Source organism: Janthinobacterium sp. SUN137 (assembly GCF_030587265.1).
In the GTDB taxonomy this organism is placed as follows: domain Bacteria; phylum Pseudomonadota; class Gammaproteobacteria; order Burkholderiales; family Burkholderiaceae_D; genus Janthinobacterium; species Janthinobacterium kumbetense.
The window spans coordinates 686,811-743,916 of the sequence record NZ_JAPWHZ010000002.1 but is presented as its reverse complement, the minus strand read 5'-3'; the positions used below and the strand labels follow the sequence as shown (position 1 = coordinate 743,916).

54 protein-coding genes (2 of these 54 only partly in view) are annotated in these 57,106 nt (G+C 64.7%); 17 read left to right on the top strand and 37 right to left on the bottom strand.

Translation table 11 applies throughout. The features are described from left to right. The 10 genes from O3298_RS11440 to ppc all read right to left on the bottom strand — a co-directional run. Positions 1-2,482, bottom strand: partial view of a PAS domain S-box protein gene (locus O3298_RS11440; protein ID WP_305059400.1) — the 5' portion only. The gene continues 1,226 nt to the left of window position 1, outside the view; only the first 2,482 of its 3,708 coding nucleotides appear in the window; it begins with the start codon at positions 2,480-2,482; its stop codon lies off the left edge, out of view. A 359-nt stretch (positions 2,483-2,841) separates the two neighbouring features. Beyond that, a complete protein-coding gene (locus tag O3298_RS11435) occupies positions 2,842-3,498 on the bottom strand; it encodes a hypothetical protein (RefSeq protein ID WP_305059399.1) in 657 nt (218 codons plus the stop codon). Continuing rightward, positions 3,495-3,863: a hypothetical protein gene (locus O3298_RS11430; RefSeq protein WP_099667770.1), complete on the bottom strand. Its 369-nt coding sequence runs from the start codon at positions 3,861-3,863 to the stop codon at positions 3,495-3,497. Before O3298_RS11430 ends, O3298_RS11435 begins: the two co-directional genes overlap by 4 nt. Positions 3,864-3,937: 74 nt before the next feature. After that, entirely contained in the window at positions 3,938-6,436 is a 2,499-nt protein-coding gene (locus O3298_RS11425; RefSeq protein WP_305059398.1) for a TonB-dependent siderophore receptor, read from the bottom strand. Between the two features lie 93 nt (positions 6,437-6,529). Then, a complete protein-coding gene (locus O3298_RS11420; RefSeq protein WP_305059397.1) occupies positions 6,530-7,510 on the bottom strand; it encodes a FecR domain-containing protein in 981 nt (326 codons plus the stop codon). Next, the gene (locus O3298_RS11415; protein ID WP_305052159.1) at positions 7,507-8,013 is read right to left on the bottom strand and encodes a sigma-70 family RNA polymerase sigma factor; all 507 of its coding nucleotides are present in this window, start codon (positions 8,011-8,013) and stop codon (positions 7,507-7,509) included. Before O3298_RS11415 ends, O3298_RS11420 begins: the two co-directional genes overlap by 4 nt. Positions 8,014-8,211: 198 nt before the next feature. After that, positions 8,212-8,391, bottom strand: a complete 180-nt coding sequence (locus tag O3298_RS11410; protein WP_305059396.1) for a hypothetical protein — start codon at positions 8,389-8,391, stop codon at positions 8,212-8,214. A gap of 156 nt (positions 8,392-8,547) precedes the next feature. Beyond that, positions 8,548-10,008, bottom strand: coding sequence for a pyruvate kinase (gene pyk / locus O3298_RS11405; RefSeq protein ID WP_083292642.1), 1,461 nt, complete (start codon positions 10,006-10,008; stop codon positions 8,548-8,550). A gap of 91 nt (positions 10,009-10,099) precedes the next feature. Beyond that, positions 10,100-11,110 (bottom strand): type I glyceraldehyde-3-phosphate dehydrogenase, encoded by a 1,011-nt coding sequence (gene gap / locus O3298_RS11400; RefSeq protein WP_289897698.1) that lies wholly within the window; start codon positions 11,108-11,110, stop codon positions 10,100-10,102. A gap of 32 nt (positions 11,111-11,142) precedes the next feature. Beyond that, complete coding sequence (gene ppc, locus O3298_RS11395) at positions 11,143-13,896, bottom strand: phosphoenolpyruvate carboxylase (RefSeq protein ID WP_305059395.1); 2,754 nt, start codon at positions 13,894-13,896, stop codon at positions 11,143-11,145. Positions 13,897-14,361: 465 nt separating this feature from the next. Between ppc and O3298_RS11390 the strand changes: the two genes are divergently transcribed. Continuing rightward, complete coding sequence (locus tag O3298_RS11390) at positions 14,362-14,817, top strand: Rrf2 family transcriptional regulator (protein ID WP_251348507.1); 456 nt, start codon at positions 14,362-14,364, stop codon at positions 14,815-14,817. Between the two features lie 64 nt (positions 14,818-14,881). Here O3298_RS11390 and O3298_RS11385 read toward each other — a convergent pair whose 3' ends face one another. The 4 genes from O3298_RS11385 to O3298_RS11370 form a co-directional block, all read right to left on the bottom strand. Continuing rightward, entirely contained in the window at positions 14,882-16,567 is a 1,686-nt protein-coding gene (locus tag O3298_RS11385; RefSeq protein WP_305059394.1) for a cation acetate symporter, read from the bottom strand. After that, positions 16,564-16,872 (bottom strand): DUF485 domain-containing protein, encoded by a 309-nt coding sequence (locus O3298_RS11380; protein WP_152281460.1) that lies wholly within the window; start codon positions 16,870-16,872, stop codon positions 16,564-16,566. The genes O3298_RS11385 and O3298_RS11380 overlap by 4 nt, the downstream gene beginning before the upstream one ends. 129 nt (positions 16,873-17,001) lie before the next feature. Then, a complete protein-coding gene (gene hmpA, locus O3298_RS11375; RefSeq protein ID WP_305059393.1) occupies positions 17,002-18,198 on the bottom strand; it encodes an NO-inducible flavohemoprotein in 1,197 nt (398 codons plus the stop codon). Positions 18,199-18,243: 45 nt separating this feature from the next. Next, positions 18,244-18,657 carry a hemerythrin domain-containing protein gene (locus O3298_RS11370; protein ID WP_305059392.1) on the bottom strand — a complete coding sequence of 138 codons (414 nt, stop codon included), beginning with the start codon at positions 18,655-18,657 and terminating at the stop codon, positions 18,244-18,246. Positions 18,658-18,884: 227 nt separating this feature from the next. On the opposite strand from O3298_RS11370, the gene O3298_RS11365 reads away from it, so the two are divergent. The 7 genes from O3298_RS11365 (at position 18,885) to O3298_RS11335 (ending at position 26,192) form a co-directional block, all read left to right on the top strand. Further along, a complete protein-coding gene (locus tag O3298_RS11365; RefSeq protein ID WP_305059391.1) occupies positions 18,885-19,778 on the top strand; it encodes an STAS domain-containing protein in 894 nt (297 codons plus the stop codon). Between the two features lie 7 nt (positions 19,779-19,785). Then, positions 19,786-20,148 (top strand): STAS domain-containing protein, encoded by a 363-nt coding sequence (locus O3298_RS11360; RefSeq protein WP_099667758.1) that lies wholly within the window; start codon positions 19,786-19,788, stop codon positions 20,146-20,148. A gap of 10 nt (positions 20,149-20,158) precedes the next feature. After that, entirely contained in the window at positions 20,159-20,596 is a 438-nt protein-coding gene (locus tag O3298_RS11355; protein WP_305059390.1) for an ATP-binding protein, read from the top strand. Next, positions 20,593-21,678 carry an ATP-binding SpoIIE family protein phosphatase gene (locus O3298_RS11350; RefSeq protein WP_305059389.1) on the top strand — a complete coding sequence of 362 codons (1,086 nt, stop codon included), beginning with the start codon at positions 20,593-20,595 and terminating at the stop codon, positions 21,676-21,678. The genes O3298_RS11355 and O3298_RS11350 overlap by 4 nt, the downstream gene beginning before the upstream one ends. Further along, positions 21,675-23,498 carry an ATP-binding protein gene (locus O3298_RS11345; protein ID WP_305059388.1) on the top strand — a complete coding sequence of 608 codons (1,824 nt, stop codon included), beginning with the start codon at positions 21,675-21,677 and terminating at the stop codon, positions 23,496-23,498. The genes O3298_RS11350 and O3298_RS11345 overlap by 4 nt, the downstream gene beginning before the upstream one ends. Continuing rightward, entirely contained in the window at positions 23,485-24,999 is a 1,515-nt protein-coding gene (locus O3298_RS11340; protein ID WP_305059387.1) for a response regulator, read from the top strand. Before O3298_RS11345 ends, O3298_RS11340 begins: the two co-directional genes overlap by 14 nt. 71 nt (positions 25,000-25,070) lie before the next feature. Next, positions 25,071-26,192: a metallophosphoesterase gene (locus O3298_RS11335; protein ID WP_305059386.1), complete on the top strand. Its 1,122-nt coding sequence runs from the start codon at positions 25,071-25,073 to the stop codon at positions 26,190-26,192. A gap of 3 nt (positions 26,193-26,195) precedes the next feature. Here O3298_RS11335 and O3298_RS11330 read toward each other — a convergent pair whose 3' ends face one another. After that, entirely contained in the window at positions 26,196-26,948 is a 753-nt protein-coding gene (locus O3298_RS11330) for a DUF4303 domain-containing protein (RefSeq protein WP_289914538.1), read from the bottom strand. A gap of 16 nt (positions 26,949-26,964) precedes the next feature. Then, complete coding sequence (locus O3298_RS11325; RefSeq protein ID WP_289914537.1) at positions 26,965-27,888, bottom strand: LysR family transcriptional regulator; 924 nt, start codon at positions 27,886-27,888, stop codon at positions 26,965-26,967. A 123-nt stretch (positions 27,889-28,011) separates the two neighbouring features. Here O3298_RS11325 and O3298_RS11320 point away from each other — a divergent pair, with 123 nt between their 5' ends. Next, positions 28,012-28,779 carry an SDR family oxidoreductase gene (locus tag O3298_RS11320; RefSeq protein WP_289914536.1) on the top strand — a complete coding sequence of 256 codons (768 nt, stop codon included), beginning with the start codon at positions 28,012-28,014 and terminating at the stop codon, positions 28,777-28,779. A gap of 27 nt (positions 28,780-28,806) precedes the next feature. Here O3298_RS11320 and O3298_RS11315 read toward each other — a convergent pair whose 3' ends face one another. From O3298_RS11315 to O3298_RS11270, 10 genes are all read right to left on the bottom strand, one after another. Further along, on the bottom strand, positions 28,807-29,763 hold the full coding sequence (locus tag O3298_RS11315; RefSeq protein ID WP_289914535.1) for an NAD(P)/FAD-dependent oxidoreductase: 957 nt from the start codon (positions 29,761-29,763) through the stop codon (positions 28,807-28,809). After that, the gene (locus O3298_RS11310; protein ID WP_289914534.1) at positions 29,750-30,202 is read right to left on the bottom strand and encodes an Rrf2 family transcriptional regulator; all 453 of its coding nucleotides are present in this window, start codon (positions 30,200-30,202) and stop codon (positions 29,750-29,752) included. Before O3298_RS11310 ends, O3298_RS11315 begins: the two co-directional genes overlap by 14 nt. A gap of 140 nt (positions 30,203-30,342) precedes the next feature. Beyond that, positions 30,343-31,746: a cytochrome c gene (locus O3298_RS11305; RefSeq protein WP_305059385.1), complete on the bottom strand. Its 1,404-nt coding sequence runs from the start codon at positions 31,744-31,746 to the stop codon at positions 30,343-30,345. Continuing rightward, positions 31,743-33,353, bottom strand: a complete 1,611-nt coding sequence (locus O3298_RS11300; RefSeq protein WP_305059384.1) for a GMC family oxidoreductase — start codon at positions 33,351-33,353, stop codon at positions 31,743-31,745. Before O3298_RS11300 ends, O3298_RS11305 begins: the two co-directional genes overlap by 4 nt. Positions 33,354-33,362: 9 nt before the next feature. Then, entirely contained in the window at positions 33,363-33,887 is a 525-nt protein-coding gene (locus tag O3298_RS11295) for a sorbitol dehydrogenase family protein (RefSeq protein ID WP_251348491.1), read from the bottom strand. Positions 33,888-33,915: 28 nt separating this feature from the next. After that, positions 33,916-35,109 carry a porin gene (locus O3298_RS11290; RefSeq protein ID WP_354669682.1) on the bottom strand — a complete coding sequence of 398 codons (1,194 nt, stop codon included), beginning with the start codon at positions 35,107-35,109 and terminating at the stop codon, positions 33,916-33,918. 368 nt (positions 35,110-35,477) lie between these two features. Continuing rightward, positions 35,478-35,933, bottom strand: coding sequence for a homoprotocatechuate degradation operon regulator HpaR (gene hpaR, locus O3298_RS11285; protein WP_251348489.1), 456 nt, complete (start codon positions 35,931-35,933; stop codon positions 35,478-35,480). A gap of 86 nt (positions 35,934-36,019) precedes the next feature. Then, positions 36,020-36,979 carry a DMT family transporter gene (locus tag O3298_RS11280; RefSeq protein WP_305059383.1) on the bottom strand — a complete coding sequence of 320 codons (960 nt, stop codon included), beginning with the start codon at positions 36,977-36,979 and terminating at the stop codon, positions 36,020-36,022. A gap of 60 nt (positions 36,980-37,039) precedes the next feature. Beyond that, on the bottom strand, positions 37,040-38,848 hold the full coding sequence (locus tag O3298_RS11275) for a DUF885 domain-containing protein (RefSeq protein ID WP_305059382.1): 1,809 nt from the start codon (positions 38,846-38,848) through the stop codon (positions 37,040-37,042). A gap of 66 nt (positions 38,849-38,914) precedes the next feature. Then, positions 38,915-39,958, bottom strand: coding sequence for a LacI family DNA-binding transcriptional regulator (locus tag O3298_RS11270; RefSeq protein ID WP_305059381.1), 1,044 nt, complete (start codon positions 39,956-39,958; stop codon positions 38,915-38,917). A gap of 106 nt (positions 39,959-40,064) precedes the next feature. On the opposite strand from O3298_RS11270, the gene O3298_RS11265 reads away from it, so the two are divergent. Further along, complete coding sequence (locus tag O3298_RS11265) at positions 40,065-41,258, top strand: phytanoyl-CoA dioxygenase family protein (protein ID WP_305059380.1); 1,194 nt, start codon at positions 40,065-40,067, stop codon at positions 41,256-41,258. A gap of 27 nt (positions 41,259-41,285) precedes the next feature. Then, positions 41,286-42,404, top strand: coding sequence for a Gfo/Idh/MocA family protein (locus O3298_RS11260; RefSeq protein ID WP_305059379.1), 1,119 nt, complete (start codon positions 41,286-41,288; stop codon positions 42,402-42,404). 130 nt (positions 42,405-42,534) lie between these two features. Here O3298_RS11260 and O3298_RS11255 read toward each other — a convergent pair whose 3' ends face one another. Both O3298_RS11255 and O3298_RS11250 read right to left on the bottom strand, forming a co-directional pair. Then, positions 42,535-43,287 carry an EcsC family protein gene (locus O3298_RS11255; protein WP_289916135.1) on the bottom strand — a complete coding sequence of 251 codons (753 nt, stop codon included), beginning with the start codon at positions 43,285-43,287 and terminating at the stop codon, positions 42,535-42,537. Positions 43,288-43,656: 369 nt separating this feature from the next. Then, positions 43,657-45,651, bottom strand: a complete 1,995-nt coding sequence (locus tag O3298_RS11250) for a glycoside hydrolase family 3 N-terminal domain-containing protein (RefSeq protein WP_305059378.1) — start codon at positions 45,649-45,651, stop codon at positions 43,657-43,659. 222 nt (positions 45,652-45,873) lie between these two features. Between O3298_RS11250 and O3298_RS11245 the strand changes: the two genes are divergently transcribed. Then, positions 45,874-46,917 carry an AraC family transcriptional regulator gene (locus O3298_RS11245; protein ID WP_305059377.1) on the top strand — a complete coding sequence of 348 codons (1,044 nt, stop codon included), beginning with the start codon at positions 45,874-45,876 and terminating at the stop codon, positions 46,915-46,917. A gap of 6 nt (positions 46,918-46,923) precedes the next feature. Here the strand turns inward: O3298_RS11245 and O3298_RS11240 are convergent, their stop codons facing one another. Continuing rightward, positions 46,924-47,319 (bottom strand): helix-turn-helix domain-containing protein, encoded by a 396-nt coding sequence (locus tag O3298_RS11240; protein WP_289911450.1) that lies wholly within the window; start codon positions 47,317-47,319, stop codon positions 46,924-46,926. A gap of 162 nt (positions 47,320-47,481) precedes the next feature. On the opposite strand from O3298_RS11240, the gene O3298_RS11235 reads away from it, so the two are divergent. From O3298_RS11235 to O3298_RS11220, 4 genes are all read left to right on the top strand, one after another. Next, positions 47,482-48,054, top strand: a complete 573-nt coding sequence (locus O3298_RS11235; protein WP_305055663.1) for an FMN-dependent NADH-azoreductase — start codon at positions 47,482-47,484, stop codon at positions 48,052-48,054. A 121-nt stretch (positions 48,055-48,175) separates the two neighbouring features. Then, on the top strand, positions 48,176-48,463 hold the full coding sequence (locus O3298_RS11230; RefSeq protein ID WP_305059376.1) for a putative quinol monooxygenase: 288 nt from the start codon (positions 48,176-48,178) through the stop codon (positions 48,461-48,463). Positions 48,464-48,542: 79 nt separating this feature from the next. Next, positions 48,543-49,109, top strand: a complete 567-nt coding sequence (locus O3298_RS11225; RefSeq protein ID WP_289897672.1) for a hypothetical protein — start codon at positions 48,543-48,545, stop codon at positions 49,107-49,109. Then, the gene (locus tag O3298_RS11220) at positions 49,109-49,840 is read left to right on the top strand and encodes a hypothetical protein (protein ID WP_305059375.1); all 732 of its coding nucleotides are present in this window, start codon (positions 49,109-49,111) and stop codon (positions 49,838-49,840) included. Before O3298_RS11225 ends, O3298_RS11220 begins: the two co-directional genes overlap by 1 nt. Positions 49,841-49,870: 30 nt before the next feature. Here O3298_RS11220 and O3298_RS11215 read toward each other — a convergent pair whose 3' ends face one another. From O3298_RS11215 to alkB, 7 genes are all read right to left on the bottom strand, one after another. Further along, a complete protein-coding gene (locus tag O3298_RS11215; protein ID WP_305059374.1) occupies positions 49,871-50,569 on the bottom strand; it encodes a hypothetical protein in 699 nt (232 codons plus the stop codon). Between the two features lie 21 nt (positions 50,570-50,590). Further along, a complete protein-coding gene (locus tag O3298_RS11210) occupies positions 50,591-53,044 on the bottom strand; it encodes a penicillin-binding protein 1A (protein WP_305059373.1) in 2,454 nt (817 codons plus the stop codon). An 86-nt stretch (positions 53,045-53,130) separates the two neighbouring features. After that, positions 53,131-53,526: a hypothetical protein gene (locus O3298_RS11205; protein ID WP_305059372.1), complete on the bottom strand. Its 396-nt coding sequence runs from the start codon at positions 53,524-53,526 to the stop codon at positions 53,131-53,133. Further along, positions 53,523-54,341, bottom strand: a complete 819-nt coding sequence (gene blaOXA / locus O3298_RS11200; protein WP_305059371.1) for a class D beta-lactamase — start codon at positions 54,339-54,341, stop codon at positions 53,523-53,525. Before blaOXA ends, O3298_RS11205 begins: the two co-directional genes overlap by 4 nt. Positions 54,342-54,428: 87 nt before the next feature. Then, entirely contained in the window at positions 54,429-54,596 is a 168-nt protein-coding gene (locus tag O3298_RS11195; protein WP_289897666.1) for a hypothetical protein, read from the bottom strand. A 24-nt stretch (positions 54,597-54,620) separates the two neighbouring features. Continuing rightward, the gene (folE2, locus tag O3298_RS11190) at positions 54,621-55,550 is read right to left on the bottom strand and encodes a GTP cyclohydrolase FolE2 (RefSeq protein ID WP_305059370.1); all 930 of its coding nucleotides are present in this window, start codon (positions 55,548-55,550) and stop codon (positions 54,621-54,623) included. A 91-nt stretch (positions 55,551-55,641) separates the two neighbouring features. Further along, positions 55,642-56,304, bottom strand: a complete 663-nt coding sequence (gene alkB / locus O3298_RS11185) for a DNA oxidative demethylase AlkB (RefSeq protein WP_305059369.1) — start codon at positions 56,302-56,304, stop codon at positions 55,642-55,644. A gap of 94 nt (positions 56,305-56,398) precedes the next feature. On the opposite strand from alkB, the gene O3298_RS11180 reads away from it, so the two are divergent. Then, complete coding sequence (locus O3298_RS11180) at positions 56,399-56,869, top strand: heme-degrading domain-containing protein (RefSeq protein ID WP_034786432.1); 471 nt, start codon at positions 56,399-56,401, stop codon at positions 56,867-56,869. Here the strand turns inward: O3298_RS11180 and O3298_RS11175 are convergent. After that, positions 56,866-57,106, bottom strand: partial view of an aspartate/glutamate racemase family protein gene (locus O3298_RS11175; RefSeq protein WP_305059368.1) — the final stretch only. 452 nt of this gene lie beyond the right edge of the window; only the last 241 of its 693 coding nucleotides appear in the window; the start codon falls outside the window, past its right edge — the gene reads right to left on this strand; the stop codon is at positions 56,866-56,868. The genes O3298_RS11180 and O3298_RS11175 overlap by 4 nt on opposite strands.

Here is a 57,106-nt window from a genome sequence, read left to right as displayed (position 1 = left end):
ACGGCGCGAAGATCTTGTCCAGGCGGTCGGCGGGGATGCCGATGCCCGTGTCGTGCACGGCGATATGCACCTGCTCGCCCTGCATGCCGACGGCCACGCGCACATGGCCCACTTCCGTGAACTTGACGGCGTTGCCGATCAAATTCGTCAGCACCTGCTGCACCCGGCGCGCGTCGCCCAGGAAGAACTGGCCCATGCCCGGGTCGATGTCGACATGCAGCACCAGGTCGCGCGCATGGGCCGTGATGCGCAGCGACGCGGCCACGTGGTCGACCAGGTCCGGCAGCGAAAAGTCCACCAGTTCCAGCTCGGTGGCGCCTTTTTCCAGCTTGGCCGTGTCGAGGATGTCGTTGAGCAGTTCGAGCAGGGAACGGGCCGACTGGCGCACCGTGCCCAGGTGGCGGCGCTGCAGGCTGTCCAGGGCGGTCCCCAGCAGCACTTCCGTAAAGCCGATGATGGCGTTCATCGGCGTGCGGATTTCATGGCTCATGTTGGCCAGGAAGCTGGTCTTCGATTCGGCGGCCAGCTCGGCGCGGTCTTTGGCCGCGCGCAGGTTTTCCTGCATGGCGCGCCGTTCGCTCACGTCGGTGGCCAGCTTGACCACCTTGAACGGCTTGCCGTCCGTATTGAAGATCGGGTTGTACGAAGCCTGTATCCACACTTCCCGGCCATCCTTGCCGATGCGCTTGTACTCGCCCGTATTGAATTCACCCTGCGCCAGGTGCTGCCAGAAGGCGATGTAATCGGGCGAGGTCACATAGCCCGGCTCGCAGAAGATGCTGTGGTGCAAGCCCAGCACGTCGTCGGACCGGTAGCCGACCAGGTCGAGGAAGTTCTCGTTGGCCGCCAGGATGCGCCCCTGCAGGTCGAATTCCGCGACGGCCGTCGCGCGCGAGATGGCCGTCACCTTGCCTTCGTATTCCGCGTTGCGCAATTCGCTTTCCGTGATGTCGAGGATGACGCCGTCGATCCAGCGCACCACGCCGTCGTTGTCGAGCACGGGGCCGCTGCTTTCGCGCACCCAGCGCTCGCGCCCGTCGCGGTGGATCAGGCGGTAGACGTTCTCGAAGTCGCGCTTTTCGCCGGCCGCCTGCACGCAGGTGTCGTTGACGCGCTGGCGGTCGTCCGGGTGCACGAGGTCGAACAGCCTGACGCGGCCCTCGACGAAGTCCTGCGGCATCCAGCCCGTCAGGTTGAAGACGGCGTCGCTGATGAAGATCATCTTCCATTCGGGCGCGAAGCTGCAGTGGAAGGACACGCCGGGGATATTGCGGATCAGGGTGCGGTACTGGCGCTCGCTGTCCTTGAGCGCCTGCTCCATGCTGCGCGACGAGCGCATGTCCGTGACAAAGGCCACGAACAGGGGCTGGCCTGGCGTGTCGATCTTGCCGATCGCCACGCGCATGGGCAGCACGGCGCCATCCTTGTGGCAGCCATCGAGTTCGCGTCCGCTGTCGAGGATGCGCGAGGCGCCCGTTTGCAGGTAGTCGCGCAGATAGCCCTCGTATTCGGCCGCGTCGGACGGCTGCAGCAGCACGCTGGCGTCGCGCCCCACGATCTCCGCTTCGCGCCAGCCGAACAGGCTTTCCGCGGCGGGATTGAAGGAGCGCACCTTGCCCTGGCCATCGATGGTGATCAAGCCGTCGGCCGCCGTATCGACGATGGCGCGCAGGCGCGATTCGCTGGCGCTCGCATGGCGCAGCAGCTGGCGGTAGCGCAGCAAGCCGTTCGCGGCGGCGACAAACACCGTCAGGGTGACGGTGATCAGCGCCACGGCCAGGGCCACGAATGACGCTTGCACCGTGATCGTGTTGTCGCCTGCCGTGGGGGTGCCGGAAAAGCGCGCCGCCAGCATGCCTGTGTAATGCATGCCGGAAATGGCCAAGCCCATCACGGCACTGCTGACCAGCAAGGACGCCAGGGGACTCATGCGCAAACGCATGGCGCTCAGGCCGAAGCGTATCCACAGCGCCAGCATGGCCATGACGACGGCCACCACCAGCGACAAGGCAAACAGCCAGGGCTGGTAATGCAGGGTCAGCGACGTCTGCATGGCGGCCATGCCGCTGTAATGCATGGAACCGATGCCCACGCCGACGAGCACGCCGCCCACCACCAGCTGGCGCCAGTTGATGCTCGGGCGCGCCAGCATGTGCAGCGCCACCCACGATGCCGCCACGCCGGGCAGCATGGAGAGCAGGGTCAGGCTGGGGTCGAAGGAGACACGCGTGCAGATGTCGAAAGCCAGCATGCCGATGAAGTGCATCGACCAGATGCCGCCGTCGAGCGCGATGGCGCCCGTGATGATGGCCGTCTGGCGCTGGAAGCCGCGCTCGCTGCTGCGCGCCATGCCGGCGATCTGCAAGGCCATGAACGAGGCAAAGATGGCGATCCCGATGGAAAACAGCACCAGCCAGGCGTTGTGCGTGCCGTAGATGTACTGCATGGTATCGGTCGATACGGCAAAGATGGAACTAAACATACTGTCGTGGCATAAGGTGAGTGAAACGTGACGTCGCAAAACATGACGGCGCACCGCGCGCGCCGGCGCCACGCCTTTTGCTAAAGCGGCAACACAGCGGAAATGACAACGGTAGCAGTCGACCAGGGCAAGGCTCGGTCATCACGCCCGCGCCTGCCGCGCGGGGGAAAGGTGCTTTTTACAGAGTGAAAAAGCGGAATGCGTACGAACTCTGGCGCGGATGGCTGGCCGCCAGCGTGACGATGATTTTTTAAAGAGCCATGAGTATAGTTGCTTTGCGAACATATTCATAGGACTTCAGCAATACTATAGCAAGAAACACAATATTCTGAGGTCGCGATGCGACAGCACTCGTCCGTTCAGGTTGGCGGCCACAGCGCGCGTATGGCGGAAGAGGCCTGATAGGTCGCACCGGCGCACTCGGCCACAGGGATACCGGCCAGTGTACAGCGGCGGCCAAGCTCGTCCTTGATCTGCCGCAACGACCAGCGCTGCGGCACGGGCAGATCCATGCCCACCACGCGGATCAGCGGGCAATCGTCGAGGGTCGTGTGCAGCAGCAGCTCCACGCGCGCCATCGGCGGTCCGCCGCGGTAGACATCCACCGCACCCGCGTAGGTGACCACCTCCAGCGCGCGTATCTGCTGCGGCGTCAGTTGCAGCACCTTGTCATGGCCGGGCAAGCCCCGCGCCAGCCGGCGCAGCAACACGCCCGCATCATTGATCTCGACATGAAAAGACAGATCGGGGCCCGGCAGAAAAAGCACGCCGACGATCCAGGCGGTCAGCGCCGGCAGGCCCAGCAGCACCGCCTCGCCCGCATACGGCACGTCGCGCCAGACGGCTTGCACGATGAAGGCAAGGATCAGGACGCAGCCCCCCAGCAGCACGCTGCGCCACAGCACGGGGCGCATATTGGCCATCATCGCCGCATGGCAGCTGACATCGTCGGCCGGCGCAAAGCGTACCCATTCGGCGCGCGCCGGCTTGCAAGACCTGGCGGGACTGCCGCTCAAGCGTTCTGCGCCAGCATGCCGCGGAACCACGCCAGTTGCTCGCGCGTCAGGTAATTGGCGCCATCACCATGCAGCAGGACGATTTCGATCTCGGGGGGAATCGAGGCGAGCAGCTGCGCGCCTGTGACGGGAATCTTGGGAAAATTGATGCCGGCCAGGAAGGCGGGATCTTCCGCCACCGTCACGCAGCGGCGCTCGGGATTCGGCGACGGCACGAGGAACAGGTCGATCTGCTCGCTTTGCCCGCCGATGACGACGTGCAATTGCGCGGCCAGCAGCTCGGGCAGGATCAGCTCGATGTTATTCTCGGCGCGCGATTGCTGGAAAGCGCTTTTCAGGGGCGTGAGGAGAGGAATGGCGGTCATGGCAAAGTGGAAAGATAAAGACGGCGGCAGTGTAGCAGAGGCGCCCGGACGGGCGCGCTCCGCTGGAACAGCCGCTACATCTTGTAGTTCAGCGAGACAAGTACGCTGCGCGGCGCGCCGTAGCGCGCCAGCCCGCCGGACCAGGAATAGCCGAGCGCCTGGTAGTAGCGGCGGTCGAGCACGTTGTCGATGTTCGCGCGCAGCTGCAGTTGCTCGCTGATGCGATAGCCGGCCGTCAGCCCGACGATGGCGTAACCGCCCTGCTGCGTCAGGTAAGCCTTGTCGCGGCGGTCGATCTTGTCCTGCGCATACACGGAGGCGCCCAGGTTCCAGCGCGCCAGGCTGCCGCTCAGCTGCACGTTTGTGTACAGCTTGAACAATTGCTTCGGCTCGTCCGTGGCAATGCGCTGGCCGATATTCGCGGCCACGCTGTCCTTCGTGTACTTGGCCAGCACATGGGTATAGCCACCCGAAATCTGCCAGCCCGGCAATGGCGAGCCCGACAATTGCAAGTCGACGCCTTCGCTCTGCACCTGCCCGGCCGCGCGGGCGCAATAGATGGGGCCGCCCGTGGGGCAATTGACTTCATCGGTCATGGCGCGGTTGTTTTGCTTGATGCGGAACAAGGCGCCGCTGGCGTTGAGCCTGCCGCCAAAATATTCTCCCTTGACGCCCACTTCCAGGTTGGTGCCGCTCAACGGCGGCAAGCCATTGCCTTTGACATCGAGCACGCTTTGCGGCTGGAATATCTGCGTGCCGCTCGCATACACGGAGTGATGCGGGTCCAGGTCGTAGACGAGGCCCGCGTACGGGGTGAATTTCGCGTTTTCCGTCAGGTCGCGGCGCCACGTCGGATTGGCGGCATACCAGCCCGTGACATCCTGCGCATACCAGCCGAAGCGCCCGCCCAGCACCAGGCGCAGCGGATCGGCCAGGCTGAAGTTGCCGGCCGCATACAGCCCCTTCTCGTCCGTCTTGCGGCCCCAGTTGTAGGGCTCGAACGGCGCGCCGTTCATGCGGTAGGCGCGGGGATTCCAGTGGCGGATATCGAACACGCGCGTTTGCGCGCCTTCCCAGCTCTGACCCGCGTCCGAATCGTCGTGGCGGTAGCTGGCGCCGACGATGACGTCATGCTGGCGGCCGAACCAGGTGACAGGGCCGCTCAGGCGCCAGTCCGCCACCACTTGCTGCGTGTTGTACTTCCAGCCTGTTTCCGACTGTTTCAGCAAAAACGTTTCGCCAGCGACGCGGCCGTTGGTGGTATTGCGCGTGCTGGACGAGGCGTCGATATGCGTGATGGCGAAGCGGCTGCGCCAGCCCTTCTCCAGCTTCGTTTCCAGGTCGGCGAAGACGACGTTGTTGTCGCGCTTCTGGAAGGAATCGGCATTGTTCAGGAAAGTCGAGCGGGGCAAGTCCATGTGGCGGCCGTCGGGCAAGGTCGGCAAGCCGACGAACACGCCGTCGGTGCGGCTGTGCTGGCGCGAAAAGCCGATGCCGGCCGTGGTCGACGGCGTCAGGTCCGCCTCGACGATCGCATACACGGTGCTGTTCTTGTTGTTGACCACGTCGACGAAGCTGTCGCTGTCGCGCAGACTGGCCGCCACGCGCCCGCGCACGCTGCCCGATGCGTTCAGGGCATTGCTGGTGTCCACCGTCAATTGCCGGTCCTTCCAGCTGCCCAGGTGAATGGATGCGTCCAGCAAGGGCGTGGCCGTCGGGCGCTTGCGTATCATGTTGATGCTGCCCGACGGCGCGCCCGCCCCTTCCATCAGGCCGGTGGCGCCGCGCACCACTTCCACGCGGTCGTACATCAGCATGTCGGCGGAGACGTTGCGCTCATTGAAACCCGTGACGTCCAGCGGCAAGCCATCGACATTGATGTGGCTCAAGGCGAAGCCGCGCGCGAAATACGTGGTTTCCTGGTCGGACACGCCCTGCGTCTTGCCATACAGGCCGGGCGTGGCGCGCGCCACGTCCTGCAGGGTGGTCAGATCGAAATCTTCCATTTGCTGGCGCGAAATGACGCTGACCGTTTGCGGCGTGTGGCGCTGCGACAGGTTCAAGCCCGTCGCCGTCGACAGATTGCGCGAGGTATACAAGCCCGTACCTTCCGTGGCGCGGTCCGCCTCGGCGCTGACGACGACGGCGGGCATGCTGGCCAGGCCCCCATCGGCCGTATTGGTATTGATCTTGCGCAACAGATAATTGCCGTTGCCACCATCCGTCACTTCCAGGCCGCTGCCTTGCAGCAATTGTTGCAGGCCGGCGGCAACGCCATGGCGCCCCTGTAAGCCCGGCGTCGCCAGACCGTCCAGTGCCACGCCCTGGGTGGACAGGTTCACGCCGGCGGCGATGGCGAACGATGCCAAGGCGCTGCGCAGGCTGCCGGCGGGAATGCTGTAATCGCGCACGCTTGCGGACGGGCTGGCTTCAGCGGCCAGCGCTGTCTGCGGCAAGCCGGCGCCAGCCGCGCCCACGGCCAGCAGCAAGACCAGCGCGGCGCGCACGGCGCCCGTGGTGGGATGGAGCGCGAGTGGCGTCCACGGGGAAAAGAAGCGGTGCTGCACAGCCATGTAAAACCCTTTCGATGGTTCGGATTGTTCGTTCTCTACCTTGTATGACGAAGCAATCTCAAAAAAGGGACAGGCAAGCGGCAAATAATTTCTTCAGGCTGCCTCGACACTGATCCAGTAGCGCGTGCGGCGCGCCAGCCGGATCGGCAGGGAACGTTGCAGCAAGAGCAGGATGTTGTCCGGGTCGTTCAACTGGAAAATGCCGTCCACGGGCAAGGCCGCCAGCGCCGGATCGCAGCGCAGCACGCCATAGCGATAGCGCGCCACCTGTTCCAGCACCTCCCCTAGCGGCATGCGTTCGGCGATCAGCACGCCCCGCAGCCAGGCGTCCGCATGGGGTGACGACGGCGTCAAGGCGGACACGGCCACGTCGTCGAAACTGCCCTGCCGGCCCGCATTGATCGTGCGCAAGCCGTCGGGCGTCTGCGATGGCTCGATCTCGACGGCACCCTCGCTGACGCCCACCTCGGTGCGCGGCGCCAGCACGCTGCCAAGGTGGCGCACGCTGAAGTGCGTGCCCAGCGCGCGCACGGTGCCATTACTGCTGCGCACGAGGAACGGTCGCGCCGGCACGGCCGCATCATGCGCCGTGGCAACGTGGATTTCGCCCGCATGCAAGGCCACCAGCCGCGCCGCGTCGTCAAAACGCACGTCGATGGCCGTGTCCGTATTGAGCACCAGTTGCGTGCCGTCGGGTAATGCCATATGCCGGATTTCACCGCGCGCCGTGCGGATCGCGGCGCGCCACGCTTGCCAGGGCGCCGACTGGCTGGCCAGCCACAGCGCGGGTGCGGCCGCGATCAGCCCGGCCAGGCCGTAGAGGACGGCACGCCGCCGCGGCGATTGCGGCGCCGCGTCCGCCGCCTGGCGCAGCGCGGGCGGCACGCCGGCCAGGGTGCTGCACACCAGTTCGGCCCGCTGCCAAGCCGCTTCGTGCGCGGGATCGCTGGTGCGCCAGGACTGGAACGCCTGCTGCTCGCCTGCAGTCAAGGGGCCTGCGTGCAGGCGCACCAACCATTGCGCCGCCGCCCGCGCGGCGCGGGGATCGATGGCCGCCGTGCTGGCGGTGCTCACAGGATCAGCAAGATGCAGCGCTCGAACGCCTGCACCATGTAGCGCTTGATGCTGCGCTCGCTCACGGCCAGGCGCCGGGCGATTTCCCCGTAGCCGAGGCCATCGACATGCGCCAGCAGGAAGGCATTGCGCACCAGCGGCGGCAAGCCGTCGAGCATGGCATCGATGCGCTGCAGGGCTTCGCGCACGAGCAAGCGCTCCTCGGGCGACTGCATCAGCAGATCGGGCTGCTGCGCCAGGGTTTCCAGCCACGCCTGCTCCAGCGACAGACGCCGGTAATGGTCGATCAGCAGGCGCTGCGCCACGGTGGTCAGGTAGGCGCGCGGCTCGCGCATGGTCTGCCGGCCTTCCGGCGGCGCCGTCAGCAGGCGCACGAAGGTATCCTGCGCCAAGTCGGCCGCATGGTCGGCGCACTGCAGCTTGGCGCGCAGCCAGCGCATCAGCCAGCCGTGGTGATTGCTGTAAATGACTGCGATCGATTCGCCGGATTGCGCAATGTTCACTAGGGACTCCGATGCGCTCAAGGCAAGGCGCGGCCAGGACGATGGCCGGCCGCAAGGCAAGCGACTCAATTGATAATAATTCTCATTATCACAAATCATTGCCCGCGGCGTCAATGCCGGCGCCCGTCCCGTCCGGCAAACTGTTGTTTCAGCGCGGCGGCTGGCCGCTCAGGGCGTATCGGTAGCCGTGGCGGGCGATCATGCCAGATGGGGTTTCTGGGACTTGGCCGCCAGCACGAAGGGAATGGCAAACGGCCCCAGAAATACCACCAGGATGGCCCTGAGAGCAGTTGTTTTCAAGGAACGGCGTTTGGCAATGAAGAGACAAGCGAAGGCCGACAGGGACCAGATCAGGGCCGGCAGGTAGGTAGTCATCATGAACTCCGGAAGCGCCTTGGAAGGCAGGAAACCATGCTGACACGGAAATATGAGCATCGCAATGGCAAATCAGGTATCTGCCATTGCGATGGGCGGCCAGGCACCCCGCTTTCAGTCATTCTTAAGGCTGCAGGCGGCGGCCGGCCGGCGATGCGGTCAGTGCTGGCCGATCTTCATGATCTTCAGCGCGTTCGTGCCGCCGACCTTGCCCATCGGCTCGCCCCAAGTCAGCACGACGGTGTCGCCCTTGGCCACGACTTTATGTTCCACCAGCAAATCTTCCGCCTGTTGCAAGACCTTGTCGCGGTCCGTGCCCGACGTCAATTCCAGCGTGCTGACGTTGCGGTACAGGGCCAGCTTGCGGCGCGTGCCCACGCTCGGGGTCAGCGCGACGATGGGGATGTCGATGTTGCAACGGCTCATCCACAGCGCCGTGGAACCCGACTCCGTCAGGGTGGCGATGGCTTTTACGCGCAGGTGATGGGCGGTAAACAGGGCGCCGTAGGCGATCGACTGGTCGATGCGCGAGAACGTGGCGTTGAGGAAATCGGCGTCCAGCTTGCAGGTGTCCCACTTTTCCGCGTCCAGGCAGATGGCGGCCATCGCTTCCACCGTTTCGATCGGATAGCGGCCCGAGGCCGTTTCCGCCGACGTCATGACGGCGTCCGTGCCGTCCAGCACGGCATTGGCCACGTCGGACACCTCCGCGCGGGTCGGCACGGCGTTGACGATCATCGATTCCATCATCTGCGTGGCCGTGATCGCCAACTTGTTCGACGCGCGCGCCATCTTGATCATGCGCTTTTGCAGGGCCGGCACGGCCGCATTGCCCACCTCGACGGCCAGGTCACCGCGGGCCACCATGATGCCGTCGGACGCGTCGAGAATTTCTTGCAGCGCAGGAATAGCTTCCGCGCGCTCGATCTTGGCGATCATCATCGGCTTGTGGTCCCACGCTTCGCCCGCGATATTGGCCAGCTGGCGCGCCATGACCATGTCGGTGGCGTTTTTCGGGAAGGACACGGCCACGTAATCAGCCTGGAAACTCATCGCCGTCTTGACGTCTTCCATGTCTTTCGCCGTCAGGGCCGGGGCCGACAAGCCGCCGCCTTGGCGGTTGATGCCCTTGTTGTTCGACAATTCGCCGCCGATTTTCACGGTCGTGTGGATTTCGCTGCCGACGACCTTGTCCACCGTCAAGACGATGAGGCCATCGTTGAGCAACAATACGTCAGCGGCGCGCAAGTCGCGCGGCAATTCCTTGTAATCGAGGCCGCAGCGCTCGATGTTGCCCAGTTCGCCGTTTTCGCCCCATTTCGCGTCGAGGATGAACTTGGCGCCGTTTTCCAGGAAAATCTTGCCTTCTTCAAACTTGCCGACGCGAATCTTCGGGCCTTGCAAGTCGGCCATGATGGCCACTTCGCGGCCGCACAGGGCTGCCGCTTCGCGCACCATGCGGGCGCGGTCGATATGGTCTTGCGCCTTGCCATGCGAAAAGTTCAGGCGCACGACGTCGACGCCGGCCTTGAACATGCGGACCAGGGTATCGATATCGTTCGAAGCGGGGCCGATGGTGGAAACGATCTTGGTGGCGCGTTGCTGTACTTGCATGGTCATGGTGTGCTGCTTTCTATAAAGTTCGTGCTGCTACAAGGGCCGGCCTTGTGGGCCGGCCGTCCTGGTGCGCTGGATCAGCGGTACTACGTTCTTACTTGGCCGCCATCAGGGCGACCGTGGTGTCCAACATGCGGTTCGAGAAGCCCCACTCGTTGTCGTACCACGACGACACTTTCACGAGGCGGCCCGAAACCTTGGTCAGGGTCGAATCGAAGTTCGACGAGGCCGGGTTGTGGTTGAAATCGATGGAAACGAGCGGTTCCGTCTGGTACGTCAAAATACCCTTCAAGGCGCCTTCCGACGCCGTTTTCAGCAAGGCGTTGACTTCCTCGACGGTCGTATCGCGCCTGGCGATGAAGGACAGGTCGACCAGCGACACGTTGATCGTCGGCACGCGCACGGCAAAGCCGTCCAGCTTGCCATTCAGTTCCGGCAAGACGAGGCCGACGGCGGCCGCCGCGCCCGTCTTGGTGGGGATCATCGAATGCGTGGCCGAACGGGCGCGGCGCAAGTCTTCATGCATCACGTCGGACAACACCTGGTCATTCGTGTAGGCGTGCACGGTGGTCATCAGGCCCGATTCGATGCCGATGGCGTCGTTCAGCGGTTTCACCAAGGGCGCGAGGCAATTCGTCGTGCACGAAGCATTCGAAATGACCGTATCCGAGGCTTTCAAGACGTGCTGGTTGACGCCGAACACGATGGTGGCGTCCACGTCCTTGCCGCCCGGCGCGGAAATGATGACTTTCTTTGCCCCGCCCTTCAAATGCGCCGAGGCTTTTTCCTTGGTGGTGAAGAAACCCGTGCATTCGAGCACCACGTCGACGCCGAGTTCGCCCCAGGGGATCAGGGCCGGGTCGCGCTGCGCGAAGACGCGGATGCGGTCGCCGTTGACGAGCATATTGTCGCCATCGATGGTGACGACGCCGGGAAACTTGCCGTGCACCGTGTCGTAGCGCGTCAGGTGCGCATTCGACTTGGCGTCGCCCAGGTCGTTGATGGCGACGATCTCGATATCCTGCTGCTTGCCGCCTTCATAAAACGCGCGCAAGACATTGCGGCCGATGCGGCCATAGCCATTGATGGCAACTTTGATGGTCATGCTGTCTCCTTGATATTGTTTGAATGACTTACTTAACCACTATTTCTCAGTCCCGCCGCGATGCCATTGATCGACAAATGGATGCCCGTGCGCGCCGCCGCGTCCTGCTTGCCCTCGCGGAAACGTTTCAGCAATTCCACCTGCACGTGGTTGAGCGGATCGATGTACGGGAAACGGTTGCGTATCGAGCGCTGCATCAGCGGATTGGCTTGCTGCAACTCTTCCTGGCCCGTGATCAGCTTCAAGGCGTCCAGGGTGGCCGCGTATTCGGCGCGGATGCGCGTGAAGATGGCGTCGCGCAAAGCCTTGTCCTTGACCAGTTCCGCATACTTGCCGGCGATGGCGATGTCGCTCTTGGCCAGCACCATATCCATGTTCGACAGCAAGGACGTGAAGAATGGCCAATCCGTGTACATGCCGCGCAGCACGTCCGCGCCATCGGCCGGATGGGCGGCCAGGTAGGCTTGCACGGCGGAACCGAAACCGAACCAGCCCGGCAGCATCAAACGGCATTGCGCCCAGCTCAAGACCCAGGGAATGGCGCGCAAATCCTCGATGGACGTGGATTTCTTGCGCGAGGCGGGACGGCTGCCGATATTCAGCGCGGCAATTTCCGCGATCACCGTCGATTCCCAGAAATACTGCTCGAAGCCATCCGTGCCGTAGACGAGGTCGCGGTAGGCGTTCAGGGCCGTGCCGGACAGCTCCTCCATGGCAGCCAAATGGCCCGCGCCGGCCGAGGCTTTCGGCTGCAATTGCGCCTGCGGCAGCAGGGTCGACTGGATGGTGGCCGCCACCAGCACTTCCAGGTTGCGGCGCCCTACTTCCGGGTTCGCATACTTGGCCGTGATGACTTCGCCCTGCTCCGTCAAACGGATCTGTCCCTGCACGGCGCCGGCCGGCTGGGCCAGGATGGCTTCGTAGCTGGGTCCGCCGCCACGTCCCACGGAACCGCCGCGGCCGTGGAACAGGCGCAGCTTGATCTGTTCTTGCTTGAAGACCGTCACCAACTCGATCTCGGCCTTGTAAAGTTCCCAGCCGGACGTCAAAAAGCCGCCATCCTTGTTGCTGTCCGAGTAACCGAGCATGACTTCCTGCTGGTCCGCGCGCGATGCCAGCAAGCCACGGTAGAACGGCAAGCCGAACGCGCGCGCCATGATGGCGGGGCCGGCGCGCAAGTCGTCGATGGTTTCGAACAGGGGGATGATGTTGACGTCCACTTCGCGGCTGTCCTGGCGCAGCAAGCCCACTTCCTTGAGCAGCAAGGCCACTTCCAGCAAGTCCGAGACGCTGGCCGCCTTGGAGATGATGCAGTTCGGCACCGATTCCTTGCCATATTTGACGTGGGCTGCGCGCACGGCGCGGAAGATGTCGAGTTCGGACGTCGTTTCCTCCGAGTACTGCGCATACGGCGACGTCAGCAGGCGTGGCGACTCCAGCTCGGCCAACAGCAAGCTGATGCGTTGCTCTTCATCGAGGTCCAGGTAGACGAGGCCCGGCTGGGCGCCCGCGAACAGTTCGCCCACGACGCGCTCATGCACGTCGGAATTCTGGCGCAAATCGAGCGGCGCCAGCGAAAAGCCGAACACCTTCACGGCGCGGCGCAGCTGGCGCAGCCGGCCACGGGCCAGCGCGCGCAAGCCATTGCTGACGAGCGAATGCTGGACCACGTCCAGGTCGGCCAGCAGGTCAGATGCCGCAGCGTAAGGCTGCACGCCGTCTGCCTGCTTGCCCTTGCCGGACAGCACGACCCGCGTGGCATCCAGGCGCGCATGGATGCCGTGCAAAGCGCGGCGGTACGGCTCGTCGACGCGGTGCGGCGAGGCGTCGGCCGAGCGTTCCGCCAGCGCGCGCAGCGGCTCGCTGCAGGCATTGAGTATTTGCGCCAGCGACAGTTGCGAAGCGAGCTTGCGCAATTCGCCCAGGTAAAAATCGAGCACCTTGTCGGCCTGCGTCTGCAGGGTGCTGCGCAGGATGTCGGCAGTAACGAACGGGTTGCCGTCGCGGTCGCCGCCTATCCAGCTGCCCACCTTCATAAAATTGGGCAATTCCGCATCTTCCCAGCGAGCATCGCGCTGGGCCAGCATGGTTTCCAGCGAAGAATACAATTTCGGCAATTCGCGCAAGATCGTGTGGTCGTAGAACGACAGGCCATTGGCCACTTCATCCATGACGGACAGCTTGCTCGTGCGCAACAGACGCGTCTGCCACAGGGTGACGATGCCGCGGCCCAGCGCTTCTTCGTTCTGTTCCGCTTCTTCCGGCGTCATTTGCACGCGGTCGCGCTCGCTCAACAGGCGCGCGATAGCCATCTGGCAATTCTGGATGCTCTTGCGCTGCACTTCCGTCGGATGCGCCGTGAAGACGGGGCTGACGAACGCATCTTCGAAGAACGTCTCCAGCGCATCGGCCTTGCCCGCGTCAAACACATTGCCGACGGCATGGCTGAGGCTACCCTGGCGCGGCGGCGAGCCGGCGATCAGATGGGCGCGCGTGCGGCGGATGTGATGTTGATCTTCCGCAATATTGGCCAGCAGCGAAAAATAGCTGAAAGCGCGCGTCAATTGCGTGGTTTCTTCCTGCGACAGCGCTTGCAGCGCGTCCGACAGCTGCGCGCGCGCCGCTTCATCATTGTCGCGGCGGAAACGGATGGCCAGCTGGCGCACATGTTCGATGCGCTCGAAGGCGGGGTCGCCCAGGTGGTTGCGGATGGCGTCGCCCAGCAGACGGCCCAGCTGGCGGATATCGCTGCTCAGCAGCTCGTCTTTCACTTCATTCATTTGCATGGTATTCATTTCCTGGGGCGGCCACGGCGGCACCGCACAGATTGCGTAGTACGCGCTTCCCGGCCCGGGAAACGCCCATCGTCGAATTTGTAGTAAATTTACCTTATTGCTTCACCATCCTCTTGATTTCCATCAATAAAAATCATATCCAAAGGGCCGACAAGGGCTTACGAGCTGTTTGCCAGGGCAACAATATGAAAATTTACTACGCATTTAAGCGAAAGGCAATCAACTTTTGTCTTTCGAGGCTGAAAAGTGACGGCGCAACACACATGGCCGGCGCTCTCCTGTATGCTGGCGGCTGAAACAAGGATGTAATCCACATCTTTCACACACCGGACAAAACCGTAGCGAGCGGATGTGAGTTGTGGCCGAGAAGCGGAGCTGTGCGGATGCACAGTGAGCATCGGAGGCCGCAAATCGCGACGTGCAGCAGGTTTGTCGGGTGTTTTACTCTCTTCTCCCATGCGACTGACTGCCTACACTGACTACACCCTGCGCACCCTGATGTACCTGGGCGTGCACCGCGACCGGCTCGTGACCATCCAGGACATTGCCGACCTGCATTCCATCTCGAAAAATCATTTGATGAAGGTGGTGCACCAGCTGGGCCTGTCGGGCATCGTGGAAACGGTGCGTGGGAGAAATGGCGGCCTGCGCCTGGCGCGCGACCCGGCCGAGATCAATATCGGCACCGTCGTGCGCGAAACGGAAAACGATTTTTTCATGGCCGAATGTTTTAACAAGGAAAACAATACCTGTCCGCTCACGCCCGATTGCCTGCTGAAGGCCAAGCTGGGCCAGGCCACGGCCGCTTTCCTGGCCGTGCTCGACACGGTGACGCTGGCATCGATACTCGACGCGACGCCGGGCGCGCCGGCGCTGGCGGCGGGCGTCATCCCCCTGCGCGTGGCAAAGTAAGCGCGCCAGAAACAACAATGCCCGGCGAACCGGGCATTGTTTCCTTCAGTAACTCCTGTTTACATCAATGCGCGCTGGCGCCTGCCGCGCCGATGCCCGTTTCCGAACGCATTTGCTGCGCTTCGTAACCGGCGCGGTCGATGCGCGCGCGGGGGCTCTTGTCGAGCACCGAGAACAGCCAGATGCCGACGAAGCCGGCCGTCATCGAGAACAGCGCCGGCGAGGCATACGGGAACAGCGCTTCGCCATGGCCCAGCACGTCGACCCACACGGACTTCGACACCACCGTCAGCGCGACGGCCGTGATCAAGCCCAGGAAGCCGCCGATGGTGGCGCCCCGCGTGGTGCAATCCTTCCACAGCACCGACATGAACAGCACGGGGAAGTTGGCCGAGGCGGCAATGGCAAAAGCCAGCGACACCATGAAGGCGATGTTCTGCTTTTCAAAGGCGATGCCCAGCACCACGGCGATAATGCCCAGCACGATCGTCGTCACGCGCGACACTTTCAATTCATTGGCGCCTGTGGCCTTGCCCTTCTTGATGACGGTGGCATACAGGTCGTGCGACACGGCCGACGCGCCCGACAGGGTCAAGCCCGCCACGACGGCCAGGATGGTGGCAAACGCGACCGCCGACATGAAGCCGAGGAAGACATTGCCGCCCACGGCCTTGGCCAGGTGCACGGCCGCCATGTTGTTACCACCCAGCAATTTACCTGCGGCATCCTTGAACTCGGGATTGGTGCTCACCAGCACGATGGCGCCAAAGCCGATGATGAAGGTCAGAATGTAGAAGTAGGCGATCCAGGTGGTGGCCCAGAACACGGATTTGCGCGCTTCCTTGGCGCTGGGCACCGTGAAGAAACGCATCAGGATGTGCGGCAAGCCGGCCGTGCCGAACATCAGCGCCATGCCGAACGAGATGGCGGAAATAGGATCCTTGATGAAGGAACCGGGGCCCATGATGGCTTCCTTGGTGGCGTGCACGTCCACCGACTTGGCGAACAGCGCTTCCGGGCTGAAGTTGAACTGCGCCAGCACGGCCACGGCCATGAAGGTGGCGCCGCCCAGCAGCATCACGGCCTTGATGATCTGTACCCAGGTGGTGGCCGTCATGCCGCCAAACAGCACATAGATCATCATCAGGGTGCCGACCAGGACGACGGCGATCCAGTATTCGAGGCCGAACAGCAGCTTGATCAGCTGGCCCGCGCCCACCATCTGCGCGATCAGATAAAAGGCCACGACGACCAGGGTGCCGGACGCGGAGAAAATGCGGATCGGCGCCTGCTTGAAGCGGTAGGCGGCCACGTCGGCAAAGGTGAAGCGGCCCAGGTTGCGCAGGCGCTCGGCCATCAGGAAGGTGATGACGGGCCAGCCGACGAGAAAGCCGATGGCGTAGATCAGGCCATCGTAGCCGTTCAAAAAGACGGCGGCGGAAATGCCGAGGAAGGAAGCGGCCGACATATAGTCGCCCGCGATGGCCAGGCCGTTCTGGAAGCCCGTGATGCCGCCGCCGGCCGTGTAGAAATCGGAAGCCGACTTGGTCTTCGCGGCCGCCCACTTGGTGACGAACAGCGTGAAGATGACGAAGGCGGCGAACATGATGATCGCCGTCCAGTTGGTCGGTTGCTTGACCGCCTGGCCCAGGTCGGCGCCGGCCGCCAGCACGCTGCTGCTGGCGCCCGCCAGCAAGGCCAGGCTTGCCAGGCAGGAGAGTTTGCGTTGCGTCAATGTGGTGCCGTTCATGCTTGCACCCGTGCCTGGATGGCGTTGCTCAGGTCATCGAATTGCTTGTTGGCGCGGCGCACATAGATGCCCGTGACCAGCACGGTAAACACGATGACGAACAGGCCGATCGGCATGCCCCAGGTCATCACGCCGGTGCCCGTCTTAGTGGCGAGGAATTCCTTGTCGAAGGCGATGAGCAGGATGTAGCCATAGTACACCAGCATCATCAGGCCCGTCAGCGCCCAGCCGAAGCGGGAACGCACCTTGACCAGTTGATGATAGTTGGGGTCGCTCTTGATTTTTTGAACGAGATCGTCATGCATTGTGTTGCCTCCTGTTATGTAAAAGCTGCTCTTTTGTTTTCGAGCTTGGATTCACAGTACAGTGCAAGGCTTACCCGCCCCTTACGGCAGCGTTTTTTCTCGCGGGGACAACACAAGGCAGGCAAAAAATCAATTCAAGGCGGCAGCCGGTCCGAAGAACTCGTGGTGCGTCTGCTGTTCCGGCACGCCCAGCTCGCGCAAGTATTGCTTGACGGCCCGCATGAATGGCTGCGGCCCCAGGAAGTAGGCGTCGACGTCGCGCGAGGCCGGCAGCCAGCTGTTCAACTGCTCTTTATTCAGCAAGCCGACGGCGTCCGGCGCGGCGGCGCCCGGCGCATCGTGTTCGCTGCCATGTTCCGCGTAGCAGTAATAACGCTGCAGCTGCGGGTGCTGCGCGGCCAGTGCGTCGATCTGCGCGCGGAATGCATGCACGCCGTGGTTGCGCGCCGCGTGGATGAAATGCACGGGACGCTTGCCGTGCAGGGCCGCCGTCAGCATGGCCAGGGTGGGCGTAATGCCGACGCCGCCGCTGATCAGCACCAGCGGCTTGTCGCTCTCCGTCAGCACGAAGTCGCCCGATGGCGGCGTCAGCTGCACGGTGTCGCCCGCCTGCACGTGGTCGTGGAAGAAATTCGATACCTTGCCGCCCTCTTCGCGCTTGACGCTGATGCGGTAAGTCTGGCCATTGCTGGCGGCCGACAGGGAATACTGGCGGCGCATGGGCACGCCATCGACGGTGGCCACCACGCCAATGTATTGACCTGGCGCAAAGTCGAGCACGGACTGGCCATCGGCCGGCGCCAGCAGGAAGGAGGTGATCTCGGCGCTTTCCACGCTCTTGCTGCGCACAGTAAAGTCGCGCGCGCCGCTCCAGCCGCCCGGCGCGGCCGCCTGCGCCTTGTAGATGCGCCCTTCCTCGCCGGCCAGGATGTCGGCCAGCTGGCCGTAGGCCGCGCCCCAGGCATCGATGACGGCGTCGCTGGCCACTTCTTCGCCCAGCACTTCGCGGATGGCTTGCAGCAGGCTGGCGCCCACCAGCGGATAGTGCTCGGCGCGAATCTGCAGAGCCACGTGCTTGTTGACGATGGTGGCCACCAGGTCGCCCAGCGCGGCAAGCTTGTCGATATTCTTGGCATACATCAATACGCCATTGGCCAGCGCGCGCTGCTGGTCGCCGCTGTGCTGGTGCGCCTGGTTAAAGTACGGCAGCACTTCGGGATGGTCGCGGAACAGATTCTTGTAGAAATGGCGGGTCAGCGCTTCGCCGCCCTGCTCGAGGATGGGGACGGTGGCCGTGATGATGGCGCGTTGTTCTTGGGTCAGCATGTAAAACTCCTGTGTATCTATTAGTGTATTTATTAGTAAGCGGTGTCAGGCCAGCGATTCAATGGCCGGATACAGATCGTGGTCTTCGCGCCGCATGCGCTGGAACAGCGCGTGCAGCACGGTATTGGCTTCGCTGCGGAAGGCTTCCGGTTCGGCTTCCAGGCGCACGGGCGTATTCCAGCGGCCGGCAAAATCCAGGTAGGCGCCGGCGATGCCGCGCATCTCGTTTTCGTACTGGCGTCCCAGCCGGGCCACCTCGGCCACGCCGCACGCCTGCGCGGCCGGATACAGGTAGCGCTGCTCGACGGCCAGGTGCAGCTTGATCAAGCCGCTCATGGCGATGATCTGGTCGGCAATGGCCTGCGCCTGCGCGCCGACACCGCCGCGCGCCAGCTGGCGCAAGTCATCGATGGCGGCCAGGATGGCCAGGTGCTGCTGTTTGAATTTGTCGATATTCATGATGTTTTTCTCTTGTTGAGTGTTCCCAGTGTAGCGGAATTCGCTTAAACATGCAAATTACATGCATCTTTAAAGGCGCAAATGTTTCCCACAAGAATGTACATCGACATGCGCCACTATGTGCGGCACAGAACACAAGCTATGGCCACGCCTGCCTATAATTTATTCATCACAGCGCGTGCCCGCTTGCGGCCGCGCCGCACCCTCCACTCCAGCCAAGGATGAGCATGAGTATGAAGACGGACACGGTCAAGACGGGCACGAGCCAGGCGCAGCAACTGGCCGGCATCATCAACGAACACCACACGGCATTGCTGGACGGCTGGATGGCCGGCCTGATCGCCCGCCTGGTGCGGCGCGACAAGATCGCCGAAAACGAGCTGCGCCAGCAGGCATCGCAATTCCTGCCGCTGCTGGCGGGCGCGCTGGAAAACGGCGACTCGTTCGACATCGAAGGCGGCGCCTGGGACGACACGCGCCAGCTGCTCGCGGAAATATCGCAGTCGCGCGTGCGCCAGGGCTATTCGCCAATCGACACGGCCAGCTTCATGTTCTCGCTCAAGGAACCGCTGTTCACCTACCTGCGCCAGGAAATCACGGCGCAGCCGCAGGAACTGGGCGACGCCATCGTCAGCGCCAGCAAGCTGTTCGACGAGCTGGGCCTGCTCACCATCGCCATCTACCAGAAGGCGCGCGAACAAGTGATATTGCGCCAGCAGCAGGAATTGCTGGAACTGTCCACGCCCGTGGTGCAGCTGTGGCAAAACGTGCTGGCCCTGCCCCTGATCGGCACCCTCGACAGCGCGCGCACGCAGGTGGTGATGGAAAGCCTGCTGCAAAAGATCGTCGAGACGGGCGCGCTGATCGCCATCATCGACATCACGGGCGTGCCCACGGTCGACACCCTGGTGGCGCAGCATCTGCTGAAAACCATCGCCGCCGCGCGCCTGATGGGCGCCGACTGCATCATCAGCGGCATCCGCCCGCAGATTGCACAAACCATCGTGCACCTGGGCGTCAACCTGGAAGACGTGATGACCAAGGCCACGCTGGCCGACGCCTTCGTCGTGGCCCTGAAACGCACGGGCTCCAGCATCACCTACCAGCAGCAAACACACTGAGGCGCCTATGGAAAGAATCCCCATTTTACGCATGGGCCGGCTGCTGCTGGTGACGATCCAGGTGGACATGCACGACCGCCTGGCGATGACCTTGCAGGACGACCTGACGACACGCATCGTGACGGACCGCGCCACGGGCGTGCTGATCGACATTTCCGCGCTCGACATCGTCGATTCCTTCATCGGCCGCATGATCAGCAACACGGCGGCGATGGCGAAAATCCTCGACGCGCGCACCGTCGTCGTCGGCATGCAGCCGGCCGTCGCCATCACCCTGGTGGAACTGGGCCTGACCCTGGAAGGCGTCAGTACGGCCCTGAACGTGGAACGGGGGATCAAGCTGCTGGAACGGGGCGGCGCATGCGCATGACGGGGGCGCCGTGCTAGGCGCGCAGGCACAGGAGCGGGCGCAGGCCGGAGTGCAGCAGATTCTGCCCCTGCACAGCGACGAAGACGTCGTGCGGCTGCGCAAACAGGTACGCGACAGCATGGTCGCCATGGGTTTTGGCCTGATCGAACAGACCAAGATCATCACGGCGGCCAGCGAACTGGCGCGCAACACCCTGCGCTACGGCGGCGGCGGCGAAGCGCGCATCGCGCGCGTCTGCGATGGCGCGCGCCAGGGACTGGAACTGCGCTTTGTCGATGCGGGACCGGGCATCGACGATATTCCCCTGGCGCTGACCGATGGCTATACCAGCGGCGGCGGGCTGGGACTGGGGCTGGGTGGCGCCAAGCGCCTGGCCGACGCCTTTCACATCGACACGGCGCCCGGCGCGGGCACCACTGTCACCATCGCGAAATGGAAGCTGTTTTGAACCACCTCGAGCAAGCCCCTGACATTGCCAGGCAACGCCGTTTTTCCGTCGGCGAACCGAGCGAAATCGCCACGGCCCGCCGCGCCGGCAACGAGCTGGCGCGCCACATCGGCTTCGACGACGTGCGCACGGGCCAGCTAGCCATCATCATCAGCGAAGCGGCGACCAACATCGTCAAGCACGCGCTGCGCGGCGAAATCCTGCTGCGCAAGGTGCTGCGCGGCGGCACCAGCGGCATCGAAGTGCTGGCCATCGACAACGGCCCCGGCATGGCAAATGTGCGCCAGCACATGCAGGATGGCCATTCCACCACGGGCACCTACGGCGTGGGATTGGGCGCGATACGCCGCCTGAGCCAGGAATTCGACCTGTACACGGCGCCCGGCAAGGGCACGGTGCTGATGATGGTGGTCTGGGGGCCGAACGCCAGCAGCGCCATCCCGGCCAGCCCGAACTGGCAGATCGGCGCAGTGTGCCTGCCGCTGGCCTCGGAACAGGTATGCGGCGACGCCTGGAACGTGGTCTGCGAAGGCCATGAACTGAGCCTGATGGTGGCCGATGGCCTGGGCCACGGCCCGCTGGCGGCGCGCGCGTCGGAACGCGCCAGCGCCCTGCTGGAACACGACACGCCGGGACTGCCGCCGCTGCCCGCCCCCTTCATCGAGCTGGCCAACGGCGCCCTGCGCGCCACGCGCGGCGCGGCCCTGGCCCTGGCGCATATCGACAGCGCGCGCCGTCAGTTGCGCTACGCGGGCGTGGGCAATATCGCCGCCTGCGCCTTCGATGCGCGGCAGCGCCGGCATTTGCTGTCGCACAACGGCATCGTCGGCAGCAACCTGCGCAAGGTGCAGGAATTCTGCTATCCGTGGCAGCCTGGCGCAACCTTGATCATGCATAGCGACGGCCTGCACACGCGCTGGGACCTGGAACAGTATCCGGGCCTGGCGCACTGCCACCCCAGCCTCGTCGCCGCCGTGCTGTACCGCGACTTTGCGCGCGGGCGCGACGACGTCACGGTGGTGGTGCTGCGCGAGCATGAGGAACAGCAGGCCGTGACGGGGGAAAGGAGCGAAACAACATGACACGACGCATATTGACGGCCCATATCGGCAGCGAACTCGATGTGGTGGGCGCACGCCAGCGCGCGCGGCAGATCGCCGCCCTGTGCGGCTTCGGCGTGCAGGACCAGGTGCGCATCGCCACGGCCGTATCGGAACTGGCGCGCAACGTCTACAACTACGCCGGCAGCGGCAAGGTGCATTTCGCCATCGATGGCCAGACGGCGCCGCAGGTGCTCAGCATCCGCATCGAGGACCAGGGCCCCGGCATCGCGCAGCTGGAACAGATACTGGCTGGCACCTACCGCTCGCCGACGGGTATGGGCCTGGGCATCCTGGGCGCCCAGCGCCTGATGGACCGCTGCCATATCCGCAGCGCGCCGGGCGACGGCACGCAGATCACCCTGCACAAGCTGTTCCCGCGCGACGCACCCCTGCTCGACGGCGGCAAGATCGGCACGCTGTCCGGCGGCCTGCAGGCGCTGCCGCCGGACATCACGCTGTCGGAAGTGCAGCAGCAGAACCGCGAGCTGCTGACCACCCTGGCCGAACTGAAGACGCGGCAGGACGACCTGCTGCAGCTGACGCGCGAACTGGAAGACACCAACCGCGGCGTGGTGGCGCTGTTCGCGGAACTGGACGAGAAAGCCGACCACCTGCGCCGCGCCGACCAGATGAAATCGCGCTTCCTGTCGAACATGAGCCATGAATTCCGCACGCCGCTCAGCTCCATCCGCGCACTGTCCAAGCTGCTGCTCGACCGCATCGACGGCGATCTGTCGGAGGAACAGGAAAAACAGGTGCTGTTCATCCTGCAAAGCGCCGTCAGCCTGAGCGACCTGGTGAACGACCTGCTGGACCTGGCCAAGATCGAGGCGGGCAAGGTCGACGTGCACGCCAACAGTTTCCAGGTAGCGGACCTGTTCAGCGCCCTGCGCGGCATGCTGCGCCCGCTGCTGGTGTCCGATGCGCTCACCTTGACCTTCATCGACCCCGATCCGGCGCTGCACATCCACACGGATGAAGGCAAGCTGTCGCAAATCCTGCGCAACTTCATTTCCAACGCCCTCAAGTTCACGGAAGCGGGTGCCATCGTCGTCAGCGCCACGCCCTTGCCGGAGCAGGACGCGATCCGCTTTTCCGTCTCCGACACGGGCCTGGGCATCGCCGCCGAGGACGTGCAGCTGATCTTCGAGGAATTCAGCCAGGTGGAAAACCATATGCAGCGCAAGGTCAAGGGCACGGGTCTGGGCTTGCCCCTGTGCCGCAACCTGGCCACGCTGCTCAATGGCACGGTGAGCGTGGAAAGCACGCCGGGCCACGGCTCGCTGTTTTCCGTCGTCCTGCCCGCCAGCTACCATGCGCCCGAAGGCAGCCTGCCGCCGAGCGCGCCGGCCAACGACAATGGCAACGACCAGCGCATACCCGTGCTGGTGGTGGAAGACAATCCGCCCGTGCGCCTGCTGTATGAAAAATTCCTGGCCGGCAGCGAGTTTCGCGTCGTTCCCGCGCGCAGCGTGCGCGAGGCGCAGGAACGCTGGGAACAGCAGCGCCCCGCCGCCGTCATCCTCGACATCCTGCTGCACGGCGAAACGGCCTGGCACTGGCTGGCCGAGCTGAAAAACGACCCGCTGCGGCGCCAGGTGCCCGTCATCGTCGCCACCGAGATCGACGACGTGCGCAAGGGCCTGGCCCTGGGCGCCGACGCCTATTACGTCAAGCCGCTGTCGCGCCAGCAATTGCTGGCGACCCTGCGCGCGCTGATCGGCAATCCACACCACCGGCAAGAGCCGGTTCCGCCGCAAGGCACAACCACCTGGGACAATGCGCATGCTACCGGATAACAACAGCGATGCTCTGATCCTGAACGTCGATGACAGCGACGGCGCACGCTACGCCAAGTCGCGCATCCTCCAACGCGCCGGTTTCAAGGTCATCGAAGCGTCGAACGGCGGCGACGCGCTGCTGCGCGCCCGCCACGACCGCCCCAACCTGATCCTGCTCGACGTCAAGCTGCCCGACATCAACGGCCTGGAGGTGTGCCGCCAGTTGAAGGGCGGCGCCGAGACGAACACCATCCTGGTGCTGCAAACGTCGGCTTCCTGCATCGGCACGGCCGACAAGATCCGCGCCCTGGACGGCGGCGCCGACAATTACCTGGTCGAGCCGATCGAGGCCGATGAACTGATCGCCAACGTCAAGGCCCTGCTGCGCCTGGGCCGCGTCGAGCGCGCGCTGCGCGACGTAGACCGCCGCAAGGATGAATTCCTGGCCACCCTGGCGCACGAATTGCGCAATCCGCTGGGCCCCATCCGCACGGCGCTGGCCCTGCTGTGCAAGCTCGACCCCGTCGTGCCGGCCGTGCAGGACAATGCACGCCGCACCATCGCCCGCCATACCGACCACCTGGTGCGCCTGGTGGACGACCTGCTCGACGTGTCGCGCATTTCGCAGGGCAAAATCTCGCTGCAATGGGAAAGCGTAAGCCTGGCCAGCGTCATCCGCAGCGCGCTGGAAACGAGTTCGCACAGCATCGAGGCGCGCGGCCATGCGCTGGACGTGAACCTGCCCCGGGAAGAACTGTGGGTCTGCGGCGACGCCGTGCGCCTGTCGCAGATCGTCGCCAACCTGCTGCTCAATGCGGCCAAGTTCACGGCGCCGGGCGGGCGCATCGCCATTACCGCCGAACGCGAAGGCGACAATGTGCGCATCCGCCTCAGCGACAACGGCATCGGCATCGCCGCTGCCAGCATCGACAGCATCTTCGGCCTGTTCGAGCAGAGCGGCCACTCGCCAGACCGGGTGCAGGATGGCCTGGGCATCGGCCTGTCGCTGGTGCGCAACCTGGTGACCCTGCACGGCGGCCAGGTCAGCGTGCGCAGCCCCGGCGTAGGGCTGGGCAGCACCTTCGAAGTCCTGCTGCCGCTCGACGCCAACGTGCCGGTGGCGGCCGCACCAGCGCCGCTGGCCGTCACCGGCGGCAGCCAGCGCATCCTCGTCGTCGACGACAACCGCGATGCGGCCGACACCCTGGCCGAACTGCTGGAAATGTACGGCCACACGGTGCGCACGGCCTACACGGGCGCGCAAGCCACCGAGCGCACGCTGGAATTCAAGCCCGACATCGTCTTTCTCGACATCGGCCTGCCCGACACGAGCGGCTACGACGTGGCCGTCAAAATGCGCCAGTTGCCGATACCGCAGCAATTCCTGCTCGTCGCGCTGACCGGCTACGGCCAGGAACACGACCGCCAGGCGGCCCTGCAGGCCGGTTTCAACGAACACTTCGCCAAACCCGTCGATTTCGGCAAGCTGGCCATGCTGGGATTGCATATCGCCCCATGAGCGGGGTGGCGGCTGCCTGCGGCCAAGGCGTCGGCTATAATCGGCGGCCGCCTCACCTCTGGAAGCATGACATGACAACCCGCACGCCGCTGCTGCGCATCACCATGATACTGGGCGCCCTGCACGCCCTCCTGGGCTGGCTGCTGCTGCCGTCGCTGCCCGTCGGCCTGGCCGGCTGGCTGCTGGGCGGCCTGGTCCTGCTGGCGTCGACCATGCTCATGCCGATGACGATCTTTGCCCGCGCCGTCACCAACGATGCGCGCTTGGCCGACCGTCTGAGCTGGGCCGGTTCGCTGTGCATGGGCTTTTTTTCCTCGCTGTTCGTGCTGACCGTGCTGCGCGCACTGCTGATGCTGATTCCCGCCACCCGCCCGCACGCGCAGGCGTCCGCCGTGCTTGTGCTGCTCCTGGCGCTGCTGGCCACCGTCGTCGGCTTCATCAATGCCCGCCGGGTGGCGCGCGTGCGTGAGGTCGACGTGCCCATCGCGGGCCTGCCGGCCGCCTTGCAGGGCTACACCATCGTGCAACTGAGCGACATCCACGTGGGCGCCACCATCAAGCGCGCCTACGTGCAGGCCATCGTCGCGCGCGCCAACGGCTTGCAGGCGGACCTCATCGCCATCACGGGCGACGTGGTCGACGGCACGGTGGCGCAACTGGGCAGCCACACGGCGCCGCTGGGCGAGCTGCACGCGCGCCACGGCGTCTTCCTCGTCACGGGCAACCACGAATACTATTCGGGCGCCGCGCCGTGGGTGGCGGAATTTCGCCGCCTGGGCTTGCGCGTGCTGATGAATGAACATGTCGTCCTCGACCGCGACGACGCGCGCCTGGCATTGGCCGGCGTCACCGACTTCAACGCGGCCGCCTTCGATCCGGCGCAGAAAAGCGACCCGCAAGCGGCCATCGCCGGCGCGCCGGCCGGCATCCCCCGCATCCTGCTGGCGCACCAGCCGCGCAGCGCCCCCGAGGCGGAAGCGGCCGGCTACGACCTGCAATTGTCGGGCCACACGCACGGCGGCCAGTTCTGGCCGTGGAACCTGTTCGTGCCGCTGCAGCAGCCCTACGTGGCGGGCCTGCACCGGCAAGGCCGCCTGTGGATTTATGTGAGCCGCGGCACGGGCTACTGGGGGCCGCCGAAACGCATAGGCGCGCCGGCGGAGATTACGAGACTCAGGCTGGTGGTGGCGTAGAACCTAGTCGGCCCAGCTGGCCATCCACGCCTCGAACCGCGCCACCACCGCCGGCGGATTCAAACGCGCCATCGCGCCTTCCACCGGTTCGCTGTCGCTGACCTCGAACAGCAGCACGCTCTCGTCACGCTGGGCGCCCGTGCCGAATACCCCCTCGGCGTCAAGCCGCGCCAGCGCCGCGATGCAGGCGTCGAACACGCCGCTGCGCAAGGCGGCGAAATCGACGTCGAACGGCAAGTCGCGGTGCGCCTGCAGCAGCAATCGGTAGGCGCTGTCAAAATATTCGCCGCCGTCCTCGAAAGCCCATTCGGCGGGATTCCACAGCATTTCCTCGCCGTATTCCGAGGCGGCCAGCGCTTCGCGGCTGTTGGCCATGGGGCCGATGGTCATGGCGCCGTCGTCGCTCACCAGCGCGAAAGCGTCGATGTGCTGGTCGGGATGCGCGCGGCGCGCGGCTTCGACAGCCAGGCGCGCGGCATCCGCCACCAGGGTTTGCAGCAGCGCGAAATCGAAGACGGCCGGGTCGATGACGCTTTCGCGCGCCAGCACGTAGCCGTCGGCCAGCGCGGCCCGGCCATGCGCCAGGTAGACGGCGTACGCTTCGGCTTCGCTGGCGTAGTCGTTGCGCGTCTCCTCGCCCCAGGTCATGGCCGTGCCGCTGGCCGTCCAGACGGTCGTGCCGAAGACGCGCGCTTCCCGGAAGCGGGCCGGCCGGTTGCCGTCGAAGGTGTAAAACAGGCTGTAATTGCTATGCATCGGAATTCTTTATCGGTTAATCGGGCCGCATCTGCGCGGCGAAATCGCGCTGGCGGAACTGCTCCAGCAGGAAATCGACGAACACGCGCGTCTTCGCGGGCAAGAGTTTCTTGCTGGGATAGTACACGGACAGGGGGCCGGAATCGGCGTGCCAGCCTGGCAGCAGGCGTACCAGCGCGCCGCTGCGCAAGTGGGCCAGCGCGTGCGGCATGGGCAGCAGCGCCACGCCGACGCCCAGGATGGCTGCCTGCGCCATCGCTTCCGGGTCGTCGAAGATGGCGCGCGGCCGGCATTCGGCCACGCCTTCGCCGCCCGCGCCGTCGCGCAATATCCAGCTGCGCAACCTGCCGCTGCCGGCAGAACGGCGCGCCACGCCATCGAATTGCGCCAGGTCCGACGGATGCCTGGGCATGGCCTTGCCCTGCATGAAGGCGGGCGACGCCGTGGCGACGATGTGGGCGTGACCCAGCTCGCGCGCCACCACGCCCGGCGTCAGCTCGATGCCGCCGCCGATGGCGACATCGAAGCCTTCGCCGATCAAGTCGACTTGCCGGTTGTCGAAATGGCAGTCGGGCACCACGCCCGGGTGGCGCGCGATGAAGTCGCCCAGCAGTGGCACCACGTAACTGCGCCCGAACGACGGCGCCATGCTGATTTTCAGGATGCCGGCCGGCTGGCCGCCCTCTTCCGCCACGCCGGCGATCGCCTCGCGCAGGGTGGACAGGGCGCCGCCTATCTGCTGCAGGAAACGCTCGCCCCCTTCCGTCAGGGTCAGGCGCCGCGTGCTGCGCTGGAACAGCCGCAATCCCAGGCTCGCTTCCAGGCGCGCCACGTTCTTGCTGACGGCTGCCGGCGTCAGTCCCAGGCGACGCGCGGCGGCGGAAAAGCTGCCCAACTCGGCAGACAGCACGAAGGATTGCAAGTGATTGAGGGCGTCCATGCGCCTATTCTACCCGCTCAGCTGATACCAATGGTTGAAAGTGATTGTAGCGATTCATGGCTAGCGCGGCAGGAATGAAAGGCAGATACTGAACTCCTCGATTCCTCACTTAGAAAGCACACCATGCAAACCCAAACCGCCACCAGCACCTCCCTGCCACTGCAAGACAAGATCGCTTTTGTGACGGGCGGCTCGCGCGGCATCGGCGCCGCCATCGTGCGCCGCCTGGCCAGCCAAGGCGCCAACGTCGTCTTCACGTATCAAAGCTCGGCCGCCGAAGCGCAGGCGCTGGCCGCCACGGTGGAGGCAAGCGGCGGCAAGGCCCTGGGCGTGCAAGCCGATGCGGCTGACGCCACCGCCCTGACGGCGGCCATCGACAAGGTGGCGGCGCAATTTGGCCGCGTCGATATCCTCGTCAACAACGCCGGCGTATTCCTGCCCGGCGCCATCGACGACTTTTCGCTGGCAGACTTCGACAAGACCGTGGCCGTCAACGTGCGCGCCGTGTTCGTGGCCATCAAGGCAGCCGTGGCGCACATGCAGACGGGCGGGCGCATCATCAACATCGGCAGCACGAATGCGCACCGCATGCCGTTCGGCGGGGCGGCCGCCTACGCCATGAGCAAATCGGCGCTGAGCGGCCTGACGCAAGGCCTGTCGCGCGACCTGGGTCCGCGCGGCATCACTATCAACAACGTGGAACCAGGCCCCGTCGCCACGGACATGAACCCGCCGACGGGCGACTTCGCCGACCTGATGCACGGTCTGATGGCCCTGCCCCGCCACGGCACGGCCGATGAAATCGCCGGCATGGTCGCTTACCTGGCCAGCCCGGAAGCCGCGTTCGTCACGGGTGCAGGGCTGAAGATCGATGGCGGTTTTGCCGCCTGAGCGCCAGCACGCACCACGGCCCCGGCATTACGCCGCCGGGGTCAGTCCGAACATCAGCGAGCGGTGCGCTGCCACGCCAGCCATGGCGCCATCGGCCACCGCGAACGCCACGCTGCCGGCCATGCGCCCCGCGTCGCCGCAGCAAAAGACGCCAGGCACGCTGCTGGCCTTTTGCTCGTCGGTGCGCACGAACGGCCCCATGGCCCCCTCTTCCAACGCGCAGCCCAGCTCACCGGCCAGGGAACTGGCCAGGCGGGTGCGGGTCGCCACGAACAGGCCAGCCATCGCATGGCGGCTGCCGTCCTGCATGACCACGTCGGCCACGCCGGCGATCCGCGCCACGGGCGCGCGCACCACCGTGACGCCGCGGGCGGCCAGCTGCTCCAGCTGCGCGCCATCGGGTTCGAACGCGCCATTCAGGAAAAAAGTGACCGTGCCCCAGTCGGGCAGCATCAGCGCATGGTGCATGGAGAGGGGGCCGGTGGCCAGCACGCCGATGGCGCCCTGCTCCAGCTCATAGCCGTGGCAATACGGGCAGTGGAAGACGCTGCCGCCCCAGCGCTCGGCCAGGCCATCGACGGGCGGCAATTCGTCGATCACCCCGGTGGCCAGCACCAGTCGGCGGCCCCGCACGAGCGTGCCGTCCGCCAGGGTCACGTCGTAGCCATCGCCAGCGCTGCTGGCCGCTGCCTGCACGGCCGTGCCATCCAGCCAAGTGACGGTGGCATACGCCAGCAGTTGCGCCTTGCCCTCGGCCGCGATGGCGGCCGTCCCGCTGCCGTCGCGGGTCAGGAAGCCGTGGGAATGGCTGGCGTAGCGGTTGCGGCGGCGGCCGCCGTCGACCACCAGTACGCGGCGGCGGGCGCGCGCCAGTTGCGTGGCGGCCGACAGGCCCGCGTAGCTGCCGCCGACGATGATGACGTCGAACGGGGCGTCGAATGCCGCGGCAGGCGTGGCGCCGCCCTGGGATTCAGGAATGGTCATGCGGTGCTCCTTGGTGTGTGGCGTATTGTTGGCTGAAACGTTCGGCCAGGTCGGCCAGGGTAACGGCGCCAAAGTGCCGGATCAGCAGCGCCTCGGCTTCGTCGAAGGCGCCGGCCAGCGACTGGTTGACCACCTGCTCGACCAGGCAGCCCGGCTGATCGACGCGGTTGCCCATGGCGAAGACGGTGGGCGACCCCACGGCCACGTAAATGTCGTGCAGCGTGACGCGGTGCAGGTCGCAGACGATGCGCCAGCCGCCGCCATGCCCCTTGACCGAAGCCACATAGCCCCGCTCGCGCAAGCCGGCCATCACGCGCCGCACCAGCACGGGATTGGTATCCAGGTAAGCGGAGAGTTCCTCGGACGTCATCGGGCGTCCCGCGTGGGCCATGTGCAGCAGCACATGGAGGATCGATGATAGTTTGCTGTCGCGTCTCATGTAACTAATGATAGTACATAATTTACACAGATGCAAACCAGTTGCAATTTTGGGGCATGAAAAAGGGGCCGGACTATTCAGCCCGGCCCCTGCCTGTACTTCAGCGTCTGTACTTCAGCGCCTGTTATTCGCGACTGCTTCTACGCCTGCTTGCGCCGGCGTCCCCGCCACCACAGCAGCAATGCCAGCAGCACCAGCACGCCGACGATGATGCCCGCGCGGGCCAGGCCGATCAGGTTGGACGGCGCGCCGCCGTTGCGCAGGGTCGTCACCTGCTCTGCCGTCACCTTGATTGCGGGATTGCCGTACATCTTCTGCACGTAATTGCCCAGGGTAACGATCTGCTCGTCCGACAGGGTCTGGCGGAAGGCGGGCATCAGGTGTCCCGCAGCATGATTCCCCTTGCCATCCTGGCGCTCCACCCCATCGAGGATGGCCATCACCAGGTTGTTGCTGTTGCTGCGGCCCGTCACCGAGTTGTGGAACAGCGGCGGCAGGCTGCCGTCGAAACTGCCCTCGCCCCTGACCTGGTGGCAGCTGGCGCACTGCGCATCGTACAGCTGCGCACCCGACATCTTGTTCAGGTTTTGCGGCAGCGGCACGCCGCGGATGCTGGCCAGCTCGTCGCCCGCCTTGCCCCATTGCGTCACCGGCTGCGTGTCGGCCTTGTCGCGGATGGCCGGCACGCTCTTGACGTAGTGCGCGATGGCGTGCAAGTCCGCATCGCTCAGGTGCTTCAGGCTATGGTCGATGGCTTCGGCCATCGGTCCCGCCGCTTGCGCCTTGTTGGCGGTGCGGCCCGTGCGCAGGTAATCGACCAGTTCCTGCTGGCTCCAGCCGCCCACGCCGCTGTTGATATCCGACGTGATGTTCGGCGCATGCCAGGTGCCCAGGTCAGCGCCTCCCAGCTCCTTCGACAGCTGTTCGGCCATCAGCGCATTGCGCGGCGTGTGGCAGGTGGTGCAGTGGGCCAGGCCTTGCGCCAGGTAGGCGCCCCGGTTCCACTCCATGCTTTTCGCCGTATCGGCGACGAAGGGCTTCTTGTCGAGGAAGAGCATGTTCCAGCCCGCCATCGACAGGCGGATGTTGAACGGGAACGGCAAGTCCGTCTTTTGCGCCGGCGCAGAGTCCACGGCCGCCACGCCGTGCATGAAGTAGTCATACAGGGCCGCCGTGTCCTCGTCCGTCACCTTGGCGTAGGCCGTGTAGGGCATGGCCGGGTACAGGTTGGCGCCGTCGGCCCGCACGCCATGGCGCACGGCGTCGGAAAACTGCTTGAGCGTGTAATTGCCGATGCCATGCGTGGTCGACGGCGTGATATTGGTGGCGACAATGGCGCCCAATGGCGTCGCCAGGGACAGCCCGCCCGCCATCGGTTTACCGCCAGGCACGCTATGGCAGGCGATACAGTCGCCGGCCGTGGCCAGGTAGCGGCCGCGTTCGATCGCCGCCGCATCAGGCACGGCCTTGTCGGCCGCCAGCACGGGCATGGCCGCGAGGGACAGCAAGACGGCGCCCGCCGTCAGTCTGAAGGCCGCCATCATGCTGTGCCTCCCTGTTGTTCGTCGAGGATGTGCTTGACGGTGCGCAGCGCAACGGCCAGGCCGTTTTCCGTCGAATTGCAGGTGCCGGACGTGGGCAGCACGCCGGTACTGCACAGGAACAGGTTGGCGTGGTCGAAGGTGCGGCCCCACTGGTCGCACACGGCCTTGGCGGGGTCGGAACCCATCGACAGGGTGCCGCAGATGTGCTGGTTGTTGGCAAACACGCCTTCCTTGCTGTGGCGCAGATTGGTGCCGCCCATCAGCTTGGCGATCTGTTCGAAATCCTGCTTCGAACGCTCGTGGCCCCGCTTCGTGTACTCATCGATCGAATAGTGCGCCTGCGGCTTGGGGATGCCCATGGCGTCTTTTTCGCTGCTCAGGGCAATGCGGTTTTCCGGGTTCGGCAGCACTTCCAGCACGTTTTTCAGGCTCATTTCGCGGGCCGAGCGGAAACGCAGCTGCTGCTCGAATGCTTCGCCAAACACGCCCTTGCCGATCAATTCCCTGGTGGCGCCGTCGACGCGCGAGATGTTCGTGAAATCCAGGCGGTACGGCGAGTGCTCGCTGCGGAAGTCGCCGTCGCGCATGGTGTTGATGGAATTGGGGCTTTGCGGGCCCCGGCCCAGCCACAAGTCTTCATCAGCGTCGAAGGTGATCGAGGTGCTCGGATGGTCCATCAGGTTGCGGCCCACCATGTCGCTGCTGTTGGCCAGGCCGTTCGGGTATTTGCCCGAGGCGGAAACGAGCAGCAAGCGGGGGCTTTCGATACCGTTGGCGGCGAGGATAAAAGTCTTGGCCGTGACCCGGTGGCTTTTCTTGTCGACGTCGTAGTACAGCGCGGCCGTGATGCGGCCCTGCGCGTCGTGTTCCAGCTTGTAGACGTTGGCGTTGCAGACGATCTTCACGCCCGCGTCTTCCGCCTGCTGCGCGGCGATGCCGCCGTGGTATTGCGCGTCGATGGGGCAGATCGGCTGGCAGCTGTTGTTGCCGCAGCAGGCCGGGCGGCCATCGTAGCTGACGCTGTTGCGCGCCACCGTGTTGCCGACGACCTTGAACGCAGGGTCGAGGCGCTCGCGGATGCGGCGCATGGCGTACGGCTCCGTCACGGGGTCCATCGGAAACGCCTGCTTGCGCGGCGAACCCGTGTTCTCGGCACCCGAGACGCCCATAATCTCTTCCGCTTCCTGGTAAAACGGCTCCAGGTCTTCGTAGCTGATCGGCCAGTCGACGCCCACGCCATACAGGGTATGGATGCGGAAGTCGTTCGGCACGTTGCGCCAGGCCTGCGCGGCCCAGTGCCACGACGTGCCGCCGAACTGGCGGATGTATTCGGCCGGGTACGGATACGGGCCGGCCTGCACCAGGTAGCCGTTATCGGTCGGCTGGTAGATCGGGTGCGGCGCCGTGGCGACGGACGGATACGGCGACATCCAGTCGCTGCGGCGCGTCGTATTGCGGAAACGGGCGACGATTTCGCCGCGCGACACGCGCGGTCCCGCTTCCAGGATCAGCACCGAGGCGCCGGCCAGCGCGAGCTTGCGCGCAGCCAGGGAGCCGATGATGCCGGAACCGATCACGAGGTAATCGGCAGAGAGTTCTTCAGCCATGATGGCTCCTTAAATTGGTTTTCTGGCCCAGCTGCCGTAGGCGCCGTAGGAATACGTGGGAGGTTTCAGCACGTCGGCCACGACGGCCGCGTTCAACGCCTGCTCGTAGGCGACGCAGACGGCCGCCTCGCCCGTGCCGACGATGCCCAGGTACCAGGCGCTGGCGATCTGGCGCGGCAAGGCGGCCAGCGGCGACTGGGCCGGGTCCAGCCCGTCGAGCGCTTCCTGCAGGCCGGCCGCCTGCAAACCCTGCGCATTGATCAGCGCCAGCAGCGCGCGCACCTTCGCCGGGAAGGCCGTATCCTGCGCCACCAGCGCGTCATACAGGCGCCTGGCCAGCACGGGGTCGAGCACTTGCCGCCCCACCAGCATGGCCGACACGCCCAGGAAGGCGCCCTGCTCCGCATTGGCGACCGGTTCGGCCAGCGCCCAGGGAATCAGCGCCGCGGCCGAAGCCGACAGCAAGCCGGCCAGCACCATGCGGCGGCCGGGATTGAGAGGGCCGCGGCCCTCCTTGTGATGTGTAGCGTCCACTTGAAGCTCCCGTGAGTTCAGCAACCGTTCAGAAAGAATGCTTGAGACCGACCATGACCACCGACTGGCCGCCGGTCGACGACGGCGTGCCGTTTTGCGAATCGCCGACCGAGGCGACGGCGTTGACGATGGCGCCGTCCTGGCCCAGGGTCTGGCCGCGCGCCAGCTGGCGCGCCTCGATCAGGTAGATGGCGGTGCGCTTCGACAGCGCATACGTCTGTTCGAACGATAGCTGGCGGTAGCGCGCGCGGTCGGCGATGCCGTTGGCGTGGCTGGCGAAGGTGTCGCTGTAGCCGGCGGCCAGGAACCACTGCGGCGTCAACTGGTAGCTGGAAATCAGGCCGGCCGTGTTGAAGATGGCCGTGTCGCGGAAGGCCGAGCGGCTGCCCGCCTCGTATTGCACGTTGCTGGCGTTGGCGCCCACCATCCACTTGCCCATGGTGTAGCGCGCGCTGGCGGCGATGAATTGCACGCTTTCAGCCGAGGCGTAGCCCTGGTTGATGGCGGAAATGCCGAAGCTGCCCGAGGCATTGCCGTTCCAGCCACCCTGGGTGCTCATGGCCATGGCGCTGGCATTGTTCTGGCCGTTTTTCAGTTTCAGGTAGCCGAGCGCGAATTCGGCTGGCGAGGTGCTGTACTTGACGGCGGCGCTAAAGCTGCTGCCCACGGCGTTGCCGTCGGCCGCTTCGCCAAAGCCGTACTGCGCGCTGGCCTGCAGGCCGCGCCAGGCCGGCATGCTGTAGGTGACGGAATTGCTGATGCGCACGGTCGTATCGAGGCCGTCGATATCGCCAGGATGGGCGCCGGTGGCGCCCGTCAACACGTTGCTCGACGCCAGCGAACCCACCAGCAGGTAATACGGCGTGTACTGGCGGCCGGCCGTGACGGTACCGTAGGCTGCCGATTGCAAGCCCACGTAAGCCTGGCGGTTGAACAGGGAGCTGGCCGAACTTTGCGCGCCCGTATCGCTCTCAAAGCCGTTTTCCAGCAAGAACAGCGCCTTCAGGTCGCCGCCCAGGTCTTCCACGCCCTGGAAGCCGATCTTGCTGGCGGACAAGTTGCCGCTGCGCATGTAAGTGTTCGAATTGCCGCCCTGGTTGCTGGTGTACGCCATGGCCGCGTCGACCACGCCATAAATGCTGACATTGCTTTGGGCGCAAACGTTTGCGCCGATGAGCGTGGAGACGGCCAGCGCCGCAGCGCGCATGCATGTAGTGTTCATTTTTTCCTGACTTTCCTGTTTTATAGTACGCCCGGCCAGCATTGCCGCCGTGATGGCGACATACCGGCTGTGGCGCCGCGTTGCGGCCCCGTACAGCGCGTGGGGCGTCCGCTTTTCTTCTTGATTTGGATCAAGTGGAGCAAATTATACGCCCAATTACTCACATGTAAGTAATTGACTGTAAGGCGTAGTCTTATAGCAAAACTTTCTTGTGTCTTATAGCAAAACCGGCAGGCATGCGGGCGCACGCCCGGCAGGATGCGGAAATACGCGGAACAGGCATGGGGAAAGCAGCGGCGGCGCGTGTCGAAAAACACGCGCCCGGTGGCTAATCAGGCAGGCGGAAAAACGATGAAAAAGCGGGATGGTCAGCGCAGGATGGCGGGCGCCACCGGCAGGGTTTCGAGGGCAATGAAGGCTTCCAGGGTGCGGCGCATGTCTTCGAACACTTGCTTGCCGTAGGCCGCTTCCAGGTGTTCATATTGCAGGTCGATCAGCTTGCCCATCTGCAGCAGCAGGCTGGCGCCCGCTTCCGACAGGTGCACCTTGCGGCGGCGCTGGTCGCCTTCGAACTTGCTGCGCCCGATCAAGCCGATTTCTTCCATGCGCGCCAGGATGCCGCTCATGCTGGGACTGGAAATCTGGCAGATCTCGCACAGTTCGCGCGGTTCCAGGGTCGGGCTTTCGTTCAGCGCGCGCATGATGCGCCACTGCTGCTCCGTCACGCCGAAGTGGTTGAGGATGGGGCGGAAATGCTGGAGCAGGCTGTCGCGGGCCTTCAGCAGCAGTTGCGGCATGTTCGGATAACGGATCGGTAGCTGCAAGCGGAACTCCCTGGGTGGGCGGAAAATTAGCGTAATTATACGGCCCGGCCAGTGCAAACGGCAGGCCGGCAACGATGTATTTTTCGCTACGTCCGTCCTGCCTCCTGCCCTGCTCCCTCCTCCTGCGCATGCCGCCGCACGGACCACAGCACGCCCGCCGTCAGCAAGACCATGGCGGCCCATTCCAGGGGGCGCGGCATGCGCTGCGCGTAGACGAAGCCGTACAGCAGCGCGAACAGGGTTTCCGACAGGATCAGCTGGCCCGACAAGGTGACCGGCACCAGGCGCGACGCCAGATTCCACAGGTAGTTGCCGATCACGGAAGCGCCCAGCGCCAGCAGCAAACACACGAGCCAGTAGCGGTGCCAGTCGCGCGCCGGCGCGTCGTCGGCGCCACTTGCCTGCTGCAGCGCCAGCATCGCGGCGCCAACGGCCAGGGCGATGACGCCGCTGGCCAGGCCATACAGCATGGCCCATTCCACGGAACTGAAATGCGCGTGGCGCTTGAGGAAACGGGCATTGTCGAGCGCATACCAGGTCCAGCAGGCGAGCGCGCCAACGGCGCACAGCACGCCGGCCAGCTTGTGCGCCAGACCGGCGCCGCCCGCGCCGCCTGCATGGCTGAAGATATCGACATTGATACAGGCGATGCCCAGCGCTACCACCAGCAGCGGCCAGGCCAGCTGGCGCAACGGCAGCGCGCCGTGGTCCTTGCGGCCCAGGATGGTGACGCTCAGGGGCAGCAAGCCGATGATCAGGGAAGTGGGTGCCACGCCGGCCAGCTTGACGCCGTAGGCCAGCAGCAGGTAATACACGACATTGCCGGCCAGCGCCTGGCGCAGCATGGCCAGCCAGTCGCTGCGCCGCAAGCGCCGCAGCAGTGGCAAGAGGCGCGGCAGCATCAGGCCGGCCGCCAGCGCGCCATAGCAGATGTAGCGCCCCACCATCAGCTCGACCGGGGAAAAATCCGGCAGCAAGACGGGCACAATGAAAACGGCGCCCCAAAAGGCGCCGGCCAGCACACCACATACGATCCCACGCCACATGCCTGCCACTCTCACGTTTTCATTCAAGGGCGCCAGTATGGCATGCGCAGGAGACCGCCGTCAGCCCCTGGCTTTTCTCTGCGCGGGGATGAAATGTTCGCGCACGGCCCTGGCCAGCAAGTCCGGCGGCAGCAAGCCCTGGCCCAGCAGGAAGTTATTAAAGGCCAGGCGGTCGAATCTGTCTCCCAGCGCCAGCTCCGTTTCCGCGCGCAGCTGCAGGATGCGCGTGTAGCCATAGAAATAGCTGCCCGCCTGGCCCGGCATATTGAAGGTGTAGCGGTCCAGTTCCTGGCGGGCCATCGGTGTCGACAGCATCACCTCGTCCGTCAGGATGCGGCCCGCCTCTTCGCGCGTGACCTGCCCCAGGTTCAGCATCGGGTCCAGCATGGCGCGCGCCGCGCGCAGCATGCGGAACTGCAGCGCGATGAACTGGCCTTCGGCCGGCTCGTAGGGAATCATCTCCGCTTCCGCGTACAGCGCCCAGCCTTCCACGTTGACGCTGTTGAACGCGTACAGGCTGCGCGCCTGCGACACGCCCCGCTCCACCATGGCGCTGAACTGCAGCTCGTGGCCAGGGCGGCCCTCGTGTGCGCTCAGGGTCCAGGCGGCGCCAGCGAAATTGAAATCGTCATACGCCTCGCCCTTGCCGCTGGCGGCGGGATTGCTGACGGGGAGGACGAACTGGCCGTGTTCTCCCGTATTGCCGATCAGCGGAGGTGGACGCATATGCGGCGCCGGCTGGGCCGCCGATTCGGCGGCGGACGCCAGGCGCATGGTCATGGCGCGCGCAGGAATATCGACCACGCGCTGCCGGGCGATGCGTTCTTCGAGCTGCGTATTGACGCCTTTGTAATGCGCTTCGAGCTGCGCGTTGGGAATCGGAGCGCTTTTCAGCGCGCGCAGCACCTGGCGGTAATCGCTGCCGTCGATACCCTTGAGCGACGTTCTCTCCGCTACCACAGGCGCCAGCGCCTGCATGGCGGCGCGCGTTTCCAGGTACGCCACTTGCGCCCGTTCGACCAGCGTGCGCGGCTCGATGTCGATGCCCACCTGCTTCAGGCGAAACGCATACAGCTCGGGCGCCATGCGGAAATCCGTGCGCGACAGGGGCAGCACCACCTGCTTTTCCCACGCCGCATACTCGGTCAGCTGCTGTTCCATGGCCGCCAACGCGCTCTCCGCGCCCGCGATCTGCATGTCGGCGAACAGCTTGCGGATGCCGGCGACATACGTCGGCACGTTTTCCAGCGACTGCTCCACCTGCAGGCGCACGGGTCCCGCCAGGCCGGGCTTGCCGATTTGCTCCGTGAAGCGGGCCATCGCCTGCTGCGTGATCGGCGTGCTGCCCGGGTATTGCCCGACATAGCGCTGCAGCCGTTCCAGCGCCTTGGCGCGGCGCGCGGCCGGGCGCTGTTCCTGCAGCAGGCTTTGCATGCTGCCAAAGACCATTTGCGGCACATCAACCCACGGCAAGGCGTACTTGGCTTCCAGCTGGGTGCCAGCGATTTCCTGGTCGACGGCGCCGATCAAAATCTCCAGGTCCTGGCGAATGCGTTCGTCGCGTTCAAGTTCCAGCTTTTGCTGCAATTGCGCGCGCGCCTGCTGCATGGCCGCCACCTGGCGTTCGACAATATTGGGTCCCAGGTCGGCAGCCAGGCCGTCGTACTGCACCAGGCCCGTGTCGGAAGCGTTTTCAGGCGAGAACTGCGCCTGCGCCGCCAGCACGATGGCCGCGTTGCGGTTGCTGGCCTCGACCCAGGCCGACGGGGCTGCCGCAGCTGCGGGGGCGGCGGCCATGGCCGGCATGGCAAACGCGGTGGAGAGCAAGGCGGCAAGCACGGTTTGATGCAATTTCGGGATGACGGACATCGGGGGGTTTCCTTCAAGGGTGAGCGATGAGCGAAGCGGCGAGTATCGGCCAGCCTCGCATGCCTGTCAATTCAGGCCATTCAGGGCGGGCAGGTTCCACGGCGTGACGATCTGGATGGCGGACAGGCAGGCCGGCTGCGCCAATGCCGGCAGCGCGCCCTGCGCACGCAGGATTTCCTGGCAGGCGCGGCGCATGTCCTGGCCCAGGTCGTGGTGCAGCACGGCGTGGATGGCGCCAGACTTGAGCAGCGCCACATTGTCCGCGTCCAGGTCATGGCCGATGAAGACCTGGCAGCGCCGGCCGGCCTGGGCAAAGGCCCGCACGATGGCGGCATTGCCGCCGCCGATGGAATACACGGCGGCGATGGCCGGATGGTCGGCCAGCGCTTGCCGCACCAGCGCGCCCGTGGCGCCGTCGATGCCGTGGCCTTCGCTCACTTCGACGATGGATAAATGGCGGTGCCGTTCGCGCAGCGCGCGGCGAAAGCCGATCTCGCGCTCTTCCTCGCCATGAAAGCGGTTGCTGCTCAGGGTCACCAGCACCTGCTGTTTTTTTCTCACGCTGCCCAGCCACTGGCCGACCAGGTAAGCGGCCGTCTCGCCCGCCGCCCGGTTATCCATGCCCACATAGCTGCGGCGCGCGGAAGCCGGCAAGTCCGTCACCAGGGTCACCACGGGGATGCCGGCCGCCGCCAGCCGGTTCACCGCCTCGGCCACTGGCGGCAAGTCGGGCGCCTTGAGCAGCACGCCGTGGCTGCCGTTCTTGCGGATGCGCTCCAGCAGGTCGACGATGCCGTCCACCTCCAGGGTTTCATGCAGGTGAAAGCGCGAACGCAGCACGGCCGGATGCAGCGACGGCAGCTCCGCCTCCAGCGCGGCGCGCACGGCATCCGTAAAGCGGCGCGGCGCCACCATCAGCACGTCGAGCATGAATTTTCTGCCGGACAGGCCCACCTGCGTGCTTTGCCGCGCCAGTTCATCCAGCGCCTGCATCACGCGGCGCACCGTATTGGCGTGCACGCCGCCGCGCTGCTTGATCACGCGGTCGACCGTGGCCACGCTGACGCCGGCCTGCAGCGCCACGACCTTGACGGGGAAAGGATGCGTCACGTGCTCTCCATTTCGAATTGATGGTTTTTTGATGGATTTTCTGATGAAAAATGCGGATTTTCATCCCTATACTGATTCTACAACTTAAATAATCAGGAGACACCGCATGCACACCACCAACGCCGGCGCCCCGCCGCCCGCCCCGTATTGGCTGACGCCGGAAAGCTGCGACCTGCAAGACTTCATCGGCACCGTCAGCCGCAGCACGGCGCTGGCCGACTATCCGCACGCCGCCGCGGTGCAGGAAAATATTCTCGTCTACGACTGCGACGCCGTGCGCGAACTGGCTACCAATCCGGCCTCGCTGCGCGCGCTGCAGGCCGAATGGGGCAAGGCGCTGATGGACGGCCCCGGCGTCATCGTGCTCAAACGGGCCGTCACCGACATGGAGACGCTGGAACAGGTAAATCGCGTGTTCCGCGACCTGATCGCCGGGCAGCATGCCAGCGGCCAGACGGCAGGCGACCATTTCGCCAGGCCGGGCGCGAATGACCGCATCTGGAACGCCCAGCAAAAGCTTTGCCTGCGCGCGCCCGAAACGTTCGCGCGCTACTACGCCAACCCCGTCTTCGCCTGGATATCCGAGGCCTGGCTGGGGCCCGCCTACCAGATGACGGCGCAAGTGAACGTCGTCAACCCGGGCGGGGCCGCCCAGGCGCCGCACCGCGACTATCACCTGGGCTTCCAGAGCGCCGCCGCCTGCGCCGCCTATCCCGCGCCCGTGCACCAGATGTCGGCCCTCCTGACCTTGCAGGGCGCCGTCGCCCACTGCGACATGCCGCTGGAATCCGGTCCCACCCTGTACCTGCCTTATTCGCAGCGCTACCGGGCCGGTTTTCTCGCCTGGCAGCAGCGGCCGTTCCGCGACTATTTCGCCCGGCATTGCGTGCAGCTGCCGCTGTCGAAAGGCGACGCCGTGTTCTTCAACCCGGCCCTGTTCCACGCGGCCGGGCATAACCGCTCGCCCGACATCCGCCGCATGGCCAACCTGCTGCAAGTGTCGTCGCCGTTCGGGCGCGCCATGGAAACGCTGGACCGCCGCGCCATGAGCGCCGCCCTGTATCCCGCCTTGCAGGCGCTGCGCGCGCAGGGCGTCCTGGATGACGCTGGCGTCGGCCACGCGATCGCCGCCTGTGCCGAAGGCTATGCCTTTCCCAGTAACCTGGACCGCGACCAGCCCATCGACGGCATGGCGCCGCCAACGCAGCAGCAGCTCATGCGCGAAGCGCTGGCGCAGGACTGGCCCGCGGCCCGCTTCCTCGACGCCCTGGACAGCCATGCCTGGCGCCAGCAAGCCTGAACCCCCTACGCGTCTCGGAGACTCCCTATGCAAGACATCCACATCGGCCTGATCGGCGCCGGCTACATGGGCAAGGCCCACACCATCGCCTACAAGACCGTGCGCAGCATCTTTCCCACGGCCCGCAACCCCGTCTGCGCCTGCATCGCCACCAGCAGCGAGGAAGGCGCGGCCCGCAGCGCGCAGGAACTGGGCTGGAACAGGTCCACCGGCGACTGGCGCGCGCTGGTCAATGATCCCGCCATCGACGCCATCGTCGTCGCCACGCCGCCCGTCACGCACAAGGACATCGTGCTGGCGGCGCTGGCCCTGGGCAAACCCGTGTTTTGCGAAAAGCCGCTGGGCATGACGGCCGCCGAATCCTTGCTGCTGGCGCAGGCGGCGGAAAGCGCGGGCGTGGCCAACATGGTCGGCTACAACTACATCCGCACGCCCGCCAGCCAGCTGGCGCGGCAGATCATCGAATCGGGGGAAATCGGCGACATCATCCACGTCGCCGCCGAGCACGTGGAAGACTACCTGCACGACCCGCGCGCACCCGCCTCCTGGCGCACGCGGGAAGCCACGGCAACGCGCGCCGGCGCGCTGGCCGACGTGGGTTCGCACCTGCTCAACCTGGCCCTGCGCCTGGGCGGCCCCGTCGACTCGCTGGTGGCCGACATGAATACCGTGCATGCGCGGCGCGACGGCCCGCACGGCATGGAAGCGGTGGACAACGACGACCAGGGGAATCTGATGCTGCGCTTTGCCAGCGGCGCGCTGGGCGCGCTGACCTTCAGCCGCGTGGCGGCCGGGCGCAAGATGGGCTACACCTACCGTATCACGGGGACGAAAGGCGCCATTGCGTTTGATCAGGAAAGCCAGAATGAGCTGTGGCTGTACGACGCCAGCCGCCCCGCGCAACGCCAGGGTTTCCAGCGCCTGCTGATGGGACCCGCCCACCCCGACTACCTGGCGTTCAGCCAGGGAGCCGGGCACGGCACGGGCTACAACGAGCAAATCGTCATCGAGGCGCGCGATTTTCTGCAGGCGATCGCCGGCGGCCAGCCGGTCTGGCCCACCTTCCGCGACGGCTACGAAGTGGACCGGCTGATAGCCGCGGCGCTGCGCTCCGTGCAGGAGCGCAGCTGGATTCAAATTCGCTGAGAAGTCATCTCTTTATCAAATTACGTATGAAATTGCAGCCTTGCCCTTAGCAAATAACTTTGCGGTAAGAACCGAGGCTGCGGTTTCTCGGAGTTAACAAAGCAATACAGCACAATAATATCGCCAGCCTTTACACTGCGGATGCTTGCAACTCGACGCAATCAATAAACGTGTTTCTGGCAAAATTACCAATTAAATTAGTTGTCACCGCATCAACAGTCCCGCCAACCACTCCACCAACAAATGGAACGATTTTTACCAGATTGACTACCCCTTTCTCGCCGAATTTAGTGAGCAAACGAAAGCCAACTCTCTGATTTATTGTCGTTATGGTTTTGCTGGAAATATTCTTAATTGCACTCATAGCCAGCTTGGTCCCCACTAGAATGCCGGCATCCTTTAAAATATCTTTCGCAGCTTCGCCTGCCAGACATGCGTACACCAGCGTCCTTACCCTATCGCTATGCAAATCCTGCCCGCACATTTTGGCGATCGCTGCAATCATTCTAATTTGGACGTACATTACGGATGCGATATTTGCAGGAATGGTAATTGGCATGGTGATAATGCCACCTAGACCAGTAATGAAACCGGATGTTCCTGCCTTCGTGTTTTGCCAACGGATCAGCGAATTGATTTGTTCTTCTAGTGTACCACTTCCTGCCAAATATTCGTCCGCCATTTCACCCGCGGAGTCAAGGCCGGGAACACCATTAACCGCCTTATCATAGGCCCAGTCCAGCGCTTGCATTATTTTTCCATGCGTCAAATCATTAGCCACGAGATCTTCTTTCATTGAGTATGATTTTGCGAATTTAACATAGTAATTTCCAAAATGCAACACAGCAAACTTCTCAAGCACGAAAGAAAACTGGCCTTGCATTTTCAATGCAGATTCATTCTTCCATTCATAAAAAATATTTTTTGAAAATCATGCTGCTGCGATGGAATTATCTGTTTTCTCGCGCATTTCCGTAAAAATACAACATGATATTTGAGGTGTTTTGCAATGTTGCTGAAGTAGCTGTCGAATAAAAATGGGCAACAATTGCTGTCGCCCATTTTTATTTCGGTACATTAAAAATCAAAACGAGCCGAAAAAAGTCCTACTCGTTAGGCACAGCTTTACAAAGGCACATAGGCATCGGATCAAAAAATACGACAAGCAGCAGGCTTTGAAAACTGTTTTGAATCTAAGAGCCGCTAGTTGTCAGCCGTGTAGCCGACATCTGACAGGTGCGATGCATGGACCTCAGTACCCCAGCCCGTAACCGAACTTGTACAGCGGATGGGCCGTGTCATACGGCACGTCCGATTTCTGCACCTGCACTTCGGCCATCGACGATGGCAGTTCGAACGGCAGCTTGCCTTGCGGCTTGGCCTTGCCCGTCAAGACATCGAACAGCGCGCCGTCGCTGACGCCAAAGTTGGCGAGGATGGCGCTGGCCTTGTCCTGCACGTTGCCGAGGATGGCCGGGCGGTCCAGGTAGACCGTCACCACCGTCTTCGGCGCGAACTTCGCCGCGTTCTTGATGGCTTCGTAGTCGGCGTCGCCATCGACATAGTTCAAACGCCCTTCGTGCTGCATGCTGCCGAAGATGTAGTTCGGGTGCAGGATTTCATACGGCGCGGCCACGCGCAGCAGGGCCACGTCCGCTTCCTGCGGCGTGGCGACCACCGTGTAGCCATACTGCTTCGCCACGGCCGCATCGATGCCGTACAGGTAGACCTTCTTGACGGTGGTTGCCAGCGGCAAGACCTTGTCCTTGTTTTCCAGCAAGACCAGCGAGCGGCGCTGGGCCTCCAGGCCCGCCTCGATGAAGTCCGCCTTGCCCACCGTGGCCGCCGCCTTGGCCGCATCGACGAACGGGTGTTCGAACAGGCCTTGCTTGAATTTCTGGATCAGGATGCGCCGCGCCGACGCGTTGATGCGCGCTTCCGTCAGCTGGCCCCGCTGCACGGCTTGCGTCAGGTACGGCGCTTCCGTCACGCCGCCAAACTGGTCCATTCCGGCCGTGACGGCTTTCACGTAGCGCTCGGCCTTGGTGGCGTTTTCCATGCCCCACGGCGTGCCGAAGCCGATGAAGGAAGGCGCCACGCCGGCCGGCGTGCCGTTGCGGCAATTGGCGTCGCAGTCGGAAGTGATGCCCCAGTCGGACAGGATCACACCCTCGAATCCGTATTTACCGCGCAGCAAGTCCGTCAGCATGGTCTTGCTGAAACCGGCCGCCACCTGCTCCAGGGTGATGCCGTCGATGGTGATATTGCCATCCGGCAACGCGTAGGTAGGCATGACGGAGGCCGCCTTGGCCGTGAAGGCGCCCTCGAACGGCTTCACGTGGTAGGCGAAGTTGTTGCCCGGATAGGTCATGTAGCGACCATAGTAATTGTGGCCGTCGAAACCCTCTTTCGTGGCGCCGTAGCCGACCCAGTGCTTGACAACGGCCACCACGCTGCCGTCATGCAAGCCCGTATTGCCGTCCTGGAAGCCTTCGATATAGTGCTGCACCATGCGCTTGGCCAGGTCCGCATCTTCGCCGAAGGTGCCGTTGATGCGCGACCAGCGCGGCTCGGTGGCCAGGTCCGCCTGCGGCGACAGCGCTTGCGTGATGCCGACGGCCAGGTATTCCTGGCGCGCGATGTCGCCGAAGCGGCGCACCAGCGCATCGTCGCCGATGGCGGCCAGGCCCAGGGTTTCCGGCCACTGGGAAAATCCCTTGGTGCCGGCGCTGGCGCCCACCGTGTACTGGAAATGGTGGCGCGGGTCAGTGCTGATGGACACGGGAATGCCGTGGCGCGACGTTTCGCTGATTTCCTGCACCTTGTTGTACTGGGACGCCATGTTGGCCGTATCGCCCGCCATGCGCGTGATGAAGGTGTTGACGTACTGCTTGACGATCAGGTCTTGCAGGGCCGTCAAGTCGTATGCGCCGCCGAGGCCGATGCCGGAAGGGTCGGACACGGTGGGCGCCGTGCCGTGCATCATCAGGCCCGCCTTCTCGTCGAGGCTCATGCGCGACAGCAGGTCGTCGGCGCGCGCCTCGGCGGACAGGCGCCAGTCTTCGTACGGGTCGATCTTGCCGTTGCGGTTCATGTCCTTGAAGGTATAGCCGTCGACCTTGAGCTGGCTATAGGTGGTGGCGCCGAACACGGGCTGCGTGTATTCCTCGCTGACGGTGTCGTTGCCGCAGGCGGCCAGGGCAAGCGTGGCGACGCAGCCGGCGACCATGCGTGCCATCGGTTTCATAGTGCAATTCATCATTATCTCCAAGACTGTTTTTGTAGGTATCCGGGTGGCATCAGGGCCAGCCCGAAATCAATATAGCGTGAGAATGCGTGAGTTTCTTGACCGCACAGCACGCGTTTTATACCCGCGAGAACAATTTTTGGTTAGACGGCACGACAACCAACAATCTCCTACAAAGTGCTAATATTTGTGAAAAATTACTACAACAAGCAGGAGACACCCTTGCACAAACCCGATACGCGCACGGTTTCGAACCGGATCGCGCAGCAATGCGCGCGCGCCATGCAAGCCGATGGGCACGACCCCGCCGACTTTTTCCGGCAGACGGGCATCACGCCGGCGCAGCTCGAGGAACCTGGCGGGCGCATCAACGCCGAGCGGCACCGCCGCATGACGGCCTACGCCCAGCAGCTGCCGCAGCACCGCGGCTTGCTCGACCTCGACGTGACGCACTGGTTCGCCCATTACTCGGGCATCGCCCACGTCTGCTTCAACCGCCCCACCCTGCGCAGCGCCCTGCACGAGCTGCTGCACTTGCGGGGCCTGATCGGCGAATTCGACTTCATGCTGATGAGTGAGAATGGGACGCGCATCGAGATCGAATACCTGTCCGAGTTTTGCCCGCTGGGGGGCGCCATGCAGGCGCTGGCCAATTTCCGCATGCTGTCGCTGGTGGCGCGCGCCTACGACGATGGCGCAGCCACTGCCTTCCATGCCGGCTTCCAGGGCAAGGCGCCGTGGTTCGCGCCAGCCATTGCCGAGTGCTTCGGCGCCGCCGCCGCCTTCGGCCAGGCGCGCAACACGCTGACGTTTGACGCGCCCGCGCTGGACCGGCCTTTCGCCCAGTTCAACGCCATGCTGGCGCCGCACGCGCTGCGGCACGCGCAGGGACAATTGCAGCAGTTGCAGGGCGCGCAGCTGTTTTCGGCCCGCGTGGAGCAAGCCATCATCGATTTGCTGGGCCAGCAAGCCGACGCCGATGGCGCCGCGCTGCTGCCGGCCCTGTGCGACGGCCTGGCGATGAACCGCTGGACCCTGCAGCGCCAGCTGCAGCAGGAGAAAACGTCGTTCCGCGCGCTGGAACTGCGCGCCAAGAGCCGCGAATCGCGCCGTTTGCTGCGCGAAACGAGCCTGAGCGTGGTGGAAATCAGCGAGCGCCTGGGCTTTTCCTCGCAAAGCGCGTTCACCCGCTTCTTCAAGACCCAGTTCGAACTGCCGCCGGCGCGCTACCGGCAAGACATGCAAGGCGCCCGTACCGCCGTCTGAACGGGGCTAATCGCCCGAAGGCGGCTCGACTGCGCCTTTGGCATCGAACGCCAGCCGCGCCGCATCGATGGCGTCGCGGTGGCCATGGGCCCAGGCGCCCAGCGCGCTGATGGGGATCAACAGCGAGCGGCCCAGGTCCGTCAAGGCGTAGTCGACGCGCGGCGGCACGGTGGGAAATACGGTGCGCGTCACCAGGCCGTCGCGTTCCAGCCCGCGCAGGGTCAGGGTCAGCATGCGCTGCGAGATGCCGCCGATCAGGCGGCGCATCTCGTTGAAGCGCTTGGTGCCATTGCCCAGCAATATCACCACCATCACGCTCCATTTGTCGCCCACGCGGGTCAGGATATCCGTGATCGGGCGGCAGGAAGCGGCCACGCCCGCATGGCCCCCCTCGTCGCGCATGCGCCGTTCCAGCTCCGCTCCTTGCGCGGCGGCGTCGCCAATAGTCACATCCGTGTGCCCCAGTGTGGAAAAAGTGCCTTCTTGTGCGTTCATTTGATAGTCACTATATTTAACTCAGTTACAAAAACATACCACCCAATCATACCACCCAAGAAGGCCCACATGAACATCCTGCACATCGATTCGAGCATCCTCGGCGAGCATTCCCTCAGCCGCCAATTATCCGCCGCCATCGTCGCCCGCCTGCAAGCGGCCGCGCCGGGCGCCGCCGCCCACTACCGCGATCTGGCCGCGCAACCGTTGCCGCAATTTACGGCCGCGCCCGGCGCCGCCGACGCTGCCGCCTTGTCTGGCGCGCTGGAGCAAGTGCTGGCGGCCGACGTCATCGTCATCGGCGCGCCCATGTACAACTTCGCCATCCCCAGCCAGCTCAAATCGTGGCTCGATGCGCTGGCCGTGCCCGGCAAAACGTTCCAGTATGGCGCCAACGGCCCCGAAGGCTTGCTGGGCAGCAAGCGCGTGATCATCGCCTCGACGCGCGGCGGCTATTACGGCGCCGACACGCCGATGGCCGCCCTGGAACACCAGGAAAGCCATCTGCGCGCCTTCTTCGGCTTCCTCGGCGTCACGCAGATCGAAATCGTGCGCGCCGAAGGCGTCAAGGTCAGCGACGCCGCCAGGGCACAGGCGTTGACGGCCGCGTTTGAACAGATCGGCGCGCTGCAGGCAGCGTAAGCGGCGGCGGATTTTCTGGCTGCGACGGAAACTGTTTCGGCGCAGCCAGACTGGACATGGCAGGCATGAAAGTCCAGGATGCGCTAAGCTGCATCCGCCCCATCACTACACAAGGACCACCATGACCCTGACCGTCGTCGCCACCATCGATGCCCAAGCCGACCATACCGACGCCGTGCGCACCGCCCTGGAAGCCGTCGTGACGCCGAGCCGCGCCGAAAGCGGCTGCCTGCGCTACGAATTGCACCTCGACAATAAGATTCCCACGCGCTTCATCATGCTGGAAGAATGGATCAACAAGGCGGCTCTGACGGCGCACTACGCGACGCCCCACTTCCTGACCCTGGTGGCCGCCACTGACGGCAAGGCCGTCAAGATCGACGTGGCGGAATTAAGCAAGCTGAAGTAACGGCCGGCGCGCCGTTCAAGCGCGCGGCCATCTTGGCAAGTTGCCATCTATAATATGGCAACTTTTCTTTATGGCCATCATGACATCCTTTTCCAAGATACAAGGCGCCCTTGCGGCCGCCGCCTTTACTTTCTGCGCGGGCGCCTCGGCGCAAGCTCCCCTGACCAAGCTCGTGGGCGACTACAACCTGGCCTCGTCGGCAACCGTGCCGGCCAGCACCTGGGGCTATTCCAAGGGACGCATTTCGGTCAAGCAACTCGATGACCAGCATCTGATGATCGTCCTGTCATGCGAGTGGAAACGCGAACCGAAAGCCGTCTGCGGCGATTATTTCTATGCCCAGCAGCGCGACGACGGCCTGTATCTGCAGGACATGAATACCTTCGCCATGCGTGTGTACTTCGATCCCGCCTCGCGCAAGCTCACCATCATCTCGCGCGGCGCCGACGCGAAACAGAGCGTGCGGCACGACGTGTTCGCCGCCACGACGGCGCCGCTCACGGACCCCGCCCTCGTGCGGCGCATGAAGCGCGAAGTGTCGAATGCCGACAGCAAGGAAAACCGGCGCGTGTTCGGCCCCTACACCAAGTGGGCTTATCAAGAAAACCGCATCGAATTCCAGCGCCAGGACTTGACGGCGCCGTGATGCCGGGCCTGAACCGGCCCCTGCGGCGCCAGCTGCTGCGCCTCGCCGGCGCCCTGCTGTGCTCGCCCATGCTCGCGCGCGCGGCCGACGCCGGCCTGCCGCGCGACGTGCACCAGCGCATCCTGGCCACCCTCGACGCTCCGCTGCCCAAGGTGCTCAATGTGCACCACCTGGCGCTGATACGGCGTTTCAACATCGGCTGGTCGCCCGTGGAAAGCGGCGCGCCCATGCTCAATCCGGAGCACCCGCTGGGCACGGGCGACACTCTGGCGCTGGCCATGCAAGCGATCGCCGGCAAGGATGCTGCCCTGGCCGCGCAGCGCCTGATGGAAGCATCGCTGCTGCTGCCCCACTTCGTGCAGATGGCCGACCTGAAGCCGGGCAGCTATGCCAACGCCAAAACGCCGTTCACCTTGACCGCGCGGCACCTGACGCTGCTGCGGCAACAGGCGTGGATGCCGCTGGAAATGCTGGGCATGGCGGCGGAAGACTACCTGGCAGAAGGCTGCTGGCCCACCCCGTCCGTGGACGGCAAGCGGCCGTATGGCAACTTCACGAATTACCCGGTAGAAATGGCGCAAGCGCTGGGCCTGCCCGTGCGCCGGCAGGCGGATGGCAGCCTGGCCGTCACGCCAGCACTGGAAGCGGAACTGCAAGCGCTGCACGAGCAGACCATGGCCGCGCTGCAAGTGTTCGTGCGGCAAGCGGGGTTGAGGCGCAATACGCCCTAAATCCGAGACTGGAACGGGCGGCGGCACGGCTTACTGGCCGCACGCATCGAGTCCCCTGTTCAAGAAGCTCAACACGCCATCGGCCCTTTTGATCAGGCGGGCCATTTCAATCCAGCTGACCACCGCGCCGCCGGATTTTTTTTGTCGATGGTGCCGGCTTTCCACGTTAGCGCTATTGGTTACAGGTACTTCGCAAAGCACGAGGCCCGATGGCACCCCGCCTCTTCCCAGGCTCAGCCACTCACCACCAAATTGTCTCCCGGCATCTGCATCAAATACCAGGGGGGCCGCATGCAGGGAAACGTAATATCCCGCTGGAAATTTACACTTCAAACGCTTGCTTTCTGCATAAGGCAAGGCCACGTTCAGGGACGCAAAGAGGTCTCTGGCCTGGCGCTCGCTTCGATGTTCCAGGAACACCAGGTACTTGAGACCCGCTTGGAGAGGAGAAGTCTCCACAGGCAGGAAAAACTGCACATCACCGTCCTGGCTGCCCTTCAATGCCTGCACGACTTTTGCCCGGTAGACAATGCCACAGTGTTTCCCATCCGCAGCATCCTCGTACGGCACCACCGTCGCGGACACGACCGTCACCCGCGCCACCAGGGAAGAGCTCTCGACGACTTGAGCTAGCTCAATATAGCCCGTTGGCGAACCGACCTGGATCAATTCTTCCGCAGAGGAATCAAGTGCGCAACACAGCATCAACGGCAGCAGTTTTTTAAGCATGGGATGCTCCCTTGGATCCTTTTAACCCTGCGGCACGGGCACGGGCGCAGGCTGCGGAACAGGCGCAGGCGCAGGCGCCGCCTCCGGCACCGCCTTCCCATGCGACTCCTGTCCGCCCTCGCCTTCGGCCGGCATGGCCAGCGGCGCGGCCGGTGCGCCTTCCTGCAGCAAATCGCCCGGCTCTTCCACGGGTTCGTCCGCGGGCTCGTCGACCGGCTCCACGTGGCGCAGCGGCGGTGGCGGCTTGCCGCCGGGGAAGATGGCGTCGCGCGACAGTTTTCCCGTGTCGAGCGCCGTCTTGAAGAAGTCGCCCACCACCAGCACGGCATTGTGGCCGCCCTGGCCCCAGTAATTGCTGCGCATGGTGACGCGCGCGTCATTGAAACCCACCCAGGCGCCTCCCACCAGTTCCGGATGCATCAGGATGAACCAGCCGTCCGCATTGTTTTGCGTGGTGCCGCTCTTGCCCGCCACGTCGGAGCGGATGCCGAAGCGGCTGCGGATGGCCGTGCCCGTGCCGCGGTCGATGACGCCGCGCATCATGTCCGTCAGGGTGGCCGCCGATTCTTCTTTCATGGCGCGCTTGGGCTTGTCTTCGCCGAAGCGGGCGATGAGCTTGCCTTCGCGATCCGTGATGTGGGTGACGACGAACGGCAGGCGCGCCTCGCCCTGGGCCGCGATGCTGGCGTAGGCGTTGACCATTTCCAATAAAGTGACGGGACTGGTGCCCAGCGCCAGCGACGGCACTTTTTCCAGCTTACTGTCGCGGATGCCCAGTGCGCGCGCCAGCTTGATGATCGGCGGCAAGCCGACATCCTGCATCACTTGCGCCGTGATGGTGTTTTTCGAGTACACGAGGCCGTCGCGCATGGTCATGTCGCGCCCCGTGGTGCCGCTCATGTCCGTCGGGCGCCATATCGTGCCGTCGGACGCCTTGATATCCATCACGGCATCGCGGTAGACGTGCTCGGGGCTCAGGCCCTTTTCCAGCGCCGCGCCATACACGATGGGCTTGAAGGTGGAACCGGGCTGGCGCGCCGCCTGCGATACGTGATCGAATTGTTCGCGCGCAAAGTCGCGGCTGCCCACCCAGGCGCGCACGGCGCCCGTGGCCGGGTCCATGGCCGCGAAGCCCGCTTCCAGGCGCGTCTTCGACTTGCGCAAGGCCGCCATGAAGGCGCGGTCGCCCTTCAGTTGCGCCAGTGCGTCGTCCGGCGTAGCGCCGGCAGCAGTCAGCTTGCGGTAGTCGCCCGACTCGCGCACGAAGGCGTCGAGCAGGGCCGGATGCGATTTCCAGAAATAATCGAATGGCACGCTGCCGCCCTGCATGCCCGCATACATGCCTGTCGAAGTCGATGACGGCATGCCAGCGCGGCTCCATTCCACGTCGGCGATCGCCTGCAAGGCATTCGCCTGGCGCTCGACGGCGCGCTCGGCCGCCTGCTGCAGATCCTGGTCCAGCGTCGTGTGCACGATCAAGCCGTCGCGCTCCAGGTTGTAGTCGTTCTCGTCGGCCCAGTCGATCAGCCACTTGCGCACATACGCCGTGAAATGGCTGTCCGATTGCGCCCGCTCGCTCTGGCGCTCGAAATGCAGGCGCAGGGGACGTTTGATCAACTGCCTGTAGCGCGCCTCGTCGATGACATCATGTTTGCGCATTTGCCCCAGCACCACATTGCGCCGCTGCAAGGATCGTTCGGGATTACCGACGGGATTGTAGTAATTCGTGCCCTTGAGCATGCCAACCAGGGTGGCGCTTTCCAGGATGTCGAGGCGCGACGCAGGCTTGTCGAAATAGGTGCGCGCCGCCATTTCGATGCCGTAGGTGTTGTACAGGAAGGGTACCGTGTTCAGGTAGGCTTCCAGGATTTCCGTCTTGCTGTAGGTGGCCTCGATTTTGAGGGCCGTGATGAGTTCCTTCAGCTTGCGGTTCAGGTTGCGCGAGCGGCCGATTTCCTCGGGAAACATATTGCGCGCCAGTTGCTGCGTGATGGTGGAGCCGCCCTGGGGGTTGCCTCCCGCCGTGTGCAGGACGGCGCCCGCCGTGCGCGTGAAATCGATGCCGTGATGTTCATAGAAACGGTGGTCTTCCGTCGAGATCAGCGCGCTGATCACGTTCGGCGAAATCTGTTTTAAGGTGACCCGCTCCTGCAAACCCTGGTCGAAGCGGGCCAGTTCCTCGCCATCCGCGCTGACCATGGTGCTCGGCGCGGCCGCGCGCGCCTGGCGCAAGTCGTGGATGCTCGGTGTCAGGGGGATCAGCAGCAGCATGTACAGAATCACCAGCGCCAGCACGGCCAGGAACGACCATAGCCCCAGCACCAGCGCGCGCCGCACGGGCGACAAGGTCATCAGGTGCGCGTGGCCGCGCCGGTACAGCGCCACCGCCTTTGTCCACGCCACTCCCGCCGCGCGCACGGCTTGCGCGCGCGTCCATGTCCATGCCTGCCGTGCTTTTTCCTGAAACTGCTCCATGCCTGATGCCATGCTTGTAACCTTGTCTGATGCCGGATGATCCGTTTCAGCAAGTATATAGGGCGGGCAACAAAGCGGGCCGGATTTTACGCCAGGCAAGCATCCAGGCGCGCCAGCGTAACGCCCACGTACGCGCCCACGCAGCGCGCATCATGCGTCGTAAACGGGTTTTCCAGTTGCAGCAAGCCGCAATCGCAGATGACGGGATCGACCTGGGTCACGACGCCCAGCGCCAGGTAGCGCCAGCCATCAAGCCGGCGCACGCCCTTTACGCAGCCGGGGTTGGCGCCGAAGATGGCGTCCCAGTCGTCCAGCTCGCTGGTCATGGGCCACAATTCGAGCCGGACTTGCGTGCCGGCGGCCAGTTGCCCGCCGCCGAACTCGTCCATCACGTGCAGGCGCTGGCCCTCCACCTCGATGACGGCTTCCAAGTACTCGCCGTCGGAAGCGACGAAGGTGGCGGCGACGATGCTGGCCGTCACTTCTGCGCCTGCTCCAGCAGGGCCGGCAATTCCTTCAGCATGGCGTCGCGCGTGCGCAAGCCCGCGGACTGCTGTCCCTTCTGCTCGTCCTGCACCAGGCGCGCAAACACGATGCTGCGCTCGCCCTTGCTGGCCCAGCCCACGAACCAGCCGTAGCCATGCGCTTCGTCAAAGCTGCCGTCGGCCTTGCGCGGGAAAGCCGCGCCCGTCTTGCCATGCACTTGCCAGCCGCCCACGTCCGCCAGGCGGGTCAGGCGGCGCGTCTGCTCCATCGCCTGCTTGCTGACGGGCAACTGATCGTTGAGCAGCTTGCGCAAAAAGCCCAGCTGTTCCAGCGGAGAGATCTTCAGCGAAGAGCTGATCCACGAGCGCTCCAGGCTATTGTCCTTGCCCGGATCGCCCGACACATCCGCATTGCCATAGCGCAAAGCCTTCGCATATTTCTGGAAGCGCTCGGCGCCCAGCGCCTGCGTGACCTGCTGCGAATACCAGACGACGGAATACTGCATCCAGCGCGACGGGTCCGTATCCTGGCGCCACGCTTCGCCGCCCCAGTCCACATAGCCCTGGCGGAACGGCAGGGTCGGCTTGTGCTCGTCCTTGAGGAAGCCGGCGTCATAGCCCATCAGGCTGAGCGCGATCTTGAACGTGGAGGCGGGGGTGACGCGGTCGAGGCAATTACCCTCTTGCAGCAAGACGGTGCCCGTTTTGGCGTCCGCCATGGCGGTGCAGATGGTGGCGGCCTGGGCTTGCGAGGCGGCCAGGACGGCGCCTGTCAGGCCGAGGATGAACGGAAAAAATGCGCGATATTTCATGGGCCTCCGGGGTTGGGGGAGCAGGACAAAGCGAAATTGTACCGGCCAGCGCCGCGCGATGCCAGCGCCGATACATCCGCTTGCAAGCTAGCGGCCCGCCGGCCCGCCGGGCTGGCGTTCCCGCTTCAGGTGCTCCTCTTCCAGCTCGTCCATGCCCAGCTTTTCCTCGTCGATCAGCGCATGCTCGCGCCGTTCGCGCTCCAGTTCCTCTTCCAGGCTGTCATCGTTGACGTCCCGCTCGATTTTCTCCGGCATGTTGCCCTCCTCCACGGTGGTTGACTACCAATCTCCGGCAAGCTTGCCCGCCTGCGCCACGGCATCGTGCGGATGCAGGCTTTCCATATGCCGTACGGTAACACGCGCCCGCGCGTACGGTGGCACCAATGGCGCCAGCGCCGCCTGCACGCGGCGGGCCGCATCCTCCACATACATCAGGTTAGCACCATTGAGGCGCGCGAACGCCTGCTCGTCGGCCCGTTTCACGGCCGTCTGCAGCGGTGTCGCCAGCGCCGCTTCCACCACGTCGATCAGGGGAAACAGGTCCAGTTCCGCCTGTTCCGTCAAGGGCACGGTGACCGTCGCCGTGCTGCGCTGGCTGTGCGGCGTGGCCAGGCTCGCGTGTTCCCGCAGCCATTCACGCGCAGCCGCGCCGTCGATGGGGCCCGCGCCGAACTGCGCCGCGAAGGCGTCGGCGAGCAATTGCCGCGCCAGCGCCGCCGAGCACGGGCAGGTCGACGAGTAGCCGACCTCCACCGTCAAGGATAGGGCAAAGCCCTGCGGCGAAACACTGGCCTGCAGGCGCACGGGATACGATTTCCAGCCGGACAGCCCTGCCGTCAGCAGCGCCGACTGGCGCCGCAGCAGGGGAAAAGCCAGCGCCAGCCTCGCCTGCGTGCTGCCGCAATCGGCATGGCTGTCCACCATGCGCCGCAGCACGGCAGCCAGCGCGCCCGAATCGAGCGGCTGCGCGGCGGCGAACGCATCGAGCAGCAGATACAGGCGCGACATGTGGATACCCTTCACGTGCGGGTCGGGCAAGTCGACCTGCACGTCGGCCCAGGCATGCACTTGCTGCGCCTGCCCGCCTTCCTCCAGCCACAGGGGCAAGGCGATGCCCTGCATGCCGACCCACTCGAGCGGCAAGGGATTGCCCAGATGGGGGCCGGCCGCCACGTCGGGCAGGGGCGAGGAAATCGGATCGCGCTTCATGCTGAACACTCCATATGCAAACAAGTTGCATATCATGGAGAAAAACGGCCGCATTTGCAAGTATCTTGCATTAATGGGGCGTATTGACGGATCAGCTGGCCTTGCGAAACGTCAAATTGATGCGCTGCGCGCCCAGCAGCGCGTGTTCGCCTTCCTTCAGGGGCGCCACGCCGTGGAAGCGCAGGCGGTCGGCGCCGCCCCACACCACCACGTCGCCGTGCAGCAAGGCGATGCGCGCCGCCTTGTCGGCCCGCTCCGTGCCGCCGAACAGGAAGGTGGCGGGCAAGCCCAGCGAGACGGAAACGATGGGCGCGGTGAAATCGCATTCATCGCGGTCCTGGTGCAGGGCCATGCGCGCACCGGGAGCATAACGGTTGACGAGGCAGGCATCTGGCGTGAAGTCCGGATAGCCGGCCGCCAGCGCCGCCTGCCGCGCCAGGCGCAGGAACACGGGCGGCATGGGCGGCCAGGGAAGGCCGCTGGCCGGATCGTGCCGCGCGTAGCGGTAGCCGCGCCCATCCGTGACCCAGCCCAGGGGGCCGCAATTGCTCATGGCGACCGACATGCGCAAGCCGCCCGGCGTGGCCATGTGGCGCAGGGGCGCCGCCAGCACGACGGCGTCCAGCGCCGGCAGCATCTCGTGCAGGTACGGCAGCGCAAAACCGCGCAGCAGGATCGACGCGCGCGAGCCTGGCACCAGCGGCGCCGGGCCGGCCGGGATCTGGTCTTCATCGGCAAACAGGGACAGGTTCATGCCAGTTATTTTAGCCGCGCCACGGAAAAAGCGCGCGCGGCCGGCCCATGGTGCGCTACAGTAGCGCTTCCAGCCACTACCGCCCTCCTCCACGATGGATCATTACGCCGACTTGCTGCAAACCCTGGCGCAACAGGAAGAATCCCTGCAATTCGAACGCTTCGACAACGACGCCGCGCTGGCCGTGGGCCTGTGGATCGTCGAGGAAGTGCGCAAGCGGGGCAAGGCCGTCACCGTCAACATCACGCGCAACGGTCAGATCCTGTTCCACCACGCCATGACGGGCGCCACGGCGGACCAGGCGGACTGGATACGCCGCAAGAACAACACGGTGCAGCGCTTTTGCCGCAGCTCCTATTACATGGGCATCTCGTACAAGAGCCGCGGCAGCACCTTCGAAGACGTGAAATACCTCGATGATATCGAGTACGCGGGCCACGGCGGCGCGTTTCCCCTGCTGATACGCGGCGTGGGACTGGTCGGCACGGTCACCGTTTCCGGCCTGGCGCAGGCGGACGACCACGCGCTGGTGGTGGCCGCGCTGCAGGCGCAGCTGGAACGCTAGGTTTCCAGCGCCTGGCGCAAGGCGGCGCGCGCCAGCAAGCGCGTGGAATCGAGCGTCGGCAGCGGCGAATTGGCGTCGCTGATGATCAGCGGGATCTCCGTGCAGCCGAGGATGACGGCATCGCAGCCCTGCTCCCGCAAGCCGGCAATGATGGCCTGGAAGCGCGCCACGCTGTTCCCCTTGACCACGCCCGGCACCAGCTCTTCCATGATGATGCGGTTGATCTCGCTGCGTTCG

Bases quoted from the DNA above. Each gene is read 5' to 3' on its own strand.
- O3298_RS11430 (WP_099667770.1), bottom strand. From the start codon at position 3,863: ATGACCGCCATTCCTCTCCTCACGCCCCTGAAAAGCGCTTTCCAGCAA.
- O3298_RS11425 (WP_305059398.1), bottom strand. From the start codon at position 6,436: ATGGCTGTGCAGCACCGCTTCTTTTCCCCGTGGACGCCACTCGCGCTC.
- O3298_RS11410 (WP_305059396.1), bottom strand. From the start codon at position 8,391: ATGATGACTACCTACCTGCCGGCCCTGATCTGGTCCCTGTCGGCCTTC.
- pyk (WP_083292642.1), bottom strand. From the start codon at position 10,008: ATGACCATGCAAGTACAGCAACGCGCCACCAAGATCGTTTCCACCATC.
- gap (WP_289897698.1), bottom strand. From the start codon at position 11,110: ATGACCATCAAAGTTGCCATCAATGGCTATGGCCGCATCGGCCGCAAT.
- ppc (WP_305059395.1), bottom strand. From the start codon at position 13,896: ATGCAAATGAATGAAGTGAAAGACGAGCTGCTGAGCAGCGATATCCGC.
- O3298_RS11390 (WP_251348507.1), top strand. From the start codon at position 14,362: ATGCGACTGACTGCCTACACTGACTACACCCTGCGCACCCTGATGTAC.
- O3298_RS11385 (WP_305059394.1), bottom strand. From the start codon at position 16,567: ATGAACGGCACCACATTGACGCAACGCAAACTCTCCTGCCTGGCAAGC.
- O3298_RS11380 (WP_152281460.1), bottom strand. From the start codon at position 16,872: ATGCATGACGATCTCGTTCAAAAAATCAAGAGCGACCCCAACTATCAT.
- hmpA (WP_305059393.1), bottom strand. From the start codon at position 18,198: ATGCTGACCCAAGAACAACGCGCCATCATCACGGCCACCGTCCCCATC.
- O3298_RS11370 (WP_305059392.1), bottom strand. From the start codon at position 18,657: ATGAATATCGACAAATTCAAACAGCAGCACCTGGCCATCCTGGCCGCC.
- O3298_RS11365 (WP_305059391.1), top strand. From the start codon at position 18,885: ATGAGTATGAAGACGGACACGGTCAAGACGGGCACGAGCCAGGCGCAG.
- O3298_RS11360 (WP_099667758.1), top strand. From the start codon at position 19,786: ATGGAAAGAATCCCCATTTTACGCATGGGCCGGCTGCTGCTGGTGACG.
- O3298_RS11345 (WP_305059388.1), top strand. From the start codon at position 21,675: ATGACACGACGCATATTGACGGCCCATATCGGCAGCGAACTCGATGTG.
- O3298_RS11340 (WP_305059387.1), top strand. From the start codon at position 23,485: ATGCTACCGGATAACAACAGCGATGCTCTGATCCTGAACGTCGATGAC.
- O3298_RS11335 (WP_305059386.1), top strand. From the start codon at position 25,071: ATGACAACCCGCACGCCGCTGCTGCGCATCACCATGATACTGGGCGCC.
- O3298_RS11330 (WP_289914538.1), bottom strand. From the start codon at position 26,948: ATGCATAGCAATTACAGCCTGTTTTACACCTTCGACGGCAACCGGCCG.
- O3298_RS11325 (WP_289914537.1), bottom strand. From the start codon at position 27,888: ATGGACGCCCTCAATCACTTGCAATCCTTCGTGCTGTCTGCCGAGTTG.
- O3298_RS11320 (WP_289914536.1), top strand. From the start codon at position 28,012: ATGCAAACCCAAACCGCCACCAGCACCTCCCTGCCACTGCAAGACAAG.
- O3298_RS11315 (WP_289914535.1), bottom strand. From the start codon at position 29,763: ATGACCATTCCTGAATCCCAGGGCGGCGCCACGCCTGCCGCGGCATTC.
- O3298_RS11310 (WP_289914534.1), bottom strand. From the start codon at position 30,202: ATGAGACGCGACAGCAAACTATCATCGATCCTCCATGTGCTGCTGCAC.
- O3298_RS11305 (WP_305059385.1), bottom strand. From the start codon at position 31,746: ATGATGGCGGCCTTCAGACTGACGGCGGGCGCCGTCTTGCTGTCCCTC.
- O3298_RS11300 (WP_305059384.1), bottom strand. From the start codon at position 33,353: ATGGCTGAAGAACTCTCTGCCGATTACCTCGTGATCGGTTCCGGCATC.
- O3298_RS11290 (WP_354669682.1), bottom strand. From the start codon at position 35,109: ATGAACACTACATGCATGCGCGCTGCGGCGCTGGCCGTCTCCACGCTC.
- O3298_RS11280 (WP_305059383.1), bottom strand. From the start codon at position 36,979: ATGTGGCGTGGGATCGTATGTGGTGTGCTGGCCGGCGCCTTTTGGGGC.
- O3298_RS11275 (WP_305059382.1), bottom strand. From the start codon at position 38,848: ATGTCCGTCATCCCGAAATTGCATCAAACCGTGCTTGCCGCCTTGCTC.
- O3298_RS11265 (WP_305059380.1), top strand. From the start codon at position 40,065: ATGCACACCACCAACGCCGGCGCCCCGCCGCCCGCCCCGTATTGGCTG.
- O3298_RS11260 (WP_305059379.1), top strand. From the start codon at position 41,286: ATGCAAGACATCCACATCGGCCTGATCGGCGCCGGCTACATGGGCAAG.
- O3298_RS11255 (WP_289916135.1), bottom strand. From the start codon at position 43,287: ATGCAAGGCCAGTTTTCTTTCGTGCTTGAGAAGTTTGCTGTGTTGCAT.
- O3298_RS11250 (WP_305059378.1), bottom strand. From the start codon at position 45,651: ATGAAACCGATGGCACGCATGGTCGCCGGCTGCGTCGCCACGCTTGCC.
- O3298_RS11240 (WP_289911450.1), bottom strand. From the start codon at position 47,319: ATGCGCGACGAGGGGGGCCATGCGGGCGTGGCCGCTTCCTGCCGCCCG.
- O3298_RS11235 (WP_305055663.1), top strand. From the start codon at position 47,482: ATGAACATCCTGCACATCGATTCGAGCATCCTCGGCGAGCATTCCCTC.
- O3298_RS11230 (WP_305059376.1), top strand. From the start codon at position 48,176: ATGACCCTGACCGTCGTCGCCACCATCGATGCCCAAGCCGACCATACC.
- O3298_RS11225 (WP_289897672.1), top strand. From the start codon at position 48,543: ATGACATCCTTTTCCAAGATACAAGGCGCCCTTGCGGCCGCCGCCTTT.
- O3298_RS11220 (WP_305059375.1), top strand. From the start codon at position 49,109: ATGCCGGGCCTGAACCGGCCCCTGCGGCGCCAGCTGCTGCGCCTCGCC.
- O3298_RS11215 (WP_305059374.1), bottom strand. From the start codon at position 50,569: ATGCTTAAAAAACTGCTGCCGTTGATGCTGTGTTGCGCACTTGATTCC.
- O3298_RS11210 (WP_305059373.1), bottom strand. From the start codon at position 53,044: ATGGAGCAGTTTCAGGAAAAAGCACGGCAGGCATGGACATGGACGCGC.
- blaOXA (WP_305059371.1), bottom strand. From the start codon at position 54,341: ATGAAATATCGCGCATTTTTTCCGTTCATCCTCGGCCTGACAGGCGCC.
- O3298_RS11195 (WP_289897666.1), bottom strand. From the start codon at position 54,596: ATGCCGGAGAAAATCGAGCGGGACGTCAACGATGACAGCCTGGAAGAG.
- folE2 (WP_305059370.1), bottom strand. From the start codon at position 55,550: ATGAAGCGCGATCCGATTTCCTCGCCCCTGCCCGACGTGGCGGCCGGC.
- alkB (WP_305059369.1), bottom strand. From the start codon at position 56,304: ATGAACCTGTCCCTGTTTGCCGATGAAGACCAGATCCCGGCCGGCCCG.
- O3298_RS11180 (WP_034786432.1), top strand. From the start codon at position 56,399: ATGGATCATTACGCCGACTTGCTGCAAACCCTGGCGCAACAGGAAGAA.